This window comes from Agrobacterium salinitolerans, from assembly GCF_002008225.1.
In the GTDB taxonomy this organism is placed as follows: Bacteria; Pseudomonadota; Alphaproteobacteria; order Rhizobiales; family Rhizobiaceae; genus Agrobacterium; species Agrobacterium salinitolerans.
This window is the reverse complement of record NZ_MRDH01000022.1, coordinates 57672-113922: the sequence shown is the minus strand read 5'-3', so window position 1 is coordinate 113922 and position 56251 is coordinate 57672. Positions and strand designations below refer to the sequence as shown.

The following is a 56251-nucleotide window of genomic DNA, read 5'->3' as shown; positions in this document are numbered from 1 at the left end:
ATCTAGCTCGGTCTTGGCGCGCACGTCGTCATCCATGAAGAAGGTCTGGGCGACAGGAACGGGGTCGGCAAGGCCTGTGGTCTCGACGATGATACCGTCGAAACGGCCCGGACGGCGCATCAGGCCTTCCACGACGCGGATGAGGTCTCCGCGCACCGTGCAGCACACGCAGCCATTGTTCATTTCGTAGATTTCCTCGTCGGATTCGACGATCAGATCGTTGTCGATGCCGATCTCGCCGAATTCATTGACGATGACAGCGTATTTCTTGCCGTGGTTCTCGGAGAGAATGCGGTTGAGAAGCGTCGTCTTGCCGGCGCCGAGATATCCCGTCAGGACGGTGACTGGAATGGGCTTGGCTGGTGCTGTTTCGGTCATGGAAACCTCGTGTGGAGCAAGGCCGGTCGCGGCCTTAAGGAATAAGTGTCGTCGTCCATATAGGCGCGACGTTCCGGCAGTTCAAAGGGATTCTGGCCGGTTTCGGCTGAGTTTTTCAAATTTTGTTATGAAATAACGTTATGTCAAAAGCGTGGACATCTTCAAGCAGTTCGACGAGGCCCGATACAGCATGGGAAATCAGCCTTTCGCCCTTTTCGGCCGAGGCGACTGCCGCGTTTCCGGCAACGCCATCGGGATTCAGGTCGCTCATCAGCCAGCCGAAGGCGTGGGGGCCATAGGCGCGCAGATGTCTGAAGCGCTGTGCGAAGTCGCTTTGGCGCGAGGGGAAATTCTCGGCTTTTTCCATCGCCACACGTTCGGGGTGAAGCGCGAGCATGACGGATGTCTCGATATCGCCGCCGTGGATGTCGACCGCCTTGTCCTGCGGCTTCACGATATCGGCAGGCACGCCGAAACGGGTCCAGCTTGTGGCGACCGCCAGCATGCCGAAACGGACGCGGGCCTCGGTGGCGACGACGGTCATCAGCGGTGAATTGCCGCCATGAGCGTTCAACATCACGAATTTGCGCACGCCCTTTTTATATTCCGCCTCGGCGATGCCGAGCCAGCGCTCGATGGCTTCATCGTAACGCAGTGTCTTCGTGCCCGGCACGTCCATGTGTTCGACGGAATAACCGACCGGTTCCGCGGGCAGGAAGGAGACGGGCAGGTGGGCGGGCAGGGCGGCGGCAAGGCGGGTGACGATGCCTTCGGCAATCAGCGTATCGGTCTCGAAGGGCAGGTGCGGACCATGCTGCTCGTGCGCACCGAGCGGCAGGACGGAGATTGCTCCTGTTGCGCGAAGATGAGGCTCTGTTACGTTTTCGTCGTGATAATGCGTGTATGAGTTTGGCATCTGGCAGTCCGCGCGTGCATTCGGTAAGGATTTCCAGCAACATATATCGGTTCCGCCACAGGGTAAAAGGCACTCGCATATGAGCAAGGACAAATCCGGGAACAAGGACAAAAGCGCCAAGAAGGAAAAGGGCGGCAAGAAGGCCAAGGACGCCAAAAAAAGGGATGAGAATTTCAACCCCGAGGAACTGGCGCAATCCATCACTCAGGCCGCCCGCTCCATGCGCACGGCGCTGAGCCACAGTCTTGCCGAAAGCGGCCTTTATGCCGGACAGGACGGCGTTATCCTGGCGCTGGCGCAGGAAGGCAGCCTGACACCCGGGCAGATCGCCCAGAAACTCGGCGTCAAGGCGCCCACCATGACGCGCACGATCGGCCGCATGGAAGCCCAGGGCTTCGTGGAGCGCAGCGGTGACGACGAGGATGGCCGTGTGACGCTGGTGAAGCTGACGGAAGCGGGTCTGAAAAGCGTCGAACACATCAATGTTTCCATCGCCAATTGCGGCGCAAGAGCCGTCGAGGGGCTTTCGGCCAAGGATGTGCGTAACATCGTTAAACTCTTGAAGGCGATAGACGCCAATCTTCAATAATTTTTGCTGAAATTTTTAAAAGAGCCATCTGTTTTGTGGGTATTCCTTAAACGGGTTGCGGATTTTGTTTAAATTGTTTAATTGCAATTTAAACGGAGCTATCCGTCATCGACGTGCGTTTGGGGAGAAATGCCGTGGCCCAAAAGGTCAAATTGTCCACGATTGCCGAAAGCCTCGGACTTTCGACCGCCACCATTTCTCTTGCATTGCGCGATAGCCCGCTGGTCGCCGCCGATACGCGGGAAAAGATCAAGGAACAGGCGCGGGCGCTGGGTTATATCTATAACCGCCGCGCCGCCAGCCTGCGCACCTCCCGCTCCGGTATTGTCGGCGTGGTGTTCCACGATGTGATGAACCCCTTCTATGGCGAAATCCTGAAAGCCATTGAAAGCGAGCTGGACCGCAGCCGACAGACGTTCATCCTGTCCAACCATTACGATTCGGTGGAAAAACAGCGCACCTTCATTGAAACGCTGCTGCAGCTCGGCTCTGACGGTATCATCATGTCTCCGGCGATCGGCACGCCGATCGAGGATATGACGCTCGCCGAAGAAAACGGCATGCCCGCCATTCTGGTGGCCCGCTCCATGGACGGCGTCGACATGCCAACCTATCGCGGCGATGACAGCTACGGCATTTCGCTCGCCACCAACCACCTCATCAGCCTCGGCCACCGCACCATCGCCATGGTTGGCGGTACCGACCAGACCTCGACGGGGCGTGACCGTTATCAGGGTTATGTCAATGCGCTGCGCAAGGCGGGCATCGAGGTCGATCCGAACCTGCGCATTCCCGGCCCGCGCTCCAAACAGGGCGGCTTCGAGGCGGCGGTGCATTTCCTCTCGCTGCCGCAGAAGCCGACCGCCGCCGTGTGTTGGAACGATCTCGTCGCCATCGGTCTCATGAACGGCATTTCCCGCGCCGGTCTGGTGCCGGGTGTCGATATTTCAGTAACGGGCTACGACGATCTGGAGGAAGCTGCCATCGCCACCCCGGCGCTGACCACCGTTTCCAACGGCCAGGCCGAGGTGGGGCGCTTGGCGGCCCGCGCGCTGCTGGACAGGCTGGCGGGCAGCCATGAACCTGATGGTATTCACCTCATCAAACCGGAAATGCGCATCCGGCAATCGACTGGGCCGGTGCGGCCGCGGGTGTGAGCTTGGCCCAACGGCAGGAAGTGGTCTTGGCGACGCCAGCCGCGCCGAGGTCAATCCTCGGGCCTGTCCCGAGGATCCGCAACGTATTGATTTTGTTGGCATGGTTAGACCCTTGGACAAGCCCAAGGGTGACGTTGCGAAAAGCTGTATCCATCGCGCTCAATGCCGTGATGTGTGCTCCTTTTAGAAGGTCACACCCTGCAGCGATGAAACAGCCCGGCACGACGGTGCGAGGCGCCGCCAAAAAATCGGCATGAAACCTCCGTCTGCCTCCACAACATCCCCTTATTGGCCTTTTCACGGCGGTCGTTGTTTGAAAAGATCGCCGCCATGAGGAGTGGGATGGCAAGCGGTTCGCTTGACGACCACTCCTGATATCGGAATGTTATCTGGAGGAATATCCGCTCATGTCTGACAAAAAGGCCGTCGTTCTCGTTCCCGGCAAGATAAACCCGCGCGTTCTCGAACGCCTCGAAGGCAAGGTCGAGATTGTGGCAGTGCCTGCCGGTGCCGAGCCGGTTTTGCCGGAGGGCGCGGCCGGACGCGTCAATGCGATTGCTGTTTCTGGCGCCGTCAACGCCAAATGGATCGATGCGCTGCCGAAGCTCGAGATCATCGCCAATTTCGGCGTGGGTTATGATGGTGTCGACGCCAAACACGCCGCCACCCGTGGCGTCGTGGTGACGAATACGCCTGATGTGCTGAATGACGAAGTGGCCGATACGACGATTGCGCTGTTGATTAACACCGTGCGCCGTCTTTATCAGGCCGAGACCTGGCTGCGGGATGGCAAATGGGTTGGCGAAGGCCCGTTCGCACTGTCGCCGTTTTCGCTGCGCGGCCGCAAGGTCGGCCTGTTCGGCATGGGCCGCATCGGCCAGGAAATCGCCAAGCGGCTTGAACCCTTCAAGGTGGAGATCGGCTATCACACCCGCAGCAAGCGCGACGAACTCTCCTACACCTATTATGGCTCGCTGAAGGAAATGGCAGAGACCGTCGATACGCTGATCTGTATCGTGCCGGGCACACCAGAGACACACAAGGCGATCAATGCCGACGTGCTGACCGCGCTCGGGCCTGAGGGCGTGTTCATCAATGTAGGCCGCGGCTCCAGCGTCGATGAGGACGCACTGCTTGAGGCGCTTAAAAGTGGCGCTTTGGGGGCTGCCGGTCTCGACGTGTTCTATGCCGAGCCGAAGGTGCCGGAAGCTTTCCTGTCGCTGCCGAATGTCTCCCTGCTGCCGCATGTCGCCTCCGCCTCGGTTCCCACCCGCAACGCCATGGCCGATCTGGTGGCCGACAATATTCTCGGCTGGTTCAGGGACCGCAAGGTGCTGACGCCGGTGCCGGAGACGCCGGTCAAGGCGTAATCCTTTTCCAGTGCCATCCTCGGCCTTGTGCCGAGGATCTAATCACGTCGAATAAAATCAAGATGTTGCAGATGCTCGGGACAGGCTTGAGCATGACAAAGGAGGTGAGCGTGGCGCTCACCCCCTATCTGTCCCTATTCCGCAATTTCCTCCGTCGCCACCCAGCGCCCTTCTGCAAATGACCGGGCCATGGCGTGAATGCTGCGCTCGATCTTCAGCCCTTCGTCGAAATCGATGATATGGGCCTTCTTGCCTTCTATGGACGCTATCAGTTCCCGGCATTCGATCACTTTCAGATCGTTGAAGCCGAGGCCGTGGCCGGGGGCTGGGATGAAGCGGTCATAGGGCTTGTGATGGGGGGCGGTCAGGATGGTTCTGAAACCCTGCTCTTCCGGGCGTCCGTCCGTGGTGTAGAGCTGGAACTCGTTCATTCGCTCCTGATCGAACAGGATGGAGCCGGTGGAGCCATATATCTGGATGGCGATGCGGCCCTTGCGGCCCCAGGCGGAACGATTGGCGATGAGCACGGCGGAAATGCCGCCTTCCAGCTTCAGGATAACGCTGGCAAGATCATGCGTCTCGACCGCACGTTCGCCACCGCCGGCAAGCGGGCGGGTTTCGTAAGGTTTGACCATGTCGGTGATGGCGCTTTGCGCATGGCCGAACAGGGCGAAGAGCAGTGACAACGGATGCACGGCGAAATCATCCAGTGCGCCGTAACCGGAGGATGCCTCGCTCTTCCAGTAGAAGGGCTGGGTGGCATCGGCCATGAAGTCCTCGTCCATTTCGGCCCGGACGTGATAGACCTTGCCGATGGCGCCTTCGTCGATCAGGCGGCGGATATGGCGGATGACGGGGTTCTGGATGTAGTTGTAACCCATCGCCGCTGCCTTGCCGGATCGGCGAGCGGCATCGCGCATCTTCACCGCGTCAGTAAAGGCAGGCGCCATCGGCTTTTCGCACCAGACATGTTTGCCGGCCTCAAGTGCGGCAATCGCCATTTCCGGGTGGAAGGCGTTCGGTGTGGTGACGGAGATGACGTCGATCTCCGGGTCTGCCAGCAGATCGCGCCAGTTGCCCGTGGAACGGACGAAACCGAACTCCGCCGCTTTTTTGGCAGCAAGCTCCGGGTTGACTTCCGCGAGCGTCACGAGGCGGGGGCGTTCCACATCGCCGAAGACGCTGGTGACGTTGTTCCACGCAAGCGCGTGGCACTTGCCCATGTAACCGGTGCCGATAAGGCCCACGCCAAGAGCGGCCATGGTCATTCCTCCCAAAATTTAAAGTGAAAATAGCGGTCAGGGATTATCGCGCTTGAAAATCCAGTCATGATCGGGATGGTTCTTGAACCGCCATTTGCGCATCGGCCCGGCCATCACGTTCAGATAATACATCTCGTACCCATAGGGCGCGCCGCAGGGGTGGTGACCCTTCGGCACCAGCACGACATCCCCGTCCGATACCGCCATGGTCTCGTCCAGCGAGCCGTCTTCGGTGAAGACGCGCTGGAAGCCGAAACCCTGGGCCGGATTGAGGCGATGATAATAGGTCTCTTCCAGATAGGTCATGTCGGGGTAGTTATCCTCATCGTGCCGGTGCGGCGGATAGGACGACCAGTTGCCCGACGGGGTGAAAACTTCCGTCACCAGCAGGCTGTCGGCCACATCGCGCTCTTCCATGGCGATGGGGAAAATGTAACGCGTGTTGGCGCCCTTGCCGCGCTCGGTCAGCTGCACGCCATTGGGGCCAATCTGCTGCGCCTCGCGGTTGCCTTTTTCGCCGGGCGCGGTGCAGACACCGATTGTGCAGTCCGTCGTGGCGGTCAGCGACCATTCGGAGCCGGCGGGAACATAAACGCAGTGCGGCGGCTTGCGCTCGAATACATTCATGCGGTCGCCGAGTTCACCGAAGTCCTTACCGCCTGCGGAAATCGTCGCCTTGCCTTCGACCAGCACGAGGATGACTTCCGTATCGCCGGTGTTTTCCGCCGCCGTTTCGCCCGGCTTCAGGCGGTAAAGGCCGAAACCGACATAACCCCAATCCGCGCTTTGGGGCGTGATATCGTGCACCTTGCCGCTGGTCGCGACCGGCTTGCGCAGAAGTGAGGTCATGGTGGTGTTCCCTTTTTTGGTCAGTCGTTCAATTCATCGGGCGGCTATTCCCGCGTTTCCCTCATCCCGGTGACGAGCACAGGAACGAGGGAGAAAAGGCTTCAAGCAGCCTCAGCCTTGTCCAGCCCCGCTTCGCGCGCAAAAGCCTTCAGCGATTTCAGCCCAAGGCTCTGATATTCAAACGGGTTGCGCACATCAGGGTCCTGTTCGGCCTCGATCACCAGCCAGCCGCTGTAATTGTGCTCGGCGGCAATTTTCAGCACGGCTGAGAAGTTCACGCCGCCCTCGCTGTCACCTGGTACGGTGAATACGCCGCGGCGAACGCCTTCGAGGAAGGAAAGCCGCTCGTTCCGAACCTGCTCGGCAATGACTGGGCGCACGTTCTTGGCGTGGATATGGCCGACGCGGCCCATATATTTCTGCGCGACGCGGACGGGGTCGCCGCCGCCGAACAGGCAATGGCCGGTATCGAGCAGCAGATGGGTCTTCGGCCCGGTATGCTTCATCAGGAGGTCGATCTCGTCTTCGCTTTCGACCACCGTTCCCATGTGGTGATGATAAACGAGGGTAATGCCCTGTTCGGCGGCAAAGGCGGCAAGCGCCTCGACACCTGCGCCGAACTTGGCCCAGTCCTCGGCCGCAAGGCGCGGACGGTCGACCAGCGGCGTGTCATCGGCGCCGTGGATGGCGTTGGAGGTTTCGCAGACGATGATGACCTTCGAGCCCATGGCCTTCAGGAGATCGAGCGCCGGCTGCATGGCCTTCTTTTCGGATTCGATGTCGTCGGTCAGGAGGTTCAGCGAATGCCAGCCGGAGACGAAGGAGAGGCCGCGCGGCGAAAGCACGCCCTTCAGGCCTTCCGGGTCGGTCGGGAATTTGTGCCCCTTCTCGATACCGTCGAAACCGATCTTGGCGGTTTCATCGAGGCATTGTTCCAGGCTGATATGCGCACCCAGCGTCCGGTCGTCGTCATTGGACCAGGCAATCGGGTTGGTTCCGTAACGGATCATCTTACTGTCTTTCCTTGACATGGTTTTCATAACGGACGCGGGCCGGGCCGATTTCGGCGCGGTCGGAGACTTCGGGCACCGCGACATCCCACCAGTGACCGCCGGCCTGCGGGGTCGGATAAGGGTCGGTATCGATGACGATGACAGTCGTGCGGGTGGAGGCGCGCGCGGCTGCGAGCGCGTCTTCCAGCTCCGCGATGGTGGAAACCTTGCGCGCATCCGCTCCCATCGAGCCGGCATGGGCGGCAAAATCGATGGCGATGGGATTGACGTTGGTGTGGGCGTAGAGGTTGTTGAACTCCGCGCCGCCGGTTTCCATCTGCAGCCGGTTGATGCAGCCGTAGCCCCTGTTGTCGGTGATGACGAGCGTGATCTTCACGCCCATCGCAACCGATGTCGCAAGCTCGGAATTCATCATCATGTAGGAACCGTCGCCGACCATGACGATCACGTCGCGGTCCGGTTCCGCCATCTTGATGCCGAGGCCGCCGGCCACCTCGTAACCCATGCAGGAGAAGCCGTATTCCATGTGATAGGAGAGCGGCAGCTTGGATTTCCACAGTTGGTGCAGCTCGCCCGGCATGGTGCCGGCCGCGCACATGACGACGGTATTGTCACGCGACTGGCGCTGGACAGCGCCGATCACCTGCATGTCGGTGGGCAGGCTGTTGGCATGGTCCTCACCCGGTGCCGCCGTATCGGCATCGGCCTTTTCGAACCATGCTGCCTTGAGGCCCGCATCGGGCGCCGCAAAACGATGGCTACCGAGCGCTGCGGAGAGTTTTTCAAGCCCGATTTTGGCATCGGCCGTCAGGCTGATCGCATCGTGCTTGGCGCTGTCATAGGGCTGAACGTTGAGTGCCAGGATCTTGCGGCTCGGGTTTTTGAACAGCGCCCAGGAGCCGGTCGTGAAATCCTGAAAACGCGTTCCGACGCCAAAGACCAGATCGGCTTTTTCGCTGATTATATTAGCGCTTTCCGCACCGGTCACGCCGACGGGACCGAAATTGAGATCGTGATCCCACGCCAATGCCGATTTACCGGCCTGCGTTTCGACGACAGGAATGGAGTGGGTTTCGGCAAAGCGCTTCAACGTGTCGGTTGCGCCGGCAAAATGCACGCCGCCGCCGGCAACGATGATCGGGTTCTTCGCGGCCCTCAGTGCGGCGACGGCCTCTTCGAATTCCACCATATCCGGCTCGGGGCGGCGCTGACGCCAGACTCGCTTTTCGAAGAAGCTGACAGGGTAATCATAGGCTTCCGCCTGCACATCTTGGCAGAACGCGAGCGTGACGGGGCCGCAATCGGCCGGGTCCGTCATGGTGCGCATGGCGCGGGGAAGCGCCGTCAGCAACTGTTCCGGGCGCATGATGCGGTCGAAATACCGGCTGACCGGGCGGAAGCAGTCATTCACCGTCATCGTGCCGTCGCCGAAATCTTCGAGCTGCTGCAAGACCGGATCGGGACCGCGATTGGCGAAAACATCGCCGGGGATCAGCAGAACCGGCAGGCGGTTGACATGCGCAAGCGCTGCCGCCGTTACCATGTTGGCAGCACCGGGGCCGATGGAGGAGGTGACCGCCATGGCGCGCCGGCGGCGCAGCTGCTTGGAATAGGCGATGGCCGCATGGGCCATCGATTGCTCGTTCTGGCCGCGATAAGTCGGCAGTTCCTCGCGAATGCCATAAAGTGCCTCGCCGATGCCTGCGACATTGCCATGGCCGAAGATGGCCCAGACACCGGCAATATAGGTCTCGCCATATTCATTCATCTGCGCGGCGAGGTAACGAACCATAGCCTGCGCAGCCGTCAATCTGATTGTCTTCACGCTGCCTCTCCCTTTTTGGCGCGCGCCTCATCCCATATACGGCACAGGCTGGTATAGCGCTGCGCCATGTCCTTCACCGCTTCCTCATCGGTGATCTTGCCACCGAGCCAACCCCGCGCGGCGTCGGCGAAAATCGTGCGGCCAACCGCGAAACCCTTGACCAGATCGAAACCTGCGGCAAGGCGGAAGCTCTCCTCCAACTCGCTTTGCGGTGCGTCAAGGCCGAGAACGACGATGCCCCGCACGTAAGGATCGTTGCTGTGCACGGCGTCGCAGGCATTTTTCCATGCCGCGCGGGTCTTCATCGGCTCCAGCTTCCACCAGTCGGGGTAGACGCCGATTTCGTAAAAGCGTTCGATGATGCGCGCGGCGGTCAGATCATCTGTCGGGCCGACCTTGGAGGGAATGACCTCGAGCAGCATTTCCAACCGGTTGCGGCGGGTCGCCTGGAACAGACGCATTACCGTCTCCTCCTGCGCGGCACGCATCTCGTCGGTATCATCGGGGTGATAGAAGCACAGAACCTTGACGACATTTTCCAGCGGCCATTCGGAAAGACCGCCGAAATCCTTGCCGAGTTCGGGTTCCAGCGTCAGCGGGCGCGAACCTGGCCATTCCACCGGGCGACCGATCCACAGGCCGGAGCCGCTGGCGGCAAAGAGTGCATCGCGCCCGAGGCGGCCATCGCAGAGGATGCCGTAACCCGGCCTGTCGCCGGCAACCTGCTGCGCGGACTGAAGGCATAGCTTCTTGAAAGCGCCGATCTGCTCGTGCTTCACGCCAAGCTCGTCGGCGATGGCTTCCAGTTGCATGCGGTGATCGAAGGCGAAGACGCGCATCGTGTCCCAGTCGCCCTTGCGGTTGGTCGACCAGTGCACCTGCTCCAGCGCCTCGTCCTTGCGCAGCGCCTTGTTGCGAATGCCGGCCTTGAAGAAATATTGCAGCTCTTCCCAGCTCGGATAGGCGGGCGTGCAGCCGTGGCGGGAAACGGCAAAGGCGCCACAGGCATTGGCGTATTTCAGCGTCGTCGGCCAATCCTCGCCGCGCAGCCAGCCGCGGAACAGCCCGGCCATGAAACCATCGCCCGCGCCGAGAACGTTAAAGACCTCGATCGGAAAACCTTCGCCCGTCTCGCCATCGTCCAGACTTGCGGGAATATCGCCGGTGAAGACTGAAGCCCCCATCGGACCGCGCTTGCATACCAGCGTCGCGTTGGACACCTTGCGCACGGCGTTCAGTGCGGTCAGCGTATCGGTGGAGCCGCCGGCAATGTGGAATTCTTCCTCGGTGCCGACAATCAGGTCGAAGAGATGCAGGGTGGATTGCAGCTTGGCGGTGACCTTCTGCGATTCCACAAAGCGGCTTTCGCCATCGCCATGGCCGGCAACACCCCAGAGGTTGGGTCGGTAATCGATGTCGAGCGCTGTTTTCGCACCGTTTTCGCGGGCAAGTTTCAGCGCCTTCAGCACGGCTGTTTCCGTCTTCGGATGCGACAGATGCGTGCCGGTGGCGCAGATGCAGCCAGCCTCGGCAATGAAGGCGGGATCGATGTCGTCTTCGCTAAGCGCCATGTCGGCACAGTTCTCACGATAGAAAATCAGCGGAAACTGGTTCTGGTCGCGAATGCCGAGCAGCACGAGCGCCGTCAGCCGCTCCGGGTCCGTCTTCACGCCGCGCACATCGACGCCTTCGCGCACCAGCTGTTCGCGGATGAAACGGCCCATATGTTCGTCACCCACACGCGTAATGACCGCGCTGTTCAATCCAAGGCGTGCAGCACCGGCTGCAATGTTGGTGGGAGAGCCGCCGATATATTTGGCAAAGGAGGCCATGTCCTCCAGACGGCCGCCGACCTGCGAACCGTAAAGGTCGACAGACGAGCGCCCGATCGTGATAAGATCAAGTTTTTTCAAAAGGTTCCTCCTTAGCACCGCACGCTGGCGCGGTCTGCCTCATATGTGTCGAGCGGATCAGGCAACCATGCCGCCAGTTGTCGCCATCCCGCTCGGGTGAGCCTCCTCCGCTCACTTGTCCCGTCACGAGACGGACAGTCGTGGAATGCCCGTTTCATGGATTTGGATCATAAATTCTATTTTTTCCATTTTCAATAAAAATATTCAGGCGGTCCTGCGTGTTCCCACAGCAACCGCCAGCGTGATGGCGAGACAGAGCGTGGCCGAAAGCGATCGGAATGCGCCGAAATCGATTTCCGTCACCGTCAGAAGTGTTGCACCGGATTTCCGGAGCGGATTGACCGCGGAATCGGAAAGCGCCACGACCGGAATACCGTTGGCGCGGGCGTTTTCCGCAAGCTCCAGCGTCTCAGTGGAATAGGGCGAGAAGGTGATGGCGATCAGCGCGTCGTCGCGGGAAATGGCGCTGATGTTGCCGAGCCCGCCAACCGCACTGTGCAGAACCGCCGGCACCTTCATCTTCTCGAACGCATAGGCCAGATAGCTGGCGATGGGGAAGGAGCGGCGCAAACCGATGATATGCACGGTGCGCGCCTGGGAGAGCGCTGAAACCGCCTCATCAAGCTGCTTCGTGTCGACCGATTTGAGCAGCATTTCCAGCGAGGAACGGCCGGCCTCCACGAATTCCGCAAGCAGGCCGGATGCGCTTTCATCGCCCTTTTCACGCAGATGGTCGAGCCGCGTGGCGTAATCCGGCCAACCGCCGACATAGGAATCACGGAACAGCCGTTGCATCTCAGAAAAGCCGGAAAAGCCCATGATCTGGCAAAAACGCATGAAGGCAGAAGGCTGTACGCCCGCCCCTTCCGCCATTTCGGCGACGGTGGAAACGGCGATGCGATCCTGATTGGAGGCGACATAATCGGCGCATTGCCGCAATCGTTTCGGCAAACCCTCCGCGACCTGGAGCAGCCGCTCCTCAAAAGCCTTTACGGATTCTGGCGCCTCGATTGCCGTCATTGTCGTTCCTTCGTGCGGACTGAAATCCTGTGCACTTTAACTGCAGTGGAATTTTTATTCCATTGGGTTTTTTAGGAAACGGTAAATGAGGCCGGGTGGTGCTCGCGTAGCATTGCTTCCGTCATTCCGACGCAAAGCCGGAATGACGGGCTGAGGGTGAATTGCGTTTCAAATTAGTGCAGCCCGCCAACTCCGAGATGCGTATCGATAATATCCGGGTTTTCCGCAAGATCGCTGGATGGCCCTTCCCAGACGATGCGGCCGCGTTCCATGATGATGGCGTGGTCGGCGAAGTCGATGGCCATCTGGATGCGCTGTTCGACGAGGAGGATGGTCATTTCGCCGGATTGGGCGAGCTTGGAGAAGGCTGCCATCAGCTCCTCGCAGATGACGGGAGCGAGACCTTCGAGCGGTTCGTCGAGCAGCAGCACGCGCGGCTGGCCAAGAATGCTGCGGGCCGTGGAAAGCATCTGCTGTTCGCCGCCGGAGAGCTGCGAGCCGAGATTGCGGCGGCGCTCTTTGAGGCGCGGAAACAGCGTGTAGGCTTCCTCGATGGCCGATTTTGGCCGAGCCTTGAGGCCGACAAACAGGTTCTCCTCGACGGTAAGCGTCGGGAATACATCCCGCGTCTGCGGCACGTAACCGAGGCCGGCTTTGGCGCGGGCGGCACTCGGCAAAGCGGCGATGTCCTGCCCGCCGATGCGGATATCGCCGGCGAAGCGTTTCGTCTGGCCGGCCAGTGTGGCGAAGAGGCTGGTCTTGCCGACGCCATTGCGGCCGAGCACGGCAAAACGCGAGCCCGACGGCACGGAAAGCGACAGGCCCTCGATGACCCTTGTCGGGCCGTAACCGGCGGTGAGGTTGGTGATTTCAAGCGGCGCTGCGGGCATCGGCGTAACTTCCCAGATAGGCTTGGCGGACTTCCGCATTGCTGGTGACGTCTTCCGGCGAGCCGTCGAAGATGACGGCGCCTGCGGCGAGCACCACCACACGTTTGGCAAACCGGAAAACCAGATCCATGTCGTGTTCGATCATCAATATGGCGAGATCAGCCGGCAGCCGGTCGAGCGCCTGTTCGATGCGCGCCGTTTCCGTGGAAGGCACGCCGGCGGCGGGTTCGTCGAGCAGCAGGATTTTCGGGCGAAGCGCCATGGCCAGCGCGATCTCGATCAGACGCTGCTGGCCATAGGCGATTTCGCGCACCCGAGTTTCGGCAAGCGCCAGAAGGCCGAGCGTGCCGAGAATGTCGCGGGCTTCGCTCATGACCGAGGGCATGGCGCGGTATCGGCCGAAAATCCGGCCCGTCTTGCCTTCGCGCTGGAGAATGGCAAGCGCCACATGTTCCTCCGGCGTCATGTCCTGAAACAACCTTGTGACCTGGAACGAACGGACGAGGCCGCGCTTCACCCGCTGGCTGGCGCTGAGGCCGGTCACATCCTCGCCGGCGATGCGCACCGTTCCGGCCGAGGGCTTGATATTGCCGGTGACAAGATTGACGAAGGTGGTCTTGCCGGCGCCATTGGGGCCGATCAGCACCGTGCGGTCTCCCGGCGAAAGCGACATCGACACATTATTGGTAACGACGAGGCCGCCGAAATTTTTCTTGAGGCCGGAGACTTCGAAAATGGCGCTCATTTGCGACCTCCACGAATGCGCGCAATGATGTCTTCACCCGCGCCATAAAGCCCGCGCGGCGCAAACAGCACGACGGCAATCAGCAGCAGGCCGACAATGGTGAGCCAGTGGAACGGGTTGGCGGCGGAAACCACATCCTCGAACCACATGAATGTGACGGTGCCGATCAGCGCCCCGTAAAGCGAACCTGCGCCACCGAGCACCAGCATGACCAGCCCTTCGGCTGAAAGCGTGAAGCTGAGGCTGTCGAGACCGACGACCTGGGTGGAGATGGCGTTCAGCGCGCCGCCAATGCCGGCGACGATGCCCGATATGACGAACATCTTCAAAATAGTGCCATTGACCGAACCGCCCATGGCCTGGATGCGGATGCTGTCCTGCTTGACGCCGCGGCACAACATGCCGAAGGGCGAATTGACCACAACCTTGAGGGCGAGGAACACGAGGAGCAGCAGACAGACGCCATAGATATAGGCGGTGCGGCCGAAAAGATCGAATTCGAAAGTACCGAACAGGGCGTCGGGAGAGACGCCCGATAGCCCGTCGCTGCCGCCGGTCCAGCCGGAGGCTTTGTTGGCGGCCTCGTGGAACAGGTGAATGACGGCGATGGAAAGAACGAGCTGCGGCAGGCCGTGGGCGCGCAAGAGAACGGTGCCGGAGACCAACCCAGCCACGCCGCCCGCGCCTGCGCCGATCAAGGTCATCAGTAGCGGATCGGTGATCTCTAAATGGGCCGCGGCAATGCCGGCGGCATAGGCGCCCGCGCCGAAGAGCGCGGCATGGCCAAGTGTCGCGACGCCGCAATAGCCGGTAACAAGATCAATCGACAGCACCAGCAGCGCGATGGCGATGATGCGGGTCAGAAGCGCCAGGTTATCCGGAAACAGATAATAACCGGCAATCGCGGCCATAATGATGAGGAGCGGTCCCGCAAGCGTGCGCAGCGGTGAGCGCGCCTTCGGGATCTCTGCCGTTTCAGTCACGTCGTTCATGAGCACCGCCATCTCATTTCGCCCTTCCAAGAAGGCCGCGCGGGAACAGCGTGATGATCACGATGACCGCCAGGTAAAAGAAGAATTCGCCATATTCAGGAGCAAGATACCGCCCGGTCGTGTCGATCGCGCCGAGCAGAAGACAGGCGATCAGCGCGCCGGGAATGGAGCCTGCGCCACCAACCGAGACCACCACTAGGAAGGTCACCATGTAGCGCAGCGCATAATAGGGTTCGACCGGCAAAAGTTCCGCGCCGATGACGCCGCCCATGGCGGCAAGGCCGACGGCGATGGCAAAGCTGACGGCGTAGATGATTTCGGTGCGCACGCCGAGTGCGGCCGCCATGGCGGCATTATCGACGGCTGCGCGCAGCTTGATGCCGAAGGCCGTCTTTTCGAAGGTGAACCACAATGCTCCGGCCACGGCCAGCCCACAGGCAATGGCGAAGATGCGGTGCGTGGCGATGGTGCGGAAGCCGAGATCGGTGGGGCCGGCTAGTTGCTGCGGCAAGGGAATGGTCTTCAGCGTTGGGCCAAAGACGAAATTGGCGATGCCGATGATGCAAAACGTGATGCCGATGGTCATTAGCACCTGCGTCAGCTCCGGCGCGCCATAGATGCGGCGATAGAGGAAACGTTCGAGCGGAATGGCGATGACGATGGTGCCGACGATGGCGACGAGGATCGCCACGGCGTAACCGAGACCGAGGCCGTGGGCGGCATAGGAGGCGAGGTAACCGCCGATCATGGCGAAAGCGCCATGCGCCAGATTGACCACCCGCATCAGCCCCATCGTGACCGAAAGGCCGATGGAGATGATGAACAGGACCATGCCATAGGCAAGCGCATCGACAAGGATGCTGAAGACCGTCTGCATGCTGAAAAGCTCCTCCCGGTGCTGCAATGCCCATCCGGGCCGGAGACGGGCCGCTATTGGCGACCCGACAACGTCGTCAAAACTGTTCTTTACTTCGCGGCGGCGAGGCCCGGATCACCCTGTTTTTCGAAGGTCTGGACTTCCTTGTTGTAATAATTGCCGTCATCGCCCTTGGCCACTTCGCGCAGATAGATGTTCTGCGTGATGTGGCGGCTTTCCGGATCGATGCTGACCGGGCCACGCGGGCTTGTCCAGGAAAGACCCTTTACCGCGTCCACCGCCTTTTCCGCATCCTGCTTGCCGCCGGTGGCCTCGATCATCTTGCTGATGACGTACATGCCGTCAAAGGCGCCAACGGAAGGGAAGGACAGTTCCTTCGGATTGCCGATCGCCTTGGTGGCGGCTTCCACGAAGGTCTTGTTCTCAGCGGAATCATGCGAGACAGCGTAATGGAAGGTCGTCTGCATGCCGAGTGCTGCCTCGCCGAGCGCCGGCAGATCGGATTCCTGTGTCAGATCACCCGGTGCGAAAAGTTTGACGCCTGAAGATTTCAGGCCGTTATCGTTGAAGGCCTTGACGAAGCCGAGCGTGGTCGGGCCCGACGGCAGGAAGGCGAAGACGCCTTGAGCGCCGGAATCCTTCACGCGCTGCATGATCGGGCTGAAATCATTGGTGGAAAGCGGCATGCGGATGGTTTCCACCACTTCGCCGCCGGCGGCGGTGAAGGCTGCCTTGAAGGCGTTTTCGGCGTCGACGCCCGGGCCGTAATCGCTGACCAGCGAAATGACCTTCTTCACGCCGCCGTCAAAGGCCACCTTGGCGATGGGTGTGGAGGTCTGCCAGGTGGTGAACGAGGTGCGCACCACATAGGGGCTCTTGGTCACGATGGCCGAAGTGGCGGCATTCATGATGACCATCGGCACATTGCCCTGCTTCAGAAGCGGTGTAACCGCCATGGCGTCGGGCGTGAAATAAAAGCCGGCGAGATATTGCACGCCTTCCTTGACCACCAGCTCCTGCGCCAGCGCCTTGGACTGCGCCGGATCGGCCTGCGGAACATCGCGATAGACGATTTCAACCGTATCGTCGCCGACCTTGTTGCCGTTAAGGGCGAACCAGGCGTCGATGCCGGCCTTGAAGTTCTTGCCCTGCAACGCGAAGGGGCCGGAGAACGGACCGACTACACCCACCTTGATCGTATCGGCATAGGCAACGGAACTAAAACAAATGGCCGCGATGGCGGCGGTGATCCGCATTTTCATGACTTCCTCCCAATTGATCCGTGGCTCCCGTCCACCGATCCAGGCTGTCAGATTGATGAGTGCGGCGGCCAAAGTAAAATGAAATAAGGGGGGGTATAAATAACCTGACGGTTATCAATAACGGCTTTGTTGCGCCCCGCCCCAAACCGGAAAGGACAATAACGCCGCCTGAACGATTTTCAAACCGGTTCCGTCGCCGGTCGTTTCAGACGCGGGAAAACAGCTTCGGGTAAACTCGGTGCGCAATGGTGTTCACGCGAAGGCGAACGCCACGCCTTAACCAGTTTTAAGGGGATTGTTCGTAGCCTCGCGAAGAATATTTCTGAACTTTATTTGGTGTCTGATGAGCGAATATCAAAACAGAGCCGTTGAGCTGATGCGTAATCGCGTCGGCGAAAGTATACTCAACAACAAGATCGAACGCCGCGAGGCGTTTCTTCGCAAGGCGCTCACGCTCTATCTCGGCATGGGCGGAACGGCGGAGGGTGTTCAGGCCGCCGCGCGGGACGTCGCCACCACGCCTGCGCCGACCATCGACGTCGCCGTCGGAGACGTCATGTACAAGCTCGCAGCGGTCGGGCATGTCTCCGATCTCGATATCATCCAGGCTGCCTATAACAAGCTGGATGCTGCCAACTTGCATATTCTCAGCAAGGGCAAGAAGCTGCTGCAGAAGCAGCGGGACCAGAAGCTCGCCACCGCCGCGTCGGCAAAATAGGCGGACCGTCTCCGGTTGAGCGGCGGCCCATGCGCCATATGCCCCAACGCTGGCTGGAGCATATGGTCTTTACAGGCCATTGTTTCAGGCGATGACGGGTATCCAGATTTCCACGCTTCCCCGCCCGGTCTCAGGATTGAAGCGCCGGTCATAACGTTCGAAATCGGGAGAGTCGGCGGTTTTCAGTCCGGCATCGGGCAGCGCCTTGTTCCAGATCGTGTAGACCGTTCGTGGAAGATCCGAGATGTGTCCGTTATGGGTGAAGACCGCGTAGGATTGTGCGGGCAACTCGATATGATCCATGCCCGGTGTTGTTTTCAGCGCCTGGACGCCGGCGAGATAGGTGCAGTTGCCGGCTTCATCGGCGGCACTGCACACTCCGTAGGCGGCCCCGGATACCACCTCCTCGACCTCGCTTTCGCGCAGATTGAAGCGCTGCCAGAGGGCGGGAATGGTGCTGTTATTCTCCAGTGAGCACGGGGTACTGAGACCCACAACCATAAAGGCGTCGGCACGGCGTATTTCCGGCGGCTGGACTTCGACGAACATGTCGGTTTTCATTTTTAATGGCTCCATGAGATCAAGGGACGAGGTTGATCGGGCCTTGCGAACAGTGCTCGGTAATGCATTGAAATAATTCGCAAAGGCTCGCGTGAACGCCTCATGGGACCCGTATCCCGCATCAAGTGCTGCGGTGAGGATGTCGCCATCGCACAGCGCGATGGTTTCCGCCGCCCTGGAAAGGCGGCGTGCCCGGACGTAGGACATGATCGACAGGCCGGTGGAAAGCTGGAACAACCGGCACATGTGATGTGTACTGATTGCGCAGCGATCGGACAGGACCGTCAATGTCAGGTCCTTGTGCAGATCGGTTTCGATCTGCCAGATGAGCTTGTCGAGAGCGGGCATGGGGTCTCCTGTGGTTCACGCCCTTACCATGCAAAACCGCTCCGCTTCCTGCTTGATCGGGTTTGACTTGTTATCGTCTTTTCCCGCCGCTTTTGCTCCCGCCGCCTCCGACTGGCTCTATCAGGCGACCTGTGGTGACAGGATTTCCTGCCAGGCGTCATAGGCCGAGAGAACCGTTTCCATTTGCGCGGTATGGCCGGTGATGAAATCATTGCCGTAGATTGTCTCGTCTGGATATTCGGTGATCAGCGTCATCGGTACGGTGTGGCGGTCATCGACGGACGACAGGCACGGGAAGCCGTTGATGATGCGAAAACCGGTTTCACCGGCGTGGATTTCATAAAGTGCGATCTGTCGGTTGTTGTAGTCGAGCAGGCCGGGAATGGCGCCAAGATGGCGGGTCACCCGGTCGAGCAGGGCCTCGGCCTGCCTTTCCCAGTCCGCATGGTGGCGGATGATGAGGAAGAAACCCTTCGGTAGCGTCCACATGGCGAAATTGCGCGGTACATAACCGGAAAGCGGTCGGGTCCATTCGTGAGATGGATAACCGTGCAGGTTCACATGCAGGCTGGCACCGCTGATGTCCTGCGCCTTGAAGCGGATTTCCTTCTCGTTGATATGGCTGCCTGAATTTTCCAGCGTGCGGTATTCGAGATCGTCGCCGAGCGCCGTGTAACGCGCTGCGTGATGCATGTGGCGCGGATTGTCGGCTCTCAGCCGTTGATGCAGGGCGTAACCATCCGGATTTTCCAGCGGCGAAATGGTGAAATGCGCGCCCTTGCGTCCGGCGAGCCTGCGGGCGGCCCGGATGGCGCCGACGATGCCTGTGGTCTCGTTAGGGTGCTGACCGCCGCTGATCATCACGGCGGCATCGCTGCCGGTGACATACCGGGCGGCAAGAATACGGCCGGAACGAGAGCGCGCCTCGAATCCCTCGCCGCCGATTTCTTCAAGCAGCTTCGTGAGCTGGCCTGCCGCAACCGGTTCGCTGGCTGTATCGATCTCCTGTTCGCGACCATCGAGAAAGACGGTGGTGAGCCTGCGAGCCTCGATGCGGACGGAGACTTCGCCCTCGCTTTTGACGATTTCCGGTACGATCTGGCCGGGCTTCAGTCCCCGGTCGCCAAGCGGGCGGCCGGATTTTTTCTGGAAGAACTCCAAGAGCGAGAAATAGAAATCTTCATGCAGGGCTTCGCGCAGGCTGACGACTTCGTCGCCAACCGCCAGCGGCAGATCTTCGGCTGGATGCGTGACGCGAATGTTCAGTTCTTCGAAATAGGGCTCGTTGTCACCCCAGCCATGGTCGGCGACGGCTTGGATCGCCGCTTCGAAAAGCCGTTCGAAATCCGTCTCCAGCCGCTCACCTGAAGCGTTGCCGGCAGGCCGGAACCAGCCGGTGGGAGAGACGTTGGTTTCGCCGACGATATCGGTGTGAACCCGGTTCGGCGCCAGAACCTTCAGGGTTTCCGTCTTGCCGTTGCGGCTCAGGGTAACATCATAATGGAACTCGTCGTCTTTTCGGGCGATGAAGTCGATCTTCGTATCGCCCACCAGCGCCGCCAGGGGATAGGCCTCCAACCGGAAACGGTTGGCCGGCGCGCTGGCGTGCACCGGGTAACGCACCTCGATGGTGTCGACGCCATCGAGGCTGATCTCTTCCAGAAAGGTGAAGAGAAGCGGCTTGTAGGCGCTGCGGATGCGGGCGCTGACCCCTTTTTTCTTCAGCCGGTTTTCGGCTTCGCGACGGCTTTTGGCGTCATCGAAGCTCCATGCCTCGAAGGACTGGCCGGGTTCGGCATTGGCAAGAAGCGTATCCAGCGTGCGTTCGAAAGTCTGGTCGAAAATCTGGCTCATCGCTGTTACCTCGAGGTTCTGCCGGTGGGGTCGAGACTGTCGCGCAGCCAGTCACCGAGAAGGTTGAGGCCAAGCACCGTCAGAAGGATAGCAAGACCCGGGAAGACGCTGACCCACCATGCGGTTTGCAGATAGGTCCGTCCATCCGCCAGCATGCCGCCCCAGCTCGGAATGGTCGGATCGACGCCGAGACCGAGGAAGGTGAGGCTGCTTTCGAGCAGGATGTTGTTGGCGACATTGAGCGTCATCAGCACGATGACAGGGCCGATGAGGTTCGGCAGCAGGTGCTGGAGAATGATGCGCCAGTCCTTCACGCCGATAGCGCGGGCGGAAAGGATAAATTCCCGCTCCCGAAGCGTCAGCACCGAGCCGCGCACGAGGCGGGCATATTGCACCCATTGCGAGACGATCAGGAGGATGATGGTGTTGGTGAGGCTGCCGCCGACAATGGCGATGAAGGTGATGGCGAGCAGGATGAAGGGCATGGCGAGCTGGATATCGGCAAAGCGCATGACCAGCATGTCCCAGAAGCCGCGATAATAACCGGCCACCAGTCCGACCGCGACACCGAAGATGACAGCGCCGATGACGGAGGTGAAGCCGACCAGCAGCGAGATCTTGCCGCCGGCGACGACGCGCGCGAGCACGTCACGCCCCAGCGGATCGGTGCCGAGCGGATGGGCGGCATTGGCAAACGGCTTGGCAAGGCGCGCCATGAGGTCGATCTTGTCGGCCCCGCCCGGAAACAGCACGTCGGAAAAGATGACGGCAAGGCAGATGATTGTCGTCAGCGACGCGCCGAGGACGAATTCGAGATTGGTGAAGCGCGAAAGACGCGAGGTTTTGGCAGCCATCGTCACTTACTCCGTGCGGATGCGCGGATCGACAAGGCCATAGGCGATATCGACCAGAAGGTTAATGCCGACGATCATCAGCGACAGCACGGTGATGACGGCCTGAAGCACGGGATAATCACGCGCGCCGACGGCGTCGAAGGCCAGCGTGCCGAGGCCCGGCCAGTTGAAGACGCGCTCAATGACGACGATGCCGCCGAGCAGCCCGCCGAATTGCAGGCCAAAATAGGTGATGAGCGGAATGGCGCAATTGCGCAGCGCGTGCTTGTAGAGAACCTTATTTTCGCTCAGCCCCTTTGCGCGCGCCACCATGACATATTGCGAGCGCAGCGTATCCAGCATGGCCGTGCGCACCAGCCGCACATTGGTAGCCGTCAGGATGACGCCCATGGTGACGGCGGGCATGATGTAGCTGGCAAAACCGCCCATACCGCTTGGCGGCAGCCAGCCGAGCGTGATGGAGAATAAGAGCACCAGCATGGTGGCCAGCCAAAAATTCGGGAATGACAGGCCGACGAGTGAGAAGATGCGGATCACCTGATCGGCCGTCTTGCCGCGCGAGGTAGCGGCCTTGATGCCGAGCGGGATCGACAGCGCAATCGAGACCGCCATGGAGATGAAGGCGAGGAGAAGCGTTGCGGGTAGGGCATCCGCGATCAGGCGCGAGACGGGCGTGCTGCCGGTGAAGCTGCGGCCGAAATCGAGCGTCACGAGACCCTTCAGGAAGCTGAAATATTGCACGAAGAATGGCCGGTCGGTGCCGAGCGCTGCGCGGATGCGCGCCAGATCGTCTTCCGTCATGCTGCCACCGCCCTGGAACATGGTGACGGCGGGGTCACCGGTGAGGCGGATGGCGAAGGAAACGAGAAGGGTGATGGCGATGACGACAAAAATCGCCTGCAGCAATCGCTTGATGAGGAAACCGGCCACGTTTTTTACCTTGAAGAGAGACCCGACCTTGCCCGCATTGCGGCGGGCAAGGTGTGTTGATCAGAAAAACCAGCCTGATTATTCGACGGTGACGTCGGTCAGCTTCAGGCGGTTATCCGGCGGTGCCACAAAACCCTTGACCCGCTTGTTGATGCCGTAAATGGCATTGGTGTTGTAAAGCGGGATTTCGAGCGCGCGTTCGGCGGTGTAGCTGCCGATTTCCTTGAGGATTTTTTCGCGCTCGGCACGGTCGGTCAGCGGACGCTGGGATTCCAGCATTTTGTCCAGCTTCTCGTCCTTGTCGTAAGGGTTCCACTTTTCACCGGAGTGATACATGGAATAGGCCGTGTTGTCGTAATCGAAGGTCCAGCCGCCCCATTTCTGCTGGAACATCGCGCCGGTCTTGCCCTGCGGGATGATGTCGTTCAGGAGAACGTTGGTCTCATAGGGCTTGATGGTGGCGGTGATGCCGACCATGGACAGATAGCTGGAAATGACCTGCGCCACCTCGTTCATCGTCGCGTCATTGCCACGGATATCGATCTGGAGCGCCGCACCGGGCTTGACGCCGGCTTCCGCAAGAAGCTTCTTTGCACCTTCCGGATCGTAGGGCAGCGGCTTCAGCTCCGGATCGTAACCGAAGGACAGCGCGCTCTGGAAGCTTGCAATCTCGGAGGCCTGACCGGCGAGGATCGACTTGACGATGGTGCCACGGTCGACGGCCATGATGATGGCTTTGCGCACCTTCGGATCGGCGGTGATGCCATCACGGGTGTTGAAACGCAGCGCATCGACCGTCGGGCCGGGCACGCTGACAATCTCCAGCTTGGAATCGCCTTGGATAACCGGGATCATGCCGATCGGGATGGTGGGCGGAATGACGAGATCGACGCGGCCGGCCTGCAATTCGGCAACGGCGGTCGCCGGCTCGGAAATGAAGCGATATTCGAGTTCGGAAAGTTTTGGCGCACCGCCCCAGTAGTCGGCGTTGGCCTCCAGCTTGATGTTGGTCTTCGGTGCGTAGGAAACGAATTTGAACGCGCCGGTGCCAACCGGGTTGAGGTTGAAGTTGTCCTCGCCCTTTTCCTGAATGTACTTCGGCGGAACGATCATGCCGCCATAACCGGCAAGCTTGGTCAGCAGCACCGGATCCGGCGCCTTCAGCTTCATGTCCACCGTGTAGTCATCGATGACATCGACGCTTTCGATGGCGACATAGTTGGAGCGCTGCGGGCCCTTGGCACCCTGTTCGCCGAGAAGGCGCTCGAAGGTGAACTTGACGGCGGCGGCGTTGAAGGGCTCGCCATTGTGGAACTTGACGTTCTGGCGCAGCTTGAAGCGGATGCGCTTGCCCTCATCCAGCTCTTCCCAGGATTCGGCAAGGCCGGGCACGAGTTTCAGGTCCGGGCCGCGATAGGTCAGGCCGTCGAAGATGTTGGTGGCGACGGCAGCCCATTGCACGAGGAAAGTGTCGATCGGATCCCAGCTGCCCGGGTCCTGCGGGCTGGAAATGGTCATCTTGCCGGCGGCAAGAGCCGGTGCGGCGGTCAAGGCCGATGCGGCCATGGCAAGCGCGACGAACGTTGTCGTCATCCCCTTCTTGATTATTGTCATCTACCTGTTCCTCTTCAGATGGTTGCGGTTCTGGTTGTTATTCAGGCGCTCTTCGCGATGAAGTGGCCCGGATTGATTTCCTCATGGGCGAGAATGGCCGGCTCATCGCCGACACGGCGCACGGGATTGGGGATTTCGCCCTCGATCATGGCGATGCGGCGCTCGATGGTCGGATCGGCGACCGGCACGGCCGAAAGCAGGCGGCGCGTATAATCATGCGTCGGCGTTTCGAACACCTGACGGCGGCTGCCCATTTCCATGATCTGGCCGAGATAAAGCACCGCGACGCGGTGGCTCATCTTTTCCACGACAGCCATGTCATGGCTGATGAAGAGATAGGCGAGACCACGCTCGGCCTGCAAATCCATGAACAGATTGATGATCTGCGCCTGAATGGAGACGTCGAGCGCCGACAGCGCTTCGTCTGCAATGATGAGCTTGGGATCGGAAGCCAGTGCGCGGGCAATGCAGACGCGCTGGCGCTGGCCGCCGGAAAACTCGTGCGGATAACGCGCGGCATGTTCGGAGGAGAGGCCCACACGCTCCAGCAATTCATCCACCCGCCGCTTCACGGCCTTCTGATCGTTGATCAAGCCATGGGTGTTGATCGGCTCGGCAATCGAAAAACCGACCGTCTTGCGCGGATCGAGCGAGGCGAAGGGGTCCTGGAAGATATATTGCACTTCCTGGCGCATACGAAAGCGCTCCGCGGCCGACATTTCAGAATAGCTGCGGCCATTGAAGGCAATTTCGCCCGATACCGCCGTCTGCAGCTGCTGGATGGTGCGGCCGATGGTGGATTTGCCGGAACCGGATTCGCCCACCAGTGCCAGCGTTTCGCCGGCGTGAATATCGAAGCTGACCTTCTGCACGGCGCTGAGGCGATGGGTCGCCTTGCCGAACAGGTTCTTGCGGATATCGAAACGCACGAACAGGTCCTTCACCGACAGCAGCGGCTTCGCGTCATATTTCGCAGTGTTTTGCACGCGCTCTTCACCAACCACGACCGGCTGGCCATCTTGCAACACCGTGAGCGGCAGGCGCTTGGGAAACTCTTCGCCTTCCATGCTGCCGAGACGCGGAACGGCGGAGAGCAGGGCGCGCGTGTAAGGGTGCTGCGGATTGGCGAATATATCCTTGACCGGACCTTCCTCCACCTTCTTGCCCTTCCACATGACAACCACGTCATCGGCCATTTCCGCCACCACGCCCATATCGTGGGTGATGAAGACCATGCCCATGCCGAGCTTCTTTTGCAGGTCGCGCATGATGTTGAGGATCTGCGCCTGAATGGTGACGTCAAGCGCTGTCGTCGGCTCGTCGGCGATCAGAAGCTTCGGCCGGCAGGCGAGCGCCATGGCGATCATCACGCGCTGGCGCATGCCGCCGGAAAGCTGGTGTGGATACCGTTTCAGAAGTTCTGCCGCATCGGGCAGGCGCACCATTTCGAGAAGCTCCTGCGCCCGCGCCATCGCCGCCTGCTTGCCCATTTTCTCATGCAGCACAAGCACTTCGCATATCTGGTCGCCGATGGTGAAGACAGGGTTGAGCGAGGTCATCGGCTCCTGGAAGATCATGGCGATCTCCTTGCCGCGGATCGAGCGCATTTCTTTCTGCGACGCCTTCAGCAAGTCCTTGCCTTCAAACAGGATTTTGCCGGTGGGGTAGGTCGCGCCCATCATGTCCGCAAGCCGCATGGTGGAAAGCGAGGTGACCGATTTTCCCGATCCGGACTCGCCGACGACCGCGACCGTGCGGCCGGGCTCGACGCGGAAGGAGATATCGTCCACGACGCGGCTGTTGCCAAATTCGACGCTCAGGCCTTCGACCGAGAGGAGGGCGTTTGCGTGTGCGGCAGTCATGTCAGCGTCTCCGGCGTGGCGCACGCGGCAAGGCTGGCGCGGCCATATGAAAATGAGCAAGGGGAAATGTCTCGGGCACGCCTGCTGGGCGACACCGCACTGAAGGGAGAGAAGGCAACGAAAAGTCGCATGTTTCAGGCCGCTTTGCCGGCAAAATGCCGGTTGGCCGCCGCCCGCTGAAACGGCACATTCGATGCCCCCAAAGCGCCGCAGGCAACCTCAGCGGCGCTGGCCGGACGATTTGCGTAGGACGCAGATTCGACGATGCGCATGTAACTCTAATTCCCCACCCTTGTTTTGCCGAAAAAGCTAACAAAACCGAACAATCATGTCCAGAGTGTTGAACAATTTTTATGTACTGCTCTACAAATACGCAGCTGCACCGATTTTGAGCGCGGGTTCTGGAAGAATGCTTCGCAATGATGCGTGTATTTCGAAATGATCGTCGATAGAACCTTTGAGACGAATGATGAGGAATGGAGTCCCGGCCATGAACGACCAGGCGGGCGCAGTCAGGCTGAGCGGATTTTTACGGTGCTTGTCGAAGGACGATGTCGAACTGGTCCGGCGCCGCCTTCCCGAACATCTTCGCCTGACCAGAGAGGAACCCGGCTGTCTTTCCTTCGAAGTGTCCGAGACGGACGATCCCCTGATCTGGCAGGTGGAGGAGCTTTTTGCCGACCGTGCTGCCTTCGATTTTCATCAGGAGCGGACGCGGGCGTCCGAGTGGTTCAGGGCGACCTCCGCTATTCCGCGCGACTATGAGATAACGACATTGGCGTGAATGAAAACAGGCCGCAGCGGCATTCCTGCTGTCCGCGACCTGTCCGGATTTCCCCGATCGTATTTCGGTGCCGGGATTTATTCCTTCGGCATACCGACCGGTGGCGCAAGCCGTCTTTGCGCGGCGATGCGGAAGGGGGCGTTCATCGCGCCATAACCGCCATAGGCTCCGCGCCGTTCGATGATTTCGAAGAAGAAACCTTCCCCGAAGGTGCGGCTGTATATCTGGAAATATTCGCCATTGTCGTCGCGGTCATAAAGAATGCTTGCCGCCCTGAGCGCATCGGAAAATTCCGGTTCCAGCCCGAAGCGGGCTTCCAGATCGTCGTAATAATTGCGCGAGATCGGCAGGGCGTGGAACCCGCGCGCCTGCAGTGCTTTTGCTGTGGCGAAGATATCGTCGGTGGCAAATGCGATGTGCTGGATGCTGGTGCCGAAGCCCTCGGCCAGAAATTTGCCGGCGAAGGTCTTGCGATTGTCGGCACCGTTCATGGTCAGGCGGAAATGCGGCGAGGGCACGCTTTCAATCGCCTGGCTGCGCACCAGTCCGCCGGGATCCACCACATCGACCATCGGCGTGCGCCGGGTGGAAAACAGCGAGGTGTAAAACAGAAGCCAGGTCAGCATTTCATCGTAATGCGTTGTTTGCGCGAGGTGATCGATCCGCTTCAGTCCTGCGTCGCCCGCCGGTTCTTGGTTGTCGGTGGGCGCAAATTCCTTGTCCCAGATGGAGGAAAGCTCTGGTGAGCCGTCGAGGAAATAGATGACGCCGTTGCCCACGCCCTGAATGGCGGGAACGGCGACTTCGCCTGACTTGCGCGGCTCGGCGAAGGTGGGCGCGCCGAGCGCTTCTGCCCGGGCAAGGGCTGCTGCGGCATCATCCACCTTCAGCCCGAAGGCATAGGCATTGGTGCCGTGGATGGAATAGGACGCGCCCGCGAAACTGTCGCCGCCATCGCTGGTATTGATGACAATGCGAATATCGCCCTGCGTATAAAGATCGACATCGCGATTGCGGTGCCGGGCGGTGTTTTCAAAGCCGAGCGTGGCGAGAAGGGCTTCCAGATTGGGTTTTTCTTCCGGTGCCGTGGTGAATTCGACGAATTCCACGCCGTCCGTCTCCACTCGTTCCGGCATTGATGGCACATCGATGCGGATGTCGGGTTCGAGACGCCGGACCTGGTCCATGAGATTGATGAGCGAGCGGTGGCCGTCTTCGGCAAGCAGCCGGGCCGAGCCGCCGCGGAACTGGTCGTTGAAGATTTCGAGCGACAGCGGGCCGCTATAACCGGTTGCGGCGACGGCGCGCATGAAATCCACCACCGGCAGATCGCCTTCGCCCGGCATGTTGCGGAAGTGGCGGCTCCAGTAGAGCAGGTCCATGTCGATCAGCGGCGCATCGGCAAGCTGCACGATGAAAATCTTGTCGCCGGGAATGGAGCGGATCGAATTGGGGTCGATCTTGCGCGACAGCGTGTGGAAACTATCGAGAATGATGCCGACATTGGCGTGATCGGCGCGGCGCACCACCTCCCAGGCATCGCGGTGATCGCTGATATGGCGGCCCCAGGCCAGGGCCTCGTAACCGACGCGCACGCCATGTTTTGCTGCCAATTCACCGAGCTGATGGAAATCGGCGGCGGCGCGGTCGATGCCACCGAGCGAGACCGGCGAGACATTCGAGCAGATCAGCATCAGATCGGTGCCGAGTTCGCCCATGATGTCGAATTTGCGCTCAGCCCTCTCGAAGGCCCGTGCGCGGTGCGGTTCCGGCATGCCCTCGAAATCGCGGAATGGCTGGAAAAGGGTGATATCCAGCCCGTGATCGGCGGCCAAGGCCTTCACCTCGCGCGGCGAGGCGTCGTAAGTCAGGAAATCGTTTTCGAAAATCTCAACGCCGGAAAAGCCCGCCTTGGCGATGGCCGCCAGCTTTTCGGGGAATTCGCCGCTGATCGATACGGTTGCAATGGATGTGCGCATTGGCATGCCGTGTCTTATTGTGTCATAGCTCGCCATATTGCCTTCCTTTTCAGCATTATGTACTGATTGGTTAATAAAGGGGCCGCCGCCGGATGGCAGCCCCGTCCAGGGAATGAAGCATGAGCAAAAGCACGACCTTGAGCGGCGCCCGCGATACCCGGCAGGCGAAACGCGACCCGGAAGGGGTGCGCCGCGACATTCTTTCGGTCGCGATGGAGGAGTTTTCGCAAAACGGACTTTCCGGCGCGCGTATCGATGAGATCGCGGCGCGCACGCGAACTTCCAAGCGCATGATTTATTATTATTTCATCGACAAGCAGAGCCTTTATCAGCGTGTGCTTGAAGAGGCCTATGCCAAGGTGCGCGGCGGCGAAAGCGATCTGGAGCTGGACGATCTGGAGCCGGCGGCGGCGCTCGAGAAGCTCTGTCGGTTCACCTTCGATCACCACAGGCGCAATCCGGCTTTCATCCGCATGGTGATGATTGAGAACATCCACCATGGCCGGCATATGCAGTCGTCCGAAACGATCCGTCAGCTCAACCGCCCGGCGATCGACGCGCTCGAAAGCGTGCTGCTGCGCGGCCAGAAAAGCGGCGTCTTTCGCGAGGGCATCGATGCACTGGAACTGCACTGGCAGATCAGCGCGCTGTCCTTTTTCAATGTCTCGAATGTTGCAACCTTCTCGTTCATCTTCGGCGACAGCCTTTATACGGACAAGGGCCAGGAGACATTGTCGCGGCATGTCAGCGACATGGTGCTGCGTTATGTGCTGACGCCCGCCCATATCACGACGGGCGCGAAAGACGGTTGATGAGGTGGCGCAGCGCCACTTCATAACCTTCGATGCCGAGACCGGCGATCATGCCTTCGGCGCGGGTCGAGACGTAAGAATGGTGCCGGAAAACCTCGCGTTTGTGGATGTTGGAAATGTGAACCTCGATCACAGGCGCCTCGAAGGCATTGAGCGCATCGAGGATTGCCACCGAGGTGTGGGTAAAGGCGCCGGGATTGATGACAATTCCCGAAGACTTGCCGCGGGCTTCGTGAATCCAGTCGATCAGCTCATATTCCCGGTTGCTCTGGGCAAAAAACAGCTCGTGGCCAGCGGCATCAGCGATAGCACGGCAATTGGCTTCGATATCGGCGAGCGTTTCATAACCATAGATTTCCGGCTGGCGCTGGCCGAGCAGGTTGAGGTTGGGACCGTTCAGAACCGTGAAAAGGCTCATGCGATGCCCTCCGCCATGCAAAGCTCGGTAAAATGCGCCGTCATGCGCCCGGCATCCGGCTCGCGGCCGCAGAAGAGGCGGAATGCGCCGACGGCCTGAAACACCGTCATGCCGCCGCCGGGCAGGGTTCGACAGCCCTTTTTCGCTGCCGTCGCCAGTAATTCTGTGACAAGCGGCATGTAGACGATATCGGCCACCCAGTGCCGCCGTTCGATGAGATCGGCCGGAACCGGCATGCCGGGATGGGCCGGCATGCCCATCGGCGTTGCATGGATCAGGCCATCGGCAAAGGGCAGGGAGGCGGCGGGGTCTTTGACGGCAAGCGCGCGGCCTTCGCCGAAGCGGGCATTGAGTTCGCGGGCCAGTTGCTCCGCCCTTGGGAAATCCCGGTCGAAAATGTCGAGACGGGCGAAGTCGAGCTTCAATGCGGCATGGGCCACCGCAACGCCCGCGCCACCCGCGCCGACCAGAAGCGCCCGGTCACGCCGCGAATCCGGCAGGCCGCGCACGAAGCTTTCGTAAAAGCCGTACCAGTCGGTGTTGTGGCCGATGCGGCGTCCGTCCCGGAAGACGACCGTATTGACCGCGCCCAGCATGCGGGCATCGTCAGACAGTTCGTGCAGATGCGGAATAACGGCCTGCTTGAAGGGATGGGTGATGTTGGTGCCGGAAAAACCGCGCGCTTCCAGCTCGTCCAGCAGGTTGGGAAGGGCGCTCGGTGGCAGCTTGCGGGCGGTAACGTCCACCAGCTCGTAGGAATAATCGAGGCCGTGAGCCGCCCCTTCGCGGATGTGCAGCGCGGGCGATTTGGAAAGCTGTATGTCGGCGCCTATCAGGCCGACTTTGAAGGATGTTTGTTCTGTCATGATCGGGTGTCGCTCATCGGACGGTGTGGGAGAGGCGGGATTATCCCCGCCCGCCTTAAGAGCGCGCGAACCTCAGTGATGGGCGAGAATTTCACCGAGGAACGTGCGCGTGCGCTGTTGCTTGGGATCGCGGAAGAATTCCTCCGGCGGGCCTTCCTCGATGATCTCGCCTTCCGACATGAAGATCACCCGGTCGGCCACCTGCCGTGCGAAACCCATTTCATGGGTGACGCAGATCATCGTCATGCCGTCACGGGCAAGGCCGATCATGGTGTCGAGGACTTCCTTCACCATTTCAGGGTCGAGAGCCGAAGTCGGCTCATCGAACAGCATCGCCTTCGGCTCCATGCACAGCGCCCGGGCAATCGCCGCGCGCTGTTGCTGGCCGCCGGAAAGCTGGGCCGGGTACTTGTCTGCCTGGTTGAGAATGCGCACGCGCTCCAGATATTTGCGCGCCGTCGCCTCCGCATCGGCTTTCGACAGGCCCTTCACCCGCATGGGCGCGAGCGTGCAGTTTTCCATGATGGTCTTGTGCGGGAAGAGATTGAAGCTCTGAAACACCATGCCCACTTCGCGGCGAACCGCATCGATGGCCCGGCTGGAATCGGACAGCATCGTTCCCTCGACCGTGATCTTGCCCTCCTGGATTTCTTCCAGATGGTTGATGCAACGGATGAGCGTGGATTTGCCCGAACCGGACGGCCCGCAAAGAACGATTTTTTCGCCCTTGCGAACCGTCATGTTGACGTCTTTAAGCGCATGAAAGGCTCCATACCACTTTCCAACCCCTTCGAGGGCTATCAGCGGAACCTGTGCGGCGGCGGATTGCGGCATGGAAATCTCCTGCTTACTTCACGGTGAAGGGGATGTCGGGCAGGCTGTCCGGGAAGGCCGGGACTTCGCGCTTCATCCACTTGTCATAGATATTGGCGAGCTGGCCGTCGGACTTGATCTTGTCGAGGAAGGCGTTGACGGTTTCGTTCCAGTCCTTTTCGCCGGGCCGGGTGCCGGCGCCGTTGTAGAGCGTCGTCAGGTCGAATTTCGGTTCGTATTTGCCTTCGGCAGCCTTGTTCAGGCGGTCGCCGTAGAACTGGTTGCCGCCGACGGCCTCGACCTGGCCGGAAATCAGCGCCTGAATATTGGCGGCGTCATCGTCGAAGCGCAGGATATTGGCCTTGGAGCCGGCGCCTGCGGTGATCGAGGTGTCCATGGCGCTCGACTTCGGCACGCCGACGGCGATGCCCGTCAGATCGTCATAGCCGGTGATCTTCTTGTCCTTCGGGCCATAGACCGAGAGCACGTTGCCGGCATAGGGCTTAGAATATTGAATGGTCTTGGCGCGTTCGGCCGTCATGCCCATGGTTGCGAATAGCAGGTCGACCTTGCCGGTCAGAAGGGCCGGAATGCGGTTTGCCACGGCGAGCGGTACGAACTCAACCTTGACCCCGAGATAATCGGCAAAGGCCTTGCCGATATCGGCATCGAGGCCGTCCTGCACGCCGCTTGAATTAACGAAGCCCCACGGTGAGTTGTCGCCCTGAATGCCGATGACGACCTTGCCCTTGGCCTTGGCCTCTTCCACCGTACCGGCGAAAGCATCGACCGGTGCGATGAAGGGCAGGGCAACCGTTGCCGCGGCAAGCGCGAGCAGGGCGCGACGAGAGAATTTCATGCTGGTGGTTTTCATCTTTTGCTCCTCCTTACAAAGCTGATGAGTTTTCGAGACTTAGCGGGTTGCGGTCTGCAGCCGCTTTTCAACGCTGGCGCCCCACAGGGAAAGCGGCCAGCAGATCAGGAAATACATGATGCCGACGATGGCGAAGACGGTGAGCGGGCGGAACGTCTGGTTGGAGACGATCTGGCCGGCGCGCGATAGCTCGACGAAGCCAACAATGGCCGCAAGCGAAGTGCCCTTGATGAGCTGCACGAGGAAACCGATGGTGGCGGGCAGCGAAATCTTGAAGGCCTGCGGCAGAACTACGTCCTTCATGCGCGAGATATAGTGCAGGCCGAGCGCATTGGCGGCCTCCGTCTGGCCTTTCGGCACCGCCTGGATGCCGCCGCGCCATATTTCGCCAAGGAAGGCGCTGGCATGCAGCGTAAAAGCAATGGCGACCGCGACCCAGGCATCGACATTGAGGCCCGCAAGCGCCACGCCGTAATAGACCACAAAAAGCTGCATCAGGAGCGGCGTGCCCTGGAAAACGGCGATGAATGCCGTGCTCGCCCTCTGGATCGCCGGGCTGTCCGCGACGCGGGCAAGCGCCACACAAAGGCCGAAGACGCCGCCGCCGATAAAACCGATGATGGTCAGCGCAAGCGTCCATTTCAGGCCTTGCAGCAGGAAGAAGAATTCGTTGGGACCGATGGATGCCATTGTCTTCTCCTCACTTGACCGGATAGCTGAAGGATGTGCGGGAGATGAGCGAGAAAATGCCCATCATCAGCGAGGAAATGATGAGATAAAGCAGCGTGATCGAGAAATAGACCTCGAAGGACCGGAAGGTATCGGCCTCGATCTTCTGCGCCACCGAGGTCAGCTCGTAAGCGGCGATCGAGGTGCAGACCGAGGTGGTCAGCGTCAACATGATGAACTGGCTGGTAAGCGAGGGATAGACCGCCCGCAGCGCCGGCTTCAGGATGATGTGCCGGAAGATCTGCGCGCGGTGAAGGCCGAGCGCAAGCCCCGCCTCCACCTGCCCCTTGGGAATGGAATCCACGCCGCCACGAATGATTTCTATCGCATAGGCGCCGCCGTTGAGAGCCAGCGCGATGATGGCCGTCACCGTCGGGTTGAGCTTGATACCAATCTGCGGCAGGGCGAAGAAGATGAAGAATATCTGCACCAGAAACGGTGTGTTGCGAATGGCTTCCACAAAGCCGATGACGAGGCCGCGCAGCAGCTTGAAGCGCGAGCGGCGGGCGACGACGCCCAGAACGCCGATGACGGTGGCGAGCGACATGCCGGCAATCGCAAGGCCGATCGTCGCCAGACAGGCTAAAAGCAGCTCGGGCAGGCGGTCTATGACCGCCGAAAAATCGAGACTGTAAGACATTCTTCCTCCCAACCCGTTCGGGTCCGGACAGGCGTTTCGCCGTGTCCTTATCGCTTTGGGAACCTTACGGCGCCAAAGCCCTCCATTCGTCTGACCATGTCCAGAAGGTTCTTTTCCTCACCTGCGGCATGACTTCAACATGATTGTTTGTACCAGTTAGTTCATTTTTATGTCAAGCGCTACACCCGGTCAAAAAGCAGCTAAAAAGCTGTTTTTTCTACATTCGATATTTTTAAGAAAATCTTTTGTTATCAATGGCTAATGTGCAAAGACCCAAGCGGTTTCAACGCGCGAAAATCCTGCCGCCAATGAGGTGGCGGGAGGTGCCGGGAAAGCTGATTTAATCAAGAACTCGACGGTCTTCCGGTTAGCCGTCTTTCGCGCCCAGCCTGTCTATCTGTCCTGCGAGGCGTTCGGCGATCAGCAGGGACGTCCCTGTTGCCGTCACCATTTGTGGCAGTGTCATCCATTCCAGCATCCAGCCCGCGCCCGACCTTTCCTGTTCATGGACAAGCGACTGGTGCAACGCCGAGATTTGCACGGCATTGAAGCGGGCCAGTGCCACCAGCGTTTCGGCATTGACCGGGTTCTGTTTGTGCGGCATGGCCGAGGAGCCGCCGCCGCCGGAAAGGCGGATCTCCGCACCGAGCTCGGCCATCAGCGCGATATCCTGCCCGAACTTGCCGAGCGCGCCGGTGATCAGCGAGAGCAGATTGGCGAATTCGACGATGCCGTCGCGCTGGCTCTGCCATTGCGGCCTGTCGGCAAGGCCGAGCCGTTTTGCGAGATCGGCACGCACCGCTGCGGCATTGTCGCCAAGCTTTTCCAGCGTGCCGGCAGCCCCGCCGAATTGCAGGACGAAGCCGCTCTGTGCGAATGTTTCGAGCCGCAGCAGATGGCGTTCAAGCGGCGCAGTCCAGCTCGCCGCCCGGGCGGCGACGGTGATGCCGATGGCGGCCTGCATACGGGTATAGCCCGTCAGCGGGTTGCGGCCGTCGCGGGAGGCAAGGTCTCCCAGCGCATCGATGAGGTGGCCGAGGCGGGCCGTGATGATTTCCGCCGCAGCCTTCAGCCGCAGCATCAGGCTGGTGTCGATGACATCCTGGCTGGTGGCGCCGAAATGCACCCTGTCGGCCGCCTTGCCGCCGACTGACGCGCGCATCTGCCGGATGAGTTCGGGAACCACGACGCCGTCCTTCGCGACGCCATGGCGAAGCGCGGTCATATCGGCGGCAAAGTCCGAAAGCCGCGAAACGATTTCTTCTGCCGCCTCCTCGGGGATAATGCCGGCCTGTGCTTCCGCCTGCGCCAGCCCCGCCTCGAAACGGACCATGGCGTCGATATCCGCTCTTGCCGAAAACAGCTCGACGATTTCACTGTCGCCGAAGAGGCCTGACAGAAACGGATGCTCGAAGGGGGAAAGGCTCATCTTCCGTCTCGCTTTCTTTTGCGCATATCGTCGTCGCAAAACCGCTGCACACCTTAGCGCGATATGCGTCAGATATCGAAAAACACGGTTTCGCCTTCGCCCTGAAGACGGATATCGAAGCGATAAACGTTGCCTTCTTCCTTTTTGGCGACAAGCGTGGCGATGCGGCTTTTTTGCTCGATGCGGGCAAGAACCGGGTCGGCGGCATTGGCCTCCTGTTCTTCCGGGAAATACATGCGGGTCTGCAGGCCTATATTGATGCCGCGGGCGACGATCCAGAAGGTGATGTGCGGCGCCATCGGCCGGCCATCGCGGAAGGGCACTGTACCAGGCTTGATCGTCTCGAAGACGAATTCGCCCGTATCCATGTCGCCGGGCGAACGGCCCCAGCCGATGAAATTCGGATCGGCCTTGCCCCGCGTTTCGCTGGGGCTGTTGTAATAACCGTCGCAATCGGCCTGCCAGATTTCGATCAGCGCGTCCTTCAGCGCCATTCCCGCACCGTCATAGACAGTGCCGCGCACGCTGATGCGTTCGCCGCGGGCCTTGTCGTTATAAAGCGGACCTGAACCGAGATCCCGCTCGAACACGCCCTCAATGCCGACGAAATTCGGCGTGCAGCCGATATGCACGTAAGGGCCTGCCGTCTGCGAGGCGGTTTCCTTGAGATAGCTGAGCGGCTGAACCATGGTCAGTTTCCCTCCATGCGGTTTTCGAAAAGGGTCGAGCGGCGGCCGCGCAGGACGATATCGAACTTGTAGGCGAGCATGTCCATCGGCAGCGTCGCATTCATGTCCAGCGGGGCGATCAGGCGTTTGATCGCGTCCTCATCGGGGATGGTCTTCACGATCGGACATTTCCAGATCAGCGGATCGCCTTCGAAATACATCTGGGTAATCAGCCGCTGGGCAAAGCCGTGGCCGAAGACTGAGAAGTGAATATGGGCCGGCCGCCAGTCATTGACGCCGTTCGGCCAGGGATAAGCCCCGGGCTGGATGGTCTTGAACCAGTAATAGCCGTTTTCATCCGTGATCGTGCGGCCGACGCCGCCAAAATTCGGATCGATGGCGGCGAGGTAACTTTCCTTTTTGTGGCGGTAACGGCCGCCGGCATTGGCCTGCCAGAATTCCACCAGTGCGCCGTCCACGCCGCGGCCGCGTTCGTCCAGCACCCGGCCGTGGACCAGAATGCGCGGGCCAACAGGCATTTCGCCGGGGCGGGCATAGTTGAGGATGAGGTCGTTATCCAGCGGGTTGAGCATGCCATGGCCGAAAACGGGGCCGGTGATCTCGCTTTTGGTGCCCTCAAGCGAAATCAGGGCGCGCTGCGGCGAGCGCAGGATCGAGGTCTTGTAGCCGGGCGCATAGGCGAGCGGATGAATATCGCGGTTGCGCGCGAAGAAGGGCCCGGTTTCGGGCGGTTGGTTGCTCATTTCGTCTCCTCCCCATCGCCAGAATTATCAGCGGAACTATCGGCCTTCATACCGGCCAGGGCAAGCTTGGCGATCTTGAAGGCGTGGTTGGCGGCGGGCACGCCGGCATAGATCGCCACATGCAGCAGTGCCTCGCGAATATCCGCTTCGGTGGCGCCGGTATTGGCGGTGGCGCGCACATGCATGGCCAGCTCCTCGTCCTGCCCGAGGGCGGCGAGCAGGGCGATGGTCACCATCGAGCGCTCCCGCTTCGTCCAGTGGTTGCCGGACCAGACCGTTCCCCAGGCGGCTTCGGTGATGAGCTGCTGGAAAGGCTGGTCGAAACCGGACGTCATGGTCTGCGCCCGGTCCACATGGGCGTCGCCGAGTACGGAGCGGCGGGTCTTCATGCCCTGTTCAAATCTTGCGTTCTTGTCGATATGGTCCGCCATCGGTCAATGCTCCGGCAAGGTATTGAGAAAAATGCCTGCCGCCTGTGCGTAAACGAGCGGCTGTTCGAGGCAGGGAATATGGCCGCAGCCGGCAATGGTGACGAAGCGGCTTGGGGGAATGAGACCGGCCAGCGATTGCACCAGTTCCGGCGGGGTAGAGCCATCCTGATCGCCCGCGACACAAAGCGTCGGCACGGCGATGCGCCCGGCCTCTTCGGTAAAATCCGCATCGCGGATGGCCGCACACGTGCCGCTGTAACCGGCCTCCGGCTGTTGCGAAAGCATATTGCGCGCGCCTGCATAGACGGCGTTGTCAGGCTGACGGAAGGCGGGTGTAAACCAACGCTCCATGACGGGATCGACCAGCGAGACGAGGCCGTCTGCGGCGATCTTGTCGATGCGGGCGTTCCACATCTCGGCCGTGCCGATCCTGTGTGCGGTGTTGCTGAGTATGAGCGCGCGCACCAGATCGGGACGGCGGGCATAAATCCCCTGCGCAATCAGGCCGCCGACCGACAGGCCCCAGATGATCGCGCTCTTCACGCCAAGATGATCGAGGAGTGCGATCAGATCGCCGGCGTGATCGTCGATGGAATAGGGCGGCTGCCCGACATCGGAAAGCCCATGGCCGCGCTTGTCGTGCAGCACATAGGCATAATCATCGCCAAGCGCTTCAATCACCGCATCCCATATGCGGAAATCCGTGCCGAGCGAATTGATGAAGGCGACGACCGGCTTGCCTGTGTCCAATCCCTTGACGTGATAATGGATCACCGTCTCGCCGCAGCGCAGAAAATGCATGATGTGCTCCTCCTGCCGGGGATATTGCAAGCGGGTTCCGGTTAAGTAAAATGACATTATCGATGAAAATCATAACCACTGGATTATATGAGCGATGGTCGATCAGCGTATCAAGTTCCGCCACCTGCAGACTTTCGTGGAGGTGGCGCGGCAAAAAAGCGTCATCCGGGCCGCGGAGATCCTGCATGTCAGCCAGCCGGCGGTAACGAAAACGATCCGTGAACTGGAAGAGATTCTCGGCGTCTCGCTGTTCGACCGGGAGGGGCGCGGCATCCGCATCAGCCGTTATGGCGAGGTGTTCCTGCGCCACGCGGGCGCGACGATGACGGCGTTGCGCCAGGCGGTCGATTCGGTATCGCAGGAGGCGGCGCGCGCCGGTCCGCCGGTGCGGGTCGGCGCTCTGCCCACGGTGTCTGTTCGCATCATGCCGAAGGCGATGGCCGGATTTCTGGCGGAAAAGACCGGCAGCCCGGTGAAGATCGTGACGGGAGAAAATGCTGTTCTGCTGGAGCAGCTGCGTGTCGGCGATCTCGATCTCGTCGTCGGGCGTCTCGCCGCGCCGCAGAAAATGGCCGGTTTTTCCTTCGAGCATCTCTATTCGGAAAAAGTGCGCTTCGTGGTGCGCGCCGGCCATCCGCTGCTCTTACCCGGCCTTTCCGTGTTCGATCACCTGCATGAATATCCGGTGTTGATGCCGACACGCCAATCAGTCATCGGCCCAGTCGTCGAGCAGTTCCTGATCGCCAACGGCGTGCCGGCCCTGCCGATCCGCATCGAAACCGTGTCCGACGCCTTCGGCCGCGCCTTCCTGCGCACCAGCGATGCGATCTGGATCATCTCGGAAGGCGTGGTGGCGGCCGATGTGGCGGATGGTATTCTCGCAATCCTGCCCGTCGAGACCGGCGATACCAGTGGCCCGGTGGGGCTGACGGTGAGGGCCGATATGCAGCCCACGCTGCCGCTGTCGTTGCTGATGCAGGCCATCCGCGAGGCGGCGGGCGAGTTGCTGGATGGTCGGCCGGAGGCTGTCTCTCAGTAAGGAAGCCCCACATAATTCTCCGCAAGCGCGGTGGAAGCGGCGCGCGATTGCACCAGGTAATCCAGCTCCGCCTCCTGTATGCGCTGGCCAAAATCTCCGGTATCGGGGAAGCGGTGCATCATCGTTGTCATCCACCAGGAAAAGCGCACCGCCTTCCAGACGCGGGAAAGCGCTTTCTGCGAATAGCCGTCGATGCCGGCCTCGGACTTCTCGCGATAAAATTCGATCAGCGCCTCGCTCAGATAATGAACATCGCTGGCGGCAAGGTTAAGGCCCTTGGCGCCCGTCGGCGGCACGATATGGGCGGCGTCTCCGGCCAGAAACATCCTTCCGAACCGCATCGGTTCACAGACGAATGACCGGAGCGGCGCGATGGATTTTTCAAAGGACGGGCCTGTGACCATGGCATCCGCATGGTTTTCCGGCAGGCGGCGGCGGATTTCGTCGAAGAAGCGCTGGTCGCTCCAGTCTTCCGGCCGGTCCTCCAGCGAACATTGAATATAATAACGGCTGCGCGTGTTTGAGCGCATGGAACAGAGCGCAAAACCACGAGGATGGTTGGCATAGATGAGTTCGTGATTGACCGGCGGCACGTCAGCGAGAATGCCGAGCCAGCCAAAAGGATAGACCTTCTCGAATTCCTTGATCGCCCCCTGCGGCACCGACTTGCGGCTCACCCCGTGAAAGCCGTCGCAACCGGCGATGAAATCGCAATCGATACGGTGGGTTACGCCGTCCTTCTGATAGGTGACATAGGGGCTTGCGCCATCGAAATCATGCGGTTCGACATTGCCGGCGTCGTAGATGGTCACAAGATTTGCCGCTTCGCGTCTATCCATCAGGTCATGGGTCACCTCGGTCTGGCCATAAACAATGACGCGTTTGCCGCCGGTCAGGTCGAAGAGATCGATGCGGTGGTCGCGGCCGCCGAAGGTCAGCGAAAAACCGTCATGCGGGAGGCCTTCCCGGTGCAGGCGCTTATCCGCGCCGACCTTTTCCATGAGTTGCACCGTGCCTTCTTCCAGCACGCCGGCGCGGACACGGCCAAGAATGTACTCCTTGCTGACCCGGTCGAGAATGACGGTCTCGACGCCGGCTCCCGCCAGAAGCTGGCCAAGCAGCAGCCCCGAGGGACCGGAGCCGATGATGACGACCTGTGTACGCATTGTTTCCTCCCGAACTTGTCTCCTATCAAGAATTGACGAGGGGACGCGGAAAGCTCAATGGACTTTCCGGCCGGTAAATTGCACAATCCGACCATCATGCGAAGGAATGTGGTGAGATGCGGTTGACTGCCAGTGAAGGGCTTTATGGCGAAGAAGCCATACAAGGCACCGATTTTCGCTTCCATTGCGAGACGCTTTTTTCGCGAAGCAGCCTGCATCGCTTTGAAATCGGTCTGCACCGGCATTCCGCCTTTCTGCAAATCTTGTACATTTTCGGTGGCGAGGGCGATGCGTTGCTCGACGGTCGTGTCGAGCCGATCCGCCCGCCGGTCGCCATCATCGTGCCGCCGGGGTTCGAACATGGCTTCCGTTTTTCCCGAGATATCGGCGGAGTCATCGTCACCATGCTGCCCGGGGCGCTGCCTGCATCGGTGCAGGCGCTGTTGCTGCGGAATTTCCAGCAGCCGGTGCTTGTGCCCCTGCTGAATTTTGCCGAGAAAGACTGCCTGCGCAGCGGGTTTGAACGGATATCCGCGGAATATGAGGCCCGCGAGACCGGTCGCGACGCGATGATCGAAGGGCAGCTCGCCACCGTCGTCACGCTTCTTGTACGGGCGGCGCGGCCGCTTCTGGAAACCAGCGGCGAAGGCTTGGCCGAGCAGCGTTTTGAACGGCTGCTGTCGCTGATCGCCCGTCATATCCGCGAGCCGCAGAAAGCCGGGTTTTATGCCGGGAAGCTCGGTGTTTCCGAAACCCACCTTAATCGTCTGGTCCGTTCCGTTTCCGGCCTCAGCCTGCAGCGGCTGATCGCCAAACGCCAGATCGAGATCGCCCAGCAGGAACTGATCTTTACCGTTTCGAGCGTGCAGATGATCGCCGAGGGGCTGGGTTTTGCCGATCCGGCCTATTTCAACCGGTTCTTCAAGCGCGAGACCGGCATGACCCCGCGTGCCTGGCGGCTGGCGGAGCAGCGGAAAATGGGGGATTCCGGCGCGCGGCAGGTGCCGCTTCAGACCAGCATTCTTGCCAGTTCGCGCTGAACGGCAAGTAGGGCGGGTAGATATCGCTCCACCAGATCCTCCATCGAGGCGACCGAGGCGGCAAGCCCGACATTAAGGGCGGCAACCGTCTGGCCGCGCACGCTTTTCAGCGGAACGGCGATGGAGCGAAGGCCGATCTCGACCTCCTGATCGATCAGCGCATAGCCGCGATGGCCGGTGACCTCGATTTCCGCGAGCAGTGCGTCCAACCTGGTGATCGTCTTTTCCGTGCGTGCCACCCGCCTGGAGGCCTCGAGAATGGCGCGCTGCCGCTCGGCCATCTGCGCCGAAAGCAGAACCCGGCCCATGGAGGTGCAATAGGCCGGCAGGCGCGACCCCGGCATCAGCGCGATCGACATCACCCGCTGCTGAGCGGCACGCGCCACATAAACGATTTCGGTCTCGTCCAGGATGGAAACGGAGGTGCTCTGGCCGATCTCCTCCGACAATCGGTCGAGCAGCGGCTGGACGATCTTCGGAAGCGGCATGGTGGCCAAACAGCCGGTGCCGAGCCGCAGGACTTTCGGCGTCACGGTGAAGAACTTGCCGTCATAGGCCGCATAGCCAAGCTCCGAAAGAGTCAGCAAACAACGCCGCGTCGTGGCTCGGTCCAGCCCGGCGATCTCGGCGGCGTCAGAGATCGACAGGCGCGGCCGTTCGGCGCTGAAGGCCTCGATCACCCGCAATCCCTTGGCAAGACCACCCATCATGTCTCTTTCGCTGACGGCCATGTCCTAGCTCCGTGTGTGCGATATACGAACAAAAATCATATAACGCACAAAATCCTTGCCGTCGAGGTGGTTTCGGATTTACCTCACGGTCAGGCAGCCTTGCGGGTTCCATCCGCTCGGCTGGATGGAGGTTTTGAGAATGGACAAGACAATTAAGAGCGCTAAAGAGGCGCTTGCCGGCATCGGCGATGGTGCGACGATCATGATCGGCGGTTTCGGCGGCTCCGGCGCGCCTATCGAATTGATCCACGCACTGATCGACAAGGGCCCAAAGAACCTGACGGTCATCAACAACAATGCCGGCAATGGCCGCATCGGCATCGCCGCAATGATCGATGCCGGCATGGTCAAAAAGATGATCTGCTCCTTCCCGCGCTCGTCCGATCCGCGCGCTTTCACCGACCGGTATCTGGCTGGCGAAATCGAGCTGGAACTGGTGCCGCAGGGCACGCTTGCCGAGCGCATTCGCGCTGGCGGCGCTGGCATTCCGGCGTTCTACACCCCGACCGGCTTTGGCACGGAACTGGCGCAAGGCAAGGTCATCGCGGAGTTCGACGGTCGCTCATACGTGCAGGAGCGATGGCTGAAGGCGGATTTCGCTATCGTTAAGGCGGAGCTTGGCGATACCTATGGCAACCTCACCTACAATAAGGCGGGCCGCAATTTTAACCCGCTAATGTGCATGGCGGCAAAGACCACCATCGCGCAGGTCTCGAAGATCGTCAAAGCCGGCGAGATCGATCCGGAGCATGTCGTCACACCAGGCATTTTCGTGAACGGCATCGTCGAAATCCCCGATCCGCAACAGGAAGAAGTCCTCATTCGCGCCGGAGTAGCCTACGCATGACCACGACCATCGACACCCGCGAAGACATCAAGCTTTCCAACGCCCAGATCGCCTGGCGCGCGGCGCAGGACATCGAGGACGGCGCTTATGTCAATCTCGGTATTGGCTTTCCCGAAATGGTGGCGCGTTACCAGCCGCCCGGCCGTCAGGCGATTTTCCATACCGAAAACGGCATCCTGAATTTCGGCGAGGCGCCGCCGGAAGGCGAAGAAGACTGGAACCTCATCAATGCCGGCAAGAAAGCCGTGACGCTGAAGCCGGGCGCGGCATTCTTCCACCATGCCGACAGCTTCGCCATGGTGCGCGGCGGGCATCTGGATGTGGCTATCCTCGGGGCCTATCAGGTGGCGCAGAATGGTGATCTCGCCAATTGGCGCGTCGGCTCCAAGGGCGTGCCGGCCGTCGGCGGCGCGATGGATCTGGTGCATGGCGCCAAGCAGGTCTTCGTCATCACCGAACATGTGACCAAGGACGGCAAGCCGAAGCTGGTGGAAGCCTGCTCCTTCCCGCTGACCGGCGTCGGCTGCATCACCCGTGTCTACACCAGCCACGCCGTGATCGACATCGTTGAAGGCCGCTTCGTGCTGCGCGAAAAGCTGCCGGGCATCACCTTCGAAGCGCTTCAGGCCATGACCGGCGCGCCTTTGGCGGTCGATGGCGAGGTTGCCGATCTCGTCGCCCCGGAACTTTGAGGAAAAACCGATGACCGACGCATTCATCTGCGACTATATCCGCACGCCCATCGGCCGCTTCGGCGGCGCGCTTTCTTCGGTGCGAGCCGACGATCTCGGTGCGATCCCCTTGAAGGCGCTCGTCGAGCGCAACCCGTCCGTCGACTGGGAAGCGGTCGAAGATGTGATCTTCGGCTGCGCCAACCAGGCGGGAGAGGATAACCGCAACGTCGCACGCATGTCGCTGCTTCTGGCCGGCCTGCCGGTCTCGATCACCGGCACGACCATGAACCGCCTGTGCGGCTCGGGCATGGATGCCCTCATCACAGCCGCCCGCGCCGTGAAATCAGGCGAGGCGGAATTGATGATCGCCGGCGGCGTGGAAAGCATGAGCCGCGCGCCGTTCGTGCTGCCCAAGGCGGAGAGCGCCTTTTCGCGCAATGCCGAAATCTACGACACCACCATTGGCTGGCGTTTCATCAACCCGTTGATGAAGGCGCAATATGGCGTCGATTCCATGCCGGAGACTGGCGATAACGTCGCCATTGACTATCAGGTCTCCCGAGAGGATCAGGACGCCTTCGCCGTTCGCAGCCAGCAGAAGGCGGCTGACGCGCAGGCCAATGGTCGTCTTGACAGAGAAATCGTGTCCGTCTCCATCCCGCAGCGCAAGGGCGATCCTCTGGTGGTATCGAAGGATGAGCATCCTCGGGCCACAAGCCTTGAAGCGCTGGCGAAGCTGAAGCCGGTTAACAAACGCGATGGTGCGACCGTGACGGCAGGCAATGCGTCTGGCGTCAATGACGGTGCTGCCGCACTCATCGTCGCATCGGCGAAAGCTGCGAGAAAATACGGGCTGACGCCGATTGCCCGCATTCTCGGCGGCGCCGCCGCCGGCGTTCCGCCGCGGATCATGGGGATCGGCCCGGCGCCGGCCTCCGCAAAGCTGCTGGCCCGGCTCGGGCTGAAGCAGGAACAGCTGGACGTGATCGAGCTGAACGAGGCTTTCGCCAGCCAGGGTCTCGCGACGCTACGCCAGCTCGGCATTGCGCATGACGATGCGCGGGTGAATGCCAATGGCGGTGCGATCGCGCTTGGCCATCCGCTTGGCATGTCCGGCGCCCGCATCGCCGGCACGGCGGCGCTCGAACTTTCGCTGACCGGCAAACGTCTTGCGCTCGCCACCATGTGCATCGGCGTCGGGCAGGGTATTGCCGTGGCACTGGAGCGGGTCTGATTGTTTGGCGGCATTCTGCATCGTGAAAAGGGTGCGAATGCCGCTGCCGCAGTTTCTTTACGTGTGACAGTGGTCATTCAGGCTACTCGGCGGCTGGGTGATTATCTCGCTCTGACATATCCCGGCCTTCTCAGTCCTGTGCTTGTCACAGGAATCCGGCCGACGCGCGTCTGCGCGGCGAAAGGACTCTTCTCAGCCCAAGGACTTGGGCTGGCTGGATCTCTGTGACAAGCACAGAGATGAGGGGAGGAGCGCACTGGACCAGGCAAGTCGGCCCTGCGGTGTAGCTCTGGCCTGATTACGATGAAGCACTCGATGCCATATCCCTTCACCCATGTTGGATTACTTCACGATCCGTGACATGTTTTGCGAGATATGACAGGAATCTTTCCGTATGCGGGTGCCAGCATGAAACGTCCGACCATCACAAATGTTGCGACAGCCGCCGGCGTCAGCGTCGCCACAGTCGACCGGGTGCTGAACGGCCGGCTGCCGGTGCGGGAGGAAACCGCGCGGCGGGTGTTCGAGGCGGCGGAGAAGATCGGTTTTCACGCAGCCAACATCATTCGCCGGCGCATGCTGGCCGATCTGCCGTCTTATAGTCTCGGCATCATCCTGCGCAAGGAACGGCACGCCTTCTACCAGACCTTTGCCGATGAGCTGGAGCTTGCGGTGCGCAACGTCCGGGATCGCCATCTCAATCTGCGCATTGAATTTGCCCAGTCGGGCGAGCCGAGCGAGCTTGCGGCCCTTCTGACGGGCATGAAGGGCCGCGTGCAGGCCGTAGCGGCCACGGGGCCGGACCATCACGATGTCACCGCCGCCGTCGAGGGACTGAAGGCGAAGGGCATTCCGACATTTTCGCTGCTTTCGGATTTCGCGCAGGGGGTGCGGGAAGCTTATCTCGGCGCCAACAATATGAAAGTGGGACGCACGGCGGCCTGGATGATCTCGCGGCTGGCGCGCAGCAGGGGCAAGGTGCTTTTGCTGCTCGGCGGCCACCGTTTTCACGGTCATTCGCTGCGCGAGACCGGCTTTCGCAGCTATATGCGGGAATATTCGCCGGAATTCCAGGTGATGGATGCACTGATTACGCTGGAAACGCGGCGGCTGACCTATGAGCTGGTGATGGACACCATCGCCAAGCATAAGGATCTGGTCGGCATCTATTGCATCGGCGGCGGCATGGAAGGCGTCATCGAGGCCCTGCAGCAGGAAAACCGGCAGGAGGCCATCGTCTGTCTTGTGAATGAACTGACGCCCGAATCCCGTCAGGCGTTGCTGGAAAAGCGTATCAGCGGCATATTCCAGACGCCGCTTCGCGAATTATGCACAGATCTCATCGCCACCATGGTCCACAGCATCGAACATGGCATGGCGGAAACGCCGGGACAGCGGTTTGTACCCGCCCATCTGTGGGTTCCTGAAAGCCTTTGAGGGTTTGATAGATTCTATCATAAATTCCTCGTCTGTTTCTATCAGCGTTGATGGTTTCGGTTACCGCTAACCCGTTGACGCCGGGCCGGGACTGGGAAATCTTGCCTGCGTGTGGAGCGGGCAGGAGGCTGATCCACGATAATAACGATGTTTCGGATTGCTTCAGGCTGCGGACTTCTCTTCGCGGCGACGGGTATTTTTTGCCGGAAAACGGTAGCGGCGCGATGGGCGCTGAACCGTGCAGCCGGTTCTTTTCAAGGGTTTTGGAGGAGAACGACATGAAAAGACATTTCGCGATTGCAGCGCTCGCCACCATGCTGGCGACAACCGCCTCGGCGGAAACCATCGGCGTTTCGATGGCCCTGTTCGACGATAATTTCCTGACCGTGCTGCGCAACGGCATGATCGATTATTCCAAGGGCATGAGCGGCGTTTCGCTGCAGATCGAGGATGCGCAGAACGATGTCGGCAAGCAGTTGAGCCAGGTGCAGAACTTCGTCGCCGCCGGCGTCGACGCCATCATCGTCAACCCGGTGGATACCGATGCGACCGTGGCGCTTTCCCAGGCGGCCGCTGCCGCCGGCATTCCGCTCGTTTATGTCAACCGCCAGCCGGTCAACCTCGACAGCCTGCCGGAAAAACAGGCCTTCGTTGCCTCCGATGAAAAGCAGTCCGGCACCCTGCAGACACAGGAAGTCTGCCGCCTGCTGAAGGCGGCCGGCAAGACGGAAGCGAAGGCGGTGGTGATGATGGGCGAGCTTTCCAACCAGGCGGCGCGCATGCGCACGCAGGATATCAAGGATGTGGTGGCGGCGCCCGATTGTAGCTTCATGAAGCTTGTCGAGGAACAATCCGCCAACTGGTCGCGCACTCAAGGCTCGGACCTGATGACCAACTGGCTTTCGGCCGGCGTGGAGTTCGATGCGGTCATTTCCAACAATGACGAAATGGCCATCGGCGCCATCCAGTCGCTGAAGGCGGCAGGTCGGTCGATGGATAGCGTCATCATCGCCGGCATCGACGCCACGCAGGACGCGCTTGCCGCCATGGCGGCGGGTGAGCTCGATGTCAGCGTTTTCCAGAACGCCGCCGGCCAGGGCAAGGGCGCGGTTGATGCGGCGCTGAAACTGGCAAAGGGGGATGCGGTCGACAAGAAGGTCTTCGTACCCTTCGAACTGGTCACACCCGCAAACCTCAAGGACTATCAGGCCAAGAACTGAGATCGTTCGGGCCTGACAACGACGTGACAGACCGAAGACGCTGGAGGCGGGGGGAGGATATTCCGGCTTCAGCGATATCAGTGCGATTGAACCAGCGGAGGTTTTCCGCGGGAGGAAAGATTTTGAAAAACCTGTTGATGGCGACTGCGCTCTACATTTTCGCAACGCCTACCCTTGCCGAGACCCGTGTTGCGGTCTCCATGACATCGTTCGACAACCCGTTCCTGACGATTTTGCTGAACGGCATCAGGGCTGAGGCGGGGCGTGACAAGAACATCGAGCTTCTGGTGGAGGACGCCCAGCTCGATCCTTCGAAACAGCTCAATCAGGTGCAGAATTTCATCGCCAACGGTGTCGATGCGATCATCGTCAATGCCGTGGATGGCGATGCCACCTCGGCGATCACCAAGGCCGCATCAGCCGCAAAAATCCCGCTCGTCTATGTCAATCACCCGCCGGCAGAACTGGAAACCGGCCTGCCTGATGGCACAGCCTTCGTCGGTTCCAACGAACTCGATTCCGGCACGATGGAGGCCGAAGCCGCCTGTAAGCTGATGGGCGGCAAGGGCAAGGCCGTGATCCTGATGGGACCTTTGGAAAACCATGCGGCGCTGGTGCGCACCATGGATGTGGAAACGGTGTTTGCCCGGCCGGACTGCAAGATCGAAATCCTCGAAAAGCAGACGGCGAACTGGAGCCGCACGCAGGCGCAGGACCTCGTTTCCTCCTGGCTGACGGCGGGGATCCAGTTCGATGCGGTCATCGCCAATAATGATGAAATGGCGATCGGTGCCGCGCAGGCTCTGAAGGCGGCGGGCGATTCCATGAAGGATGTGGTCATCGCCGGCATCGACGCCACGCCAGACGGCCTTGCCGCCATGCAGGCCGGCGATCTCGACATTACCGTCTACCAGAATGCGACGAAGCAGGGCGAGGTTTCGGTTCAGACGGCGGTGAAGGCCGCTGCCGGGCAAAGCACTGAGAAGACGCTTTGGGTGCCCTTTGAACTCGTGACCCCGGAAAACATGTCCGCCTACGCCAAATAAGCGGGGCTTTGGCCCGGTCCATTTATCACTCCACTGGAAACAGCCATGAAACATACACTCGACCCCCACATGTTCCGGCACCTTTCGCTGGCCGAGACCTGCCGCAAGGTTGCCGAACTCGGCTATGATTACGTCGAACTTTCACCCCGTCCGGATTTCCTTTCCTGGTGGACCCGGCCGAAGGTCTATCCCGAACGCGTCGCCGAATTCAAAAAGGCGTTGAAGGACCATGGTGTCGGCCTTGCGACGCTGCAACCCATGTACCGCTGGGCAAGCCCCTATCCGGACGAATGGGAGGTGGCGATCGACAACTGGAAACGCGCCATCGAGATTGCGGTCGAAATGGAATGCCCGATGTTCGTTTCGGAATTCGGCCGTGGCGGCTCGCCGGATCGCAGCCTCAACGACCGTTCCGGCCTGCATCGTCCGGAAACCTGCGAAGCGCAGTTCTTCCGCGCCATGGATATTCTCGTGCCGATCCTTGAGCGGGAGGGTCTGGTGCTGTCGCTGGAGGCACATCCAGAAGACTGGATCGAGGAGATCGCGCCGGCAATCGACATTGTCAAGACCATCAATTCCAAGGCGGTAAAGGCCTCCTTCATCGCGCCGCACACGTTCTTCTATGGGCCGGACATGGTGGCGAACCTGCGCGCGACCGAGGGCCATCTGGTGCATGTGCGCCTTGCCGATACCTATGACCACAACAAGTCGTCGCAGCTACGCTACATCGTCAATCCCCCCGGCTCGAAGGTGAGGGTGCATCAGCACACCGATTTCGGCCAGGGCGAGATCGACTGGGAAATCTTCTTTGCAACGCTTGCCGACATGAAATTCGACGGCGTGCTCTCGAACTGCGTGTTTGCCTGGGAAGACCGCGTCGATGAAAGCGCGCGGTTCATGCTCAGCGAAACCCGGCGATACGTCGCCAAATACTGGAAATGAGGTTTTTCAGATGACTGTCAGAATTGGTGTCGTAGGCACTGGCGCAATCGGGCGTGATCATGCCCGCCGTATCAACAAGGTTCTGGGCGGTGCGAAGATCGTTGCGCTGAGCGACGTCAACCGTGTCTCCGCCGAGGCGGTCAAAAACGACATTGCCCCGGATGCTGTCGTTTTCTCCACTGGTGAAGAGCTGATAGCATCGACGGATGTGGATGCCGTGCTCGTCACCTCCTGGGGTGCCACGCATGAGCAATATGTGCTGGCGGCAATTGAAGCCGGCAAGCCATGCTTTTGCGAAAAACCGCTGTCGACAACGGCGGAAGGGGCACGACGCATCGTCGACGCCGAGGTAGCGCATGGCAGGCGGCTGGTTCAGGTGGGTTTCATGCGCCGGTATGACGCCGGATACGTGGCGCTGAAACAGGCCGTCAATAGCAGGATCGGCGCGCCGATCATGGTGCACGCCGCCCACCGCAACCCGGCGGTTCCAGAGCAATATGCCACCCCGATGGCGATCCATGACACGATGATCCATGAGATCGACGTGCTGCGCTGGCTGCTCGACGATGACTATGTTTCGGCGCGTGTTCTCTTCCCCCGTTCGGCGGCCAGAAGCCATGCGCGGCTGAAGGACCCGCAGATCGTCATTCTGGAGACGGCGAAGGGCACGATCATCGACGTCGAAATCTTCGTCAATTGCCATTATGGTTATGATATCCAGTGCCAGGTGGTGGGGGAAGACGGCATTGCCAGCCTGCCGGAGCCGATGTCGGTGCAGACCCGCCTTAGCGCCAAGCTGCAGAACGACATCCTCACCGACTGGAAAGACCGCTTCATCGCCAGCTACGACGTCGAATTGCAGGATTTCATTCGCGCGGCAGCGAAAGGCACGGCCTCGGGTCCCAATTCCTGGGACGGCTACGTGGCCGCCATTACCTCCGACGCCTGTGTGGCCGCGCAGGAAACGCAAGGGGCGGCCGTCGCAATTGAGCTTCCCACCCGTCCCGCCCTTTATCAGTGAGGTCTTTCATGCGTTTTGCCATCAACCACATCACCGCGCCGAAGCTTTCCCTTGAGACGTTCTTCGCGACAGCCCGCGAACTCGGCCTAACTGAAGTCGAAATCCGCAACGACCTGCCTGATATCGTCGGCACGGTGGAGCCGGCGGCCGTGAAGGCGGCGGCCGAAAAGGCCGGCGTGACGATCATCTCGATCAATGCGCTTTATCCCTTCAACGTCTGGTCGGGCGACCTGCCTGCGCGGGCCGTCGCCATGGCCGATTATGCGGCGGCAAGCGGCGCGAAAGCGCTGGTCATGTGCCCGCTTAACGACGGTACAGTGGTTTCCTTCGACGATCTCGTGGCGGCGTTGAAGGCCATGAAACCGATCCTCGAGGAACGTGACCTGATTGGTTTCGTCGAGCCGCTCGGTTTCCCGATCTCTTCGATGCGCACCAAGGCCGAAGCCATCAGGGCCATCGATGCGGCAGGCGGCGGCGATGTCTACAGGCTGGTGCACGACACCTTCCACCACCATCTCGCAGGCGAGACGGAGTTCTTCCCCGAACGTACCGGCCTCGTGCATATTTCCGGCGTGATCGACCCCGGCGTCTCCGTCGCCGACATGCTGGACGCCCACCGCATTCTGGTGGATGGAGGCGACAGGCTGGAAAATATTGCCCAGATCAGGAGGCTGGAGGCGGCCGGTTACAAGGGACCTTACAGTTTCGAACCCTTCGCAACCGAGGTGCACGAGTTGAAGGATCCTGGCGCTGCCGTGAAGGACAGCATCGACCATATCTGCCAGGCGCTCTGAACGCCTTGCCGCCCGCGGTTCGCTGCGGGCGGCGATTTATGGACGGTTTGAGGCGCGGCCGATGGCTACATTGCATTGCAGCCACAGCGGCAGCAAATGGCCTTGCGATATCAACTCGTGACACAAGTCCTTTCGAGGCTGCTGGGCTGAACGTGATCACTCCCTGGTCCAAGTGGGGCTCGGTAAGACCCAAAAACTCAAGCGACGTTACGCTTTCGCGCGCTGTCTAGGAGCATCAACGACCACCATCATCGCTTGAGATATCTGGCCTCTGCCGGGATAGTAGAGATGGTAGCCGGTGAAAGGCAAACTCCAGTCGTCAAGCACAGCCCGTAATTGCCCGTCCGCGATTTGTTTCTCCACCAAAGCCTTTGGCACATATGTGATTCCAAATCCCTGGATTGCTGCTCAGGGTAATCCGAAGAACACGCGATAACTTCGGCCAAGAGCGAGAACGCCGCCCGTTGCTGCGCGCATCTCCCGCGTGATCGCGAGCGCCAGATGAATGCCGGATGGGATGACCGATGCCGCCCGCGAGGGATGGGCAAGCCAGCCGCAAAAGAAATCGAAGGCTTCACAACTGCATCAGCCCCTGCCAGCATCCTGATCCGATGCTTGATCTGTTATAACGTCACATTATCGGTTGACGAATGTAATAACATTACATAAGCAGTCCCGGTTAATTCCGAGCGACCGCGATGGAGGTCGACCGAAGGGAAAAAGATGCAGGACGTCTGCCTGACATTCAGCGAATTGACGCTCGGGTACAAGAGGAATCCCGCGGTACACCACCTGACCGAAGCGGTGCACAAGGGCAGCCTCGTCACCGACGTTGGCGGCAATGGATCGGGAAAGTCGACCTTGGTGAGGGGCATTGTTGGACTGTTGCGACCGATGAGCAGCGCCTGCCTGGTGGCCGCCGGCGCGCCGCGCCGTCTATTTCCTGTCCGTCGTCGCAAGCCCTCGCGGCATGCTTCTGCCGCGGTCCCTTCATCTGACTGCCTGATCTCAAGCTAAATCTGGAAACACCAATGAAGAAACGAACGTTCCTTTTTACCGGTCTCCTTGTCGCCTCGCTCGGCACATTGGGTGCGCCTGCCTATGCGCAGGACAAAAAACTGTCGGTCGTGGCGAGCTTTTCCATCATTGGAGACCTGGCAAAGCAGGTCGGCGGTGATCACATCGAGCTTAGAACGCTTGTCGGTCCGGATGGCGACGCGCATGTCTATGAACCGCGCCCCGCCGATGCCATGGCCTTGGCCCGCGCCGACGTCATTCTTGTCAACGGCCTGCTTCTTGAAGGGTTCATGGAGCGCCTGATCGAGGCAAGCCAGACCGATGCGCCGGTCACCGCCATCACCGACGGCGCCGACATCCTCAATGACCCGACCGGTGGCCATTACCATTTCGTCGACGGCAAGGCGATTTTTCATTCCACACCGAATGATCCGCATGTCTGGCAATCGGTTGGGAATGTCAAAACCTACGTCCAGAACATCGAAAAGGCGTTTTGTGCAGCCGACGCTGGCGGATGCGAAGCCTACAAGGCGAACGCTGCTACCTACACTGAAAAATTGGCGGCGCTCGACGCCGACATCAGGGCGCAGATCGGCAAGATTCCACAGGACCACCGTGTGGCGGTCGTCGCGCACAACGCCTTCCGTTATTTCGAGCGGGATTATGGCATATCCTTTCTGTCCCCGCAGGGTGTTTCGACTGAATCCGAGGCTTCTGCCGCAGACGTCGCTTCCCTCATCCGTGAGATTCGAGAGAAGAAGGCTGCTGCCGTGTTCTCGGAGAACATTTCCGATGCGCGGCTCATCGAGCAGATCGCGTCTGAGGCCGGGCTTGAGCTTGGCGGCGTCCTGTATTCCGATGCCCTCTCTCCACCGGATGGCCCGGCGCCAAGCTACATCGAGATGATGCGATACAACGTCAAGACGCTCTCGCAGGCCATCAATCGCGGCTGACCTCACTGAAGCAGTCTCGAATCCCACCCAGCAACGTTACGATATGTCATATAGAAGGAGAGAAACGTGAGACATCTGATCCCGGGCGTATCCGCCCTTGCCATGGCGGTAAGCCTGTTCGGGCCTGCTGCCTTTGCTGAAGAGAATGAGGAAAACGTCACGCTATATCGCGTGTTCGTCGGCGACCATGAAGCAGGCAAGGTAACCGCCTTTGATCTTGGCAAGCCGGAGAACCGCTGGACGTTTGAGACAAAGGGCCAGAACAAGCTCTACAGCGTCAACGAAGGCGCTGCCATCGTCTCAGTCCAGTCGGACGACGATGCCGTAAACTTCATCAACAGCGGCATCTCGCTGCATTCTCACGGTGATCATTCAGACATTGAAATCAAAGAGCCGAATGCGGTTAAGGAGGCTTTGACTGGACCTCGGCCGTTCCACGTCATCGATCACGACGGCAAGGTGGTAATCAATTTCGACAAGGGCGGCTATGCGGCCATCGTTGATGCGCACGAGCTTTCGCACGGCGAAGTCGAGGCGAAGGAGTTAAAGCAGGCACGGGCGCATCATGGCTTTGCTGCTCCCGTCGGTAGCGGTTGGGTTACGACGGTCGCTTCCGATGCACCGGTCGAAGGCGATGCCGCTCCGACGCGCGTTGGACTGCGCGCCGTGAAGGAAGATGGAACACCGGCGGGTGATGTCGCCACCTGCACCGGCATCCACGGCGAGGCGTTCTCAGGGGCATATCTAGCAGCAGGTTGCAAGGAAGGCATCCTGACGGTAACTGCGGGCAAGGATGGCCCAGTCACAAAAATGCTGACCTACCCTGCCGATCTGCCGGCAGGCCAGACCACAGGCACGCTGCTTGGCGCCAAAAGCATGCAGGTCTTCCTGGGCAACTACGGCGCCAAGGGCCTCGTTGTTGTCGATCCCGTCGATGCGCCGAACTTCCGTTACATCGAACTGCCGTTCCGCCGTATCGACTTCGCTCTCGATCCGGCAAACGCGCGCTTCGGATACGTTCTGACTGAAGACGGCTCGCTGCATCAGATCGACGTTCTTGACGGGAAGGTTACCAAGAGCGCCAAAGTAACCGAGCCCTATTCCATGGACGGTCACTGGAACGATCCGCGCCCCCGCATCGCCATGGCGGGCGACGAGGTCGTCATGAGTGATCCGAATGCTGGACTGGTCCGTCGGATCTCCAAGGAAGATCTCAAGGAAGTCGGTACTATCAAGGTTGAGGGCAAGCCCTACAACATCGCGGTTGCCGGCGGCAGCGGCAAGGTTCACGAGGGTGAGGGGCATGATCATGCCGGTCATGACCACAACCACGATGGTGAGCACGCGCACAGCCATGGCGATCCGAAAATTTACGCCGGCTATTTCGAAGACGCCCAGATCAAAGACCGTCCGCTCTCGGACTACGCCGGCGATTGGCAGTCGATCTACCCGTATCTGAAGGATGGCACACTCGAGCCGGTTTGGAAGCATAAGGCTGAAAAGGGTACCGCGAGCGTTGATGACATCCGTGCCGAGTACGAGGTCGGTTACAAGACCGATGTCGAGCGCATCACCATCGAAGGCGACATGGTGACCTTCTACGAAAAGGGCAAGCCGCTGGCCGGCCGCTATGCCTATGATGGCAAGGAGGTCCTGACCTACAAGAAGGGCAACCGAGGCGTCCGCTTCATCTTCAAGAAGACCGAGGGCGATGCGGCAGCACCGCAGTTCATCCAGTTCAGTGATCACCAGATTGCGCCGAACAAGGCCGACCACTATCATCTCTACTGGGGCAATGACCGCGCCGCGCTTCTGAACGAGGTGACCAATTGGCCGACCTACTATCCGTCCTCGATGAAGGCGGATGAGATCGTGCGCGAGATGAAGGCCCACTGATCAGGCGATAGATTTGCAGATAATTGAAAGGCGCCCGGCGGTCCGCCCGGCGCCTTTTCGCATTCATCCAGACATGGATGTTCTGCTGCGGCTGCGTCCATGAGTTGTCGGCAGCCAGCCGAAACTCAACACGCCGGTGTCCCTTGGTGTTTCAAGCATGAGCAGCGCCGGACCTACATCGTCCGAAAATCGGCCAGCTTGCTATAGGAGGGCAATGTCCTGTTGGATAGGATCCCCTTGCGGAGAATGATACGATCGGCGTGTGGGCGGGCGATGACCTGATCGAGACTCCAGGCCTCCAGGATCATCAGGTCCGCCGGGCGCCCCACGCTGATCGTGCCGGCGTCAATGCCCATGATGCGGGCCGGTGCTGGGCCGGCAAGCGCGGCTGCATCCGCGTAAGGGTGGTCGAGGTGAAGGATACGTACCGCCTGCCGCCAGGTATCCAGCATGTCATGGTCGCCATAGGCAAAGAAGGGATCACGACAATTATCTCCGGCCGCAGCCACCCGAATGCCCGCCGCCCGCAGTTCCTTTACCGGCGTGACCCCACGCCAGCGCGGGGTACGACCGTCTTTGCGGTCCTGAAGATACATGTTGACGGTTGGCAGCGTGATGATCGAAATGCCGGCATCCGCGATCAGCGCGATAGTGTCGCGTAGTTCCTGCTCGCCCAGAAGCGCAAGCGAGCAGCAGTGGCCGCAGGTTACGCGCCCCTCGTAGCCATGGCGGATGGCGGCACGCGCAACATGCGGCAAAGCATCGGCTTGCGCGGCCTCATCGACATGCAGATCGACATTCAGTTCCCGCTCCTTCGCCAGCACGAACAGCCGATCAAGCAGCAGGTCTATATCGTCGAGGCTTGCCCCGTGCGTTCCGCCGGAGGCACGGGTGACGCCACCCAGCAGGCCGCCGTGGCCGGCAACGATATCGGCAAGACGCGCGCCATAATCGTCGCTGTAGGCATCAAGTGGCACGAGGCCGGCGGCTTGCAGGGTGATGCGGCCTTTCCAGCGCTCGCGCACCTCTGCAAAAGCGTTCCAGGTGATTTCCGCTTGTCCCTCGTGGCTGTCGAGATGGGTGCGGATGGCTGCAACGCCATGGGCGTCAGCCGTCGCAAGGCCGAATTCCATCCGCCGCAGAAGGTCATCGGTGTTCCAGTGGGCGAGACGGTCCGCCGTGGTTGCCGCGCGCGCGCCAGGATGCATTCCTCCGGAATCGGGCGCTCGGCCCAAGGTGTGGCCCTTGTCGAGATGGGCATGTGCGTCAATCAGCAACGGCCAGACATGGCGGCCGTCGAGTGCGACTGTATCTTCATCACTGTCGACAAAGGTGGGCATTATGGCCGCAATCCTGCCGTTCTCGATCAGAATGTCGACGAGCGCCG

At 60.4% G+C, this 56251-nt stretch carries 55 protein-coding genes (2 of these 55 only partly in view); 20 read left to right on the top strand and 35 right to left on the bottom strand.

Features of this window, described 5'->3' with window-relative positions; all coding sequences use genetic code 11:
• Together BS627_RS15390 and BS627_RS15385 are read right to left on the bottom strand one after the other, a co-directional pair.
• On the bottom strand, positions 1–378 hold the start of the coding sequence (locus BS627_RS15390) for a CobW family GTP-binding protein (protein WP_077984055.1). The gene continues 750 nt to the left of window position 1, outside the view; only the first 378 of its 1128 coding nucleotides appear in the window; its start codon is at positions 376–378; its stop codon lies off the left edge, out of view.
• 115 nt (positions 379–493) lie between these two features.
• Complete coding sequence (locus BS627_RS15385; RefSeq protein WP_077984054.1) at positions 494–1294, bottom strand: creatininase family protein; 801 nt, start codon at positions 1292–1294, stop codon at positions 494–496.
• A 79-nt stretch (positions 1295–1373) separates the two neighbouring features.
• Between BS627_RS15385 and BS627_RS15380 the strand changes: the two genes are divergently transcribed.
• The 3 genes from BS627_RS15380 (at position 1374) to BS627_RS15370 (ending at position 4410) form a co-directional block, all read left to right on the top strand.
• A complete protein-coding gene (locus BS627_RS15380) occupies positions 1374–1883 on the top strand; it encodes a MarR family winged helix-turn-helix transcriptional regulator (protein WP_077984053.1) in 510 nt (169 codons plus the stop codon).
• Between the two features lie 134 nt (positions 1884–2017).
• Positions 2018–3040 carry a LacI family DNA-binding transcriptional regulator gene (locus BS627_RS15375; RefSeq protein WP_077984052.1) on the top strand — a complete coding sequence of 341 codons (1023 nt, stop codon included), beginning with the start codon at positions 2018–2020 and terminating at the stop codon, positions 3038–3040.
• 407 nt (positions 3041–3447) lie between these two features.
• Positions 3448–4410: a 2-hydroxyacid dehydrogenase gene (locus BS627_RS15370; RefSeq protein WP_077984051.1), complete on the top strand. Its 963-nt coding sequence runs from the start codon at positions 3448–3450 to the stop codon at positions 4408–4410.
• 134 nt (positions 4411–4544) lie between these two features.
• On the opposite strand, the gene BS627_RS15365 is transcribed toward BS627_RS15370, so the two are convergent.
• The 11 genes from BS627_RS15365 to BS627_RS15315 form a co-directional block, all read right to left on the bottom strand.
• Positions 4545–5672: a Gfo/Idh/MocA family protein gene (locus tag BS627_RS15365; RefSeq protein ID WP_077984139.1), complete on the bottom strand. Its 1128-nt coding sequence runs from the start codon at positions 5670–5672 to the stop codon at positions 4545–4547.
• A 36-nt stretch (positions 5673–5708) separates the two neighbouring features.
• Complete coding sequence (iolB, locus tag BS627_RS15360; RefSeq protein WP_077984050.1) at positions 5709–6521, bottom strand: 5-deoxy-glucuronate isomerase; 813 nt, start codon at positions 6519–6521, stop codon at positions 5709–5711.
• A 101-nt stretch (positions 6522–6622) separates the two neighbouring features.
• Entirely contained in the window at positions 6623–7531 is a 909-nt protein-coding gene (gene iolE / locus BS627_RS15355; protein WP_077984049.1) for a myo-inosose-2 dehydratase, read from the bottom strand.
• 1 nt (position 7532) lies between these two features.
• On the bottom strand, positions 7533–9359 hold the full coding sequence (gene iolD / locus BS627_RS15350) for a 3D-(3,5/4)-trihydroxycyclohexane-1,2-dione acylhydrolase (decyclizing) (protein WP_077984048.1): 1827 nt from the start codon (positions 9357–9359) through the stop codon (positions 7533–7535).
• Complete coding sequence (locus tag BS627_RS15345) at positions 9356–11272, bottom strand: bifunctional 5-dehydro-2-deoxygluconokinase/5-dehydro-2-deoxyphosphogluconate aldolase (protein WP_077984047.1); 1917 nt, start codon at positions 11270–11272, stop codon at positions 9356–9358. The genes iolD and BS627_RS15345 overlap by 4 nt, the downstream gene beginning before the upstream one ends.
• 204 nt (positions 11273–11476) lie before the next feature.
• A complete protein-coding gene (locus BS627_RS15340; RefSeq protein WP_077984046.1) occupies positions 11477–12292 on the bottom strand; it encodes a MurR/RpiR family transcriptional regulator in 816 nt (271 codons plus the stop codon).
• A 173-nt stretch (positions 12293–12465) separates the two neighbouring features.
• Positions 12466–13182 (bottom strand): ABC transporter ATP-binding protein, encoded by a 717-nt coding sequence (locus BS627_RS15335; RefSeq protein ID WP_077984045.1) that lies wholly within the window; start codon positions 13180–13182, stop codon positions 12466–12468.
• Entirely contained in the window at positions 13163–13927 is a 765-nt protein-coding gene (locus tag BS627_RS15330; RefSeq protein WP_077984044.1) for an ABC transporter ATP-binding protein, read from the bottom strand. Before BS627_RS15330 ends, BS627_RS15335 begins: the two co-directional genes overlap by 20 nt.
• Positions 13924–14931 carry a branched-chain amino acid ABC transporter permease gene (locus BS627_RS15325; RefSeq protein WP_077984043.1) on the bottom strand — a complete coding sequence of 336 codons (1008 nt, stop codon included), beginning with the start codon at positions 14929–14931 and terminating at the stop codon, positions 13924–13926. Before BS627_RS15325 ends, BS627_RS15330 begins: the two co-directional genes overlap by 4 nt.
• Position 14932: 1 nt before the next feature.
• On the bottom strand, positions 14933–15796 hold the full coding sequence (locus tag BS627_RS15320) for a branched-chain amino acid ABC transporter permease (protein WP_077984042.1): 864 nt from the start codon (positions 15794–15796) through the stop codon (positions 14933–14935).
• An 89-nt stretch (positions 15797–15885) separates the two neighbouring features.
• Positions 15886–17058: an ABC transporter substrate-binding protein gene (locus tag BS627_RS15315; RefSeq protein WP_077984138.1), complete on the bottom strand. Its 1173-nt coding sequence runs from the start codon at positions 17056–17058 to the stop codon at positions 15886–15888.
• 343 nt (positions 17059–17401) lie between these two features.
• Here BS627_RS15315 and BS627_RS15310 point away from each other — a divergent pair, with 343 nt between their 5' ends.
• The gene (locus BS627_RS15310; RefSeq protein WP_077984041.1) at positions 17402–17776 is read left to right on the top strand and encodes a hypothetical protein; all 375 of its coding nucleotides are present in this window, start codon (positions 17402–17404) and stop codon (positions 17774–17776) included.
• Positions 17777–17860: 84 nt separating this feature from the next.
• On the opposite strand, the gene BS627_RS15305 is transcribed toward BS627_RS15310, so the two are convergent.
• The 6 genes from BS627_RS15305 to BS627_RS15280 all read right to left on the bottom strand — a co-directional run bounded on the left by BS627_RS15305 (position 17861) and on the right by BS627_RS15280 (position 25799).
• A complete protein-coding gene (locus BS627_RS15305; protein ID WP_077984040.1) occupies positions 17861–18685 on the bottom strand; it encodes an AraC family transcriptional regulator in 825 nt (274 codons plus the stop codon).
• A 120-nt stretch (positions 18686–18805) separates the two neighbouring features.
• Positions 18806–20539, bottom strand: coding sequence for a M14 family metallopeptidase (locus BS627_RS15300; RefSeq protein WP_077984039.1), 1734 nt, complete (start codon positions 20537–20539; stop codon positions 18806–18808).
• A gap of 5 nt (positions 20540–20544) precedes the next feature.
• Positions 20545–21393 carry an ABC transporter permease gene (locus tag BS627_RS15295; RefSeq protein ID WP_077984038.1) on the bottom strand — a complete coding sequence of 283 codons (849 nt, stop codon included), beginning with the start codon at positions 21391–21393 and terminating at the stop codon, positions 20545–20547.
• A gap of 6 nt (positions 21394–21399) precedes the next feature.
• Positions 21400–22323: an ABC transporter permease gene (locus BS627_RS15290; RefSeq protein ID WP_003519820.1), complete on the bottom strand. Its 924-nt coding sequence runs from the start codon at positions 22321–22323 to the stop codon at positions 21400–21402.
• 78 nt (positions 22324–22401) lie between these two features.
• Positions 22402–23937 (bottom strand): ABC transporter substrate-binding protein, encoded by a 1536-nt coding sequence (locus tag BS627_RS15285; RefSeq protein ID WP_077984037.1) that lies wholly within the window; start codon positions 23935–23937, stop codon positions 22402–22404.
• A 41-nt stretch (positions 23938–23978) separates the two neighbouring features.
• Positions 23979–25799 carry an ABC transporter ATP-binding protein gene (locus BS627_RS15280; protein ID WP_077984136.1) on the bottom strand — a complete coding sequence of 607 codons (1821 nt, stop codon included), beginning with the start codon at positions 25797–25799 and terminating at the stop codon, positions 23979–23981.
• Between the two features lie 490 nt (positions 25800–26289).
• Here BS627_RS15280 and BS627_RS15275 point away from each other — a divergent pair, with 490 nt between their 5' ends.
• The gene (locus tag BS627_RS15275) at positions 26290–26583 is read left to right on the top strand and encodes a putative quinol monooxygenase (RefSeq protein WP_077984036.1); all 294 of its coding nucleotides are present in this window, start codon (positions 26290–26292) and stop codon (positions 26581–26583) included.
• A gap of 77 nt (positions 26584–26660) precedes the next feature.
• Here BS627_RS15275 and BS627_RS15270 read toward each other — a convergent pair whose 3' ends face one another.
• Positions 26661–28562 carry a bifunctional sugar phosphate isomerase/epimerase/4-hydroxyphenylpyruvate dioxygenase family protein gene (locus BS627_RS15270; RefSeq protein ID WP_077984035.1) on the bottom strand — a complete coding sequence of 634 codons (1902 nt, stop codon included), beginning with the start codon at positions 28560–28562 and terminating at the stop codon, positions 26661–26663.
• Positions 28563–28681: 119 nt separating this feature from the next.
• On the opposite strand from BS627_RS15270, the gene BS627_RS15265 reads away from it, so the two are divergent.
• Positions 28682–29374 carry a TetR/AcrR family transcriptional regulator gene (locus tag BS627_RS15265; RefSeq protein ID WP_077984034.1) on the top strand — a complete coding sequence of 231 codons (693 nt, stop codon included), beginning with the start codon at positions 28682–28684 and terminating at the stop codon, positions 29372–29374.
• Here the strand turns inward: BS627_RS15265 and aroQ are convergent.
• The 11 genes from aroQ to pcaD form a co-directional block, all read right to left on the bottom strand.
• Positions 29349–29792 (bottom strand): type II 3-dehydroquinate dehydratase, encoded by a 444-nt coding sequence (gene aroQ, locus BS627_RS15260; RefSeq protein WP_077984033.1) that lies wholly within the window; start codon positions 29790–29792, stop codon positions 29349–29351. The two genes, BS627_RS15265 and aroQ, sit on opposite strands and share 26 nt — an antisense overlap.
• Positions 29789–30658, bottom strand: coding sequence for a shikimate dehydrogenase (locus BS627_RS15255; protein WP_077984032.1), 870 nt, complete (start codon positions 30656–30658; stop codon positions 29789–29791). The genes aroQ and BS627_RS15255 overlap by 4 nt, the downstream gene beginning before the upstream one ends.
• A 72-nt stretch (positions 30659–30730) precedes the next feature.
• A complete protein-coding gene (locus tag BS627_RS15250) occupies positions 30731–31492 on the bottom strand; it encodes an amino acid ABC transporter ATP-binding protein (RefSeq protein ID WP_077984031.1) in 762 nt (253 codons plus the stop codon).
• 13 nt (positions 31493–31505) lie between these two features.
• A complete protein-coding gene (locus BS627_RS15245) occupies positions 31506–32345 on the bottom strand; it encodes a transporter substrate-binding domain-containing protein (protein ID WP_077984030.1) in 840 nt (279 codons plus the stop codon).
• A 39-nt stretch (positions 32346–32384) separates the two neighbouring features.
• A complete protein-coding gene (locus BS627_RS15240; protein WP_077984029.1) occupies positions 32385–33035 on the bottom strand; it encodes an amino acid ABC transporter permease in 651 nt (216 codons plus the stop codon).
• Positions 33036–33045: 10 nt separating this feature from the next.
• Positions 33046–33714: an amino acid ABC transporter permease gene (locus BS627_RS15235; protein WP_077984028.1), complete on the bottom strand. Its 669-nt coding sequence runs from the start codon at positions 33712–33714 to the stop codon at positions 33046–33048.
• 367 nt (positions 33715–34081) lie between these two features.
• A complete protein-coding gene (locus tag BS627_RS15230; protein WP_077984027.1) occupies positions 34082–35143 on the bottom strand; it encodes a 3-carboxy-cis,cis-muconate cycloisomerase in 1062 nt (353 codons plus the stop codon).
• Positions 35144–35211: 68 nt separating this feature from the next.
• Positions 35212–35832, bottom strand: coding sequence for a protocatechuate 3,4-dioxygenase subunit alpha (pcaG, locus tag BS627_RS15225; RefSeq protein ID WP_077984026.1), 621 nt, complete (start codon positions 35830–35832; stop codon positions 35212–35214).
• A gap of 2 nt (positions 35833–35834) precedes the next feature.
• On the bottom strand, positions 35835–36575 hold the full coding sequence (pcaH, locus tag BS627_RS15220; RefSeq protein ID WP_077984025.1) for a protocatechuate 3,4-dioxygenase subunit beta: 741 nt from the start codon (positions 36573–36575) through the stop codon (positions 35835–35837).
• Complete coding sequence (pcaC, locus tag BS627_RS15215) at positions 36572–37006, bottom strand: 4-carboxymuconolactone decarboxylase (protein ID WP_077984024.1); 435 nt, start codon at positions 37004–37006, stop codon at positions 36572–36574. The genes pcaH and pcaC overlap by 4 nt, the downstream gene beginning before the upstream one ends.
• Before the next feature lie 3 nt (positions 37007–37009).
• On the bottom strand, positions 37010–37807 hold the full coding sequence (pcaD, locus tag BS627_RS15210; RefSeq protein ID WP_077984135.1) for a 3-oxoadipate enol-lactonase: 798 nt from the start codon (positions 37805–37807) through the stop codon (positions 37010–37012).
• A 94-nt stretch (positions 37808–37901) separates the two neighbouring features.
• Here pcaD and pcaQ point away from each other — a divergent pair, with 94 nt between their 5' ends.
• Positions 37902–38846 (top strand): pca operon transcription factor PcaQ, encoded by a 945-nt coding sequence (gene pcaQ, locus BS627_RS15205; protein WP_077984023.1) that lies wholly within the window; start codon positions 37902–37904, stop codon positions 38844–38846.
• On the opposite strand, the gene pobA is transcribed toward pcaQ, so the two are convergent.
• Complete coding sequence (pobA, locus tag BS627_RS15200) at positions 38840–40012, bottom strand: 4-hydroxybenzoate 3-monooxygenase (RefSeq protein WP_077984022.1); 1173 nt, start codon at positions 40010–40012, stop codon at positions 38840–38842. The genes pcaQ and pobA overlap by 7 nt on opposite strands.
• A gap of 116 nt (positions 40013–40128) precedes the next feature.
• Between pobA and BS627_RS15195 the strand changes: the two genes are divergently transcribed.
• Positions 40129–41052 (top strand): helix-turn-helix domain-containing protein, encoded by a 924-nt coding sequence (locus BS627_RS15195; RefSeq protein ID WP_077984021.1) that lies wholly within the window; start codon positions 40129–40131, stop codon positions 41050–41052.
• On the opposite strand, the gene BS627_RS15190 is transcribed toward BS627_RS15195, so the two are convergent.
• A complete protein-coding gene (locus BS627_RS15190; protein ID WP_077984020.1) occupies positions 41022–41783 on the bottom strand; it encodes an IclR family transcriptional regulator in 762 nt (253 codons plus the stop codon). The genes BS627_RS15195 and BS627_RS15190 overlap by 31 nt on opposite strands.
• 139 nt (positions 41784–41922) lie before the next feature.
• Between BS627_RS15190 and BS627_RS15185 the strand changes: the two genes are divergently transcribed.
• From BS627_RS15185 to BS627_RS15140, 9 genes are all read left to right on the top strand, one after another.
• Positions 41923–42630 (top strand): 3-oxoacid CoA-transferase subunit A, encoded by a 708-nt coding sequence (locus BS627_RS15185; protein ID WP_077984019.1) that lies wholly within the window; start codon positions 41923–41925, stop codon positions 42628–42630.
• A complete protein-coding gene (locus BS627_RS15180; RefSeq protein ID WP_077984018.1) occupies positions 42627–43322 on the top strand; it encodes a CoA transferase subunit B in 696 nt (231 codons plus the stop codon). Before BS627_RS15185 ends, BS627_RS15180 begins: the two co-directional genes overlap by 4 nt.
• A gap of 10 nt (positions 43323–43332) precedes the next feature.
• Entirely contained in the window at positions 43333–44538 is a 1206-nt protein-coding gene (pcaF, locus tag BS627_RS15175) for a 3-oxoadipyl-CoA thiolase (RefSeq protein WP_077984017.1), read from the top strand.
• Positions 44539–44946: 408 nt separating this feature from the next.
• The gene (locus tag BS627_RS15165; RefSeq protein WP_077984015.1) at positions 44947–45975 is read left to right on the top strand and encodes a LacI family DNA-binding transcriptional regulator; all 1029 of its coding nucleotides are present in this window, start codon (positions 44947–44949) and stop codon (positions 45973–45975) included.
• Between the two features lie 278 nt (positions 45976–46253).
• Entirely contained in the window at positions 46254–47195 is a 942-nt protein-coding gene (locus tag BS627_RS15160; protein WP_077984134.1) for a sugar ABC transporter substrate-binding protein, read from the top strand.
• Between the two features lie 137 nt (positions 47196–47332).
• Positions 47333–48241, top strand: coding sequence for a sugar ABC transporter substrate-binding protein (locus BS627_RS15155; RefSeq protein ID WP_165691273.1), 909 nt, complete (start codon positions 47333–47335; stop codon positions 48239–48241).
• A gap of 45 nt (positions 48242–48286) precedes the next feature.
• Positions 48287–49183 (top strand): sugar phosphate isomerase/epimerase family protein, encoded by an 897-nt coding sequence (locus tag BS627_RS15150; RefSeq protein ID WP_077984013.1) that lies wholly within the window; start codon positions 48287–48289, stop codon positions 49181–49183.
• 10 nt (positions 49184–49193) lie between these two features.
• Positions 49194–50204 carry a Gfo/Idh/MocA family protein gene (locus tag BS627_RS15145; RefSeq protein ID WP_077984012.1) on the top strand — a complete coding sequence of 337 codons (1011 nt, stop codon included), beginning with the start codon at positions 49194–49196 and terminating at the stop codon, positions 50202–50204.
• A gap of 8 nt (positions 50205–50212) precedes the next feature.
• A complete protein-coding gene (locus tag BS627_RS15140) occupies positions 50213–50998 on the top strand; it encodes a TIM barrel protein (RefSeq protein ID WP_077984011.1) in 786 nt (261 codons plus the stop codon).
• Positions 50999–51205: 207 nt separating this feature from the next.
• Here BS627_RS15140 and BS627_RS15135 read toward each other — a convergent pair whose 3' ends face one another.
• The gene (locus tag BS627_RS15135) at positions 51206–51400 is read right to left on the bottom strand and encodes a LysR substrate-binding domain-containing protein (RefSeq protein WP_077984010.1); all 195 of its coding nucleotides are present in this window, start codon (positions 51398–51400) and stop codon (positions 51206–51208) included.
• 321 nt (positions 51401–51721) lie between these two features.
• Here BS627_RS15135 and BS627_RS15130 point away from each other — a divergent pair, with 321 nt between their 5' ends.
• From BS627_RS15130 to aztD, 3 genes are all read left to right on the top strand, one after another.
• Positions 51722–52015: an ATP-binding cassette domain-containing protein gene (locus BS627_RS15130; protein WP_077984009.1), complete on the top strand. Its 294-nt coding sequence runs from the start codon at positions 51722–51724 to the stop codon at positions 52013–52015.
• A 14-nt stretch (positions 52016–52029) separates the two neighbouring features.
• Positions 52030–52968 carry a zinc ABC transporter substrate-binding protein AztC gene (gene aztC, locus BS627_RS15125; protein WP_077984008.1) on the top strand — a complete coding sequence of 313 codons (939 nt, stop codon included), beginning with the start codon at positions 52030–52032 and terminating at the stop codon, positions 52966–52968.
• Positions 52969–53070: 102 nt separating this feature from the next.
• Positions 53071–54864, top strand: a complete 1794-nt coding sequence (gene aztD / locus BS627_RS25080) for a zinc metallochaperone AztD (RefSeq protein ID WP_077984007.1) — start codon at positions 53071–53073, stop codon at positions 54862–54864.
• Between the two features lie 173 nt (positions 54865–55037).
• On the opposite strand, the gene BS627_RS15115 is transcribed toward aztD, so the two are convergent.
• Positions 55038–56251, bottom strand: partial view of a cytosine deaminase gene (locus BS627_RS15115; protein ID WP_077984006.1) — the 3' portion only. It continues 139 nt past the right edge of the window; only the last 1214 of its 1353 coding nucleotides appear in the window; the start codon falls outside the window, past its right edge; the stop codon is at positions 55038–55040.

What these genes read in the sequence shown, in the direction of transcription:
- BS627_RS15285 (WP_077984037.1), bottom strand. Translation starts at nt 23,937, where the DNA reads ATGACAATAATCAAGAAGGGGATGACGACAACGTTCGTCGCGCTTGCC.
- BS627_RS15320 (WP_077984042.1), bottom strand. Translation starts at nt 15,796, where the DNA reads ATGCAGACGGTCTTCAGCATCCTTGTCGATGCGCTTGCCTATGGCATG.
- BS627_RS15130 (WP_077984009.1), top strand. Translation starts at nt 51,722, where the DNA reads ATGCAGGACGTCTGCCTGACATTCAGCGAATTGACGCTCGGGTACAAG.
- pcaQ (WP_077984023.1), top strand. Translation starts at nt 37,902, where the DNA reads ATGGTCGATCAGCGTATCAAGTTCCGCCACCTGCAGACTTTCGTGGAG.
- BS627_RS15315 (WP_077984138.1), bottom strand. Translation starts at nt 17,058, where the DNA reads ATGAAAATGCGGATCACCGCCGCCATCGCGGCCATTTGTTTTAGTTCC.
- BS627_RS15190 (WP_077984020.1), bottom strand. Translation starts at nt 41,783, where the DNA reads ATGGCCGTCAGCGAAAGAGACATGATGGGTGGTCTTGCCAAGGGATTG.
- BS627_RS15165 (WP_077984015.1), top strand. Translation starts at nt 44,947, where the DNA reads ATGAAACGTCCGACCATCACAAATGTTGCGACAGCCGCCGGCGTCAGC.
- BS627_RS15185 (WP_077984019.1), top strand. Translation starts at nt 41,923, where the DNA reads ATGGACAAGACAATTAAGAGCGCTAAAGAGGCGCTTGCCGGCATCGGC.
- BS627_RS15245 (WP_077984030.1), bottom strand. Translation starts at nt 32,345, where the DNA reads ATGAAAACCACCAGCATGAAATTCTCTCGTCGCGCCCTGCTCGCGCTT.
- BS627_RS15340 (WP_077984046.1), bottom strand. Translation starts at nt 12,292, where the DNA reads ATGACGGCAATCGAGGCGCCAGAATCCGTAAAGGCTTTTGAGGAGCGG.
- BS627_RS15365 (WP_077984139.1), bottom strand. Translation starts at nt 5,672, where the DNA reads ATGGCCGCTCTTGGCGTGGGCCTTATCGGCACCGGTTACATGGGCAAG.
- BS627_RS15295 (WP_077984038.1), bottom strand. Translation starts at nt 21,393, where the DNA reads ATGGCTGCCAAAACCTCGCGTCTTTCGCGCTTCACCAATCTCGAATTC.
- BS627_RS15255 (WP_077984032.1), bottom strand. Translation starts at nt 30,658, where the DNA reads ATGACAGAACAAACATCCTTCAAAGTCGGCCTGATAGGCGCCGACATA.
- aztD (WP_077984007.1), top strand. Translation starts at nt 53,071, where the DNA reads ATGGCGGTAAGCCTGTTCGGGCCTGCTGCCTTTGCTGAAGAGAATGAG.
- BS627_RS15370 (WP_077984051.1), top strand. Translation starts at nt 3,448, where the DNA reads ATGTCTGACAAAAAGGCCGTCGTTCTCGTTCCCGGCAAGATAAACCCG.
- aztC (WP_077984008.1), top strand. Translation starts at nt 52,030, where the DNA reads ATGAAGAAACGAACGTTCCTTTTTACCGGTCTCCTTGTCGCCTCGCTC.
- pobA (WP_077984022.1), bottom strand. Translation starts at nt 40,012, where the DNA reads ATGCGTACACAGGTCGTCATCATCGGCTCCGGTCCCTCGGGGCTGCTG.
- pcaC (WP_077984024.1), bottom strand. Translation starts at nt 37,006, where the DNA reads ATGGCGGACCATATCGACAAGAACGCAAGATTTGAACAGGGCATGAAG.
- BS627_RS15160 (WP_077984134.1), top strand. Translation starts at nt 46,254, where the DNA reads ATGAAAAGACATTTCGCGATTGCAGCGCTCGCCACCATGCTGGCGACA.
- BS627_RS15195 (WP_077984021.1), top strand. Translation starts at nt 40,129, where the DNA reads ATGCGGTTGACTGCCAGTGAAGGGCTTTATGGCGAAGAAGCCATACAA.
- BS627_RS15250 (WP_077984031.1), bottom strand. Translation starts at nt 31,492, where the DNA reads ATGCCGCAATCCGCCGCCGCACAGGTTCCGCTGATAGCCCTCGAAGGG.
- iolE (WP_077984049.1), bottom strand. Translation starts at nt 7,531, where the DNA reads ATGATCCGTTACGGAACCAACCCGATTGCCTGGTCCAATGACGACGAC.
- pcaH (WP_077984025.1), bottom strand. Translation starts at nt 36,575, where the DNA reads ATGAGCAACCAACCGCCCGAAACCGGGCCCTTCTTCGCGCGCAACCGC.
- BS627_RS15335 (WP_077984045.1), bottom strand. Translation starts at nt 13,182, where the DNA reads ATGCCCGCAGCGCCGCTTGAAATCACCAACCTCACCGCCGGTTACGGC.
- BS627_RS15310 (WP_077984041.1), top strand. Translation starts at nt 17,402, where the DNA reads ATGAGCGAATATCAAAACAGAGCCGTTGAGCTGATGCGTAATCGCGTC.
- pcaF (WP_077984017.1), top strand. Translation starts at nt 43,333, where the DNA reads ATGACCGACGCATTCATCTGCGACTATATCCGCACGCCCATCGGCCGC.
- BS627_RS15145 (WP_077984012.1), top strand. Translation starts at nt 49,194, where the DNA reads ATGACTGTCAGAATTGGTGTCGTAGGCACTGGCGCAATCGGGCGTGAT.
- BS627_RS15235 (WP_077984028.1), bottom strand. Translation starts at nt 33,714, where the DNA reads ATGTCTTACAGTCTCGATTTTTCGGCGGTCATAGACCGCCTGCCCGAG.
- BS627_RS15300 (WP_077984039.1), bottom strand. Translation starts at nt 20,539, where the DNA reads ATGAGCCAGATTTTCGACCAGACTTTCGAACGCACGCTGGATACGCTT.
- BS627_RS15155 (WP_165691273.1), top strand. Translation starts at nt 47,333, where the DNA reads ATGGCGACTGCGCTCTACATTTTCGCAACGCCTACCCTTGCCGAGACC.
- BS627_RS15385 (WP_077984054.1), bottom strand. Translation starts at nt 1,294, where the DNA reads ATGCCAAACTCATACACGCATTATCACGACGAAAACGTAACAGAGCCT.
- BS627_RS15330 (WP_077984044.1), bottom strand. Translation starts at nt 13,927, where the DNA reads ATGAGCGCCATTTTCGAAGTCTCCGGCCTCAAGAAAAATTTCGGCGGC.
- BS627_RS15305 (WP_077984040.1), bottom strand. Translation starts at nt 18,685, where the DNA reads ATGCCCGCTCTCGACAAGCTCATCTGGCAGATCGAAACCGATCTGCAC.
- BS627_RS15280 (WP_077984136.1), bottom strand. Translation starts at nt 25,799, where the DNA reads ATGACTGCCGCACACGCAAACGCCCTCCTCTCGGTCGAAGGCCTGAGC.
- BS627_RS15270 (WP_077984035.1), bottom strand. Translation starts at nt 28,562, where the DNA reads ATGCGCACATCCATTGCAACCGTATCGATCAGCGGCGAATTCCCCGAA.
- BS627_RS15325 (WP_077984043.1), bottom strand. Translation starts at nt 14,931, where the DNA reads ATGGCGGTGCTCATGAACGACGTGACTGAAACGGCAGAGATCCCGAAG.
- BS627_RS15240 (WP_077984029.1), bottom strand. Translation starts at nt 33,035, where the DNA reads ATGGCATCCATCGGTCCCAACGAATTCTTCTTCCTGCTGCAAGGCCTG.
- BS627_RS15265 (WP_077984034.1), top strand. Translation starts at nt 28,682, where the DNA reads ATGAGCAAAAGCACGACCTTGAGCGGCGCCCGCGATACCCGGCAGGCG.
- BS627_RS15140 (WP_077984011.1), top strand. Translation starts at nt 50,213, where the DNA reads ATGCGTTTTGCCATCAACCACATCACCGCGCCGAAGCTTTCCCTTGAG.
- iolB (WP_077984050.1), bottom strand. Translation starts at nt 6,521, where the DNA reads ATGACCTCACTTCTGCGCAAGCCGGTCGCGACCAGCGGCAAGGTGCAC.
- aroQ (WP_077984033.1), bottom strand. Translation starts at nt 29,792, where the DNA reads ATGAGCCTTTTCACGGTTCTGAACGGTCCCAACCTCAACCTGCTCGGC.
- BS627_RS15230 (WP_077984027.1), bottom strand. Translation starts at nt 35,143, where the DNA reads ATGAGCCTTTCCCCCTTCGAGCATCCGTTTCTGTCAGGCCTCTTCGGC.
- pcaG (WP_077984026.1), bottom strand. Translation starts at nt 35,832, where the DNA reads ATGGTTCAGCCGCTCAGCTATCTCAAGGAAACCGCCTCGCAGACGGCA.
- pcaD (WP_077984135.1), bottom strand. Translation starts at nt 37,807, where the DNA reads ATGCATTTTCTGCGCTGCGGCGAGACGGTGATCCATTATCACGTCAAG.
- BS627_RS15150 (WP_077984013.1), top strand. Translation starts at nt 48,287, where the DNA reads ATGAAACATACACTCGACCCCCACATGTTCCGGCACCTTTCGCTGGCC.
- BS627_RS15380 (WP_077984053.1), top strand. Translation starts at nt 1,374, where the DNA reads ATGAGCAAGGACAAATCCGGGAACAAGGACAAAAGCGCCAAGAAGGAA.
- BS627_RS15180 (WP_077984018.1), top strand. Translation starts at nt 42,627, where the DNA reads ATGACCACGACCATCGACACCCGCGAAGACATCAAGCTTTCCAACGCC.
- BS627_RS15275 (WP_077984036.1), top strand. Translation starts at nt 26,290, where the DNA reads ATGAACGACCAGGCGGGCGCAGTCAGGCTGAGCGGATTTTTACGGTGC.